This window comes from Pseudomonas sp. 15A4, assembly GCF_016925575.1.
In the GTDB taxonomy this organism is placed as follows: domain Bacteria; phylum Pseudomonadota; class Gammaproteobacteria; order Pseudomonadales; family Pseudomonadaceae; genus Aquipseudomonas.
In genome coordinates, this window is the sequence record NZ_CP068986.1 from 122844 (window position 1) to 180514 (window position 57671).

Sequence of the window (57671 nt, forward strand, 5' to 3'; positions counted from 1 at the left end):
ACAACGTCTCAGATCTGGCCAGCATTGCGCTGCGCCAGCGCATCCTGAAGAACATGTCCGAGCTGAGTCTGGAGACGACGCTGTTCGGTGAAACCCTGAGCATGCCGATGGCACTCGCACCGATTGGCCTCTGCGGCATGTATGCCCGTCGTGGCGAAGTCCAGGCCGCCCGCGCTGCAGATGCCAAAGGCATTCCGTTCACGCTGTCGACAGTTTCGTTGTGCCCGATTGAAGAAGTCGCCCCGGCGATCAAGCGGCCCATGTGGTTTCAGCTGTATGTGCTGAAGGATCGCGGTTTCATGCGCAACGCGCTGGAGCGAGCCAAAGCCGCCGGCGTGAAAACACTGGTGTTCACCGTCGACATGCCTGTCCCGGGCGCTCGCTACCGTGATGCGCACTCCGGCATGAGCGGCAAAAGCGGGCCGATGCGCCGCGTCTTGCAAGCCATGACTCACCCGCAGTGGGCGTGGGACGTCGGCATCAACGGCCGGCCCCACGATTTGGGTAACGTGTCGGCCTATCGTGGCAATCCCACGGGGCTTACCGATTACATCGCCTGGCTGGGCAACAACTTCGACCCGTCGATTTCATGGAAAGACCTGGAATGGATTCGCGATTCCTGGGACGGCCCGATGATCATCAAGGGCATCCTCGATCCGGAAGACGCACGCGACGCCGTTAAATTCGGCGCCGACGGCATCGTCGTGTCCAATCACGGCGGCCGCCAGCTCGATGGTGTGTTGTCCAGCGCCCGTGCGCTGCCCGCCATTGCCGACGCAGTGAAAGGCGATCTGAAGATTCTCGCGGACTCCGGCATTCGCAGCGGTCTGGATGTGGTGCGCATGATTGCCCTCGGTGCCGACACCGTGCTGATCGGCCGCGCGTTCATCTACGCCTTGGCCACCCACGGCGAGGCTGGGGTGAAAAACCTGCTGGATCTGTTCGAGAAGGAAATGCGCGTCGCAATGGTCCTTACCGGCGCCAAGTCGATCAGCGAGATCACCCGTGATTCGCTGGTCCGCGAACTGGGCGCCTGACTCGCGCCGATTCCCCGCATGCGGCCCGATAGAGGCCGCAGCCCCACCGAGATGCCCGATGAGGAAAACCGCATGACTTTGCCCGCCGCGTTTCTGGCCGGTGTGAACAGCCTCATTCCTGCCGGTCGACGCTTCGACGACCCGCTCTCGACCCTGGCGTTCGGCACCGACGCCAGCTTTTATCGGCTGATCCCCAAGCTGGTCATCCGCGTCGAATCTGAAGATGAAGTCGTGACGCTGCTTAAACTGGCGCAGGCCGATAAAGTCCCGGTGACCTTTCGCGCAGCCGGCACCAGCCTCTCGGGTCAGGCGATCAGCGACTCGGTGTTGATCGTGCTCGGCGACAACTGGAATGGTCGTGAGATACGTGAGCAAGGTGCGCAGATCCGTTTGCAACCCGGCGTCATCGGCGCACAGGCCAACGTCTGGCTGGCGCCATTCGGACGCAAGATCGGTCCGGACCCGGCGTCCATGCATGCGGCAAAGATCGGCGGCATCGTCGCCAACAACTCCAGCGGAATGTGCTGCGGCACGGCTCAGAACACCTACCACACCCTCGCTGGCATTCGGCTGGTGCTCGCCGACGGCGCCCGCCTGGACACGGAAGATGCTGCTAGCGTCGATGCCTTTCGACTCAGCCATGCCGAGCTGCTGGAGCGCCTTGCGCAACTGGGTCGCGAGACCCGCGCGAATACCGAACTCGCTGCAAAGATCCGCCACAAGTACCGCCTGAAGAACACCTGCGGCCTGTCGCTGAACGCCCTGGTGGACTTCGACGAGCCCCTCGACATCCTCAGCCATCTGCTGGTGGGCTCGGAGGGCACGCTGGGTTTCATCAGCGCGGTGACCTACGACACGGTCCCCGATCACCCGAACAAGGCGACGGCGCTGATTGTCTTTCCCGACATCGAAACCTGCTGCAACGCGGTGACGGTTCTGAAAACCCAGCCGGTCGCTGCCGTCGAACTGCTTGATCGACGCAGCCTACGCTCGGTGCAGAACAAACCAGGCATGCCGGCATTCGTTCGTGAGCTGTCGGAGGGTGCCTGCGCACTGTTGATCGAAGCCCGCGCCGCGACCCGACCGTTACTGCACGAGCAACTGGCGCAGGTCATGGCGTCCATCGCGCATTTCCCGGTCGAGAAGCAGGTGGATTTCACCGAAGACGCGACCGAAAACGCCCGGCTCTGGGCCATTCGCAAAGACACCTTCCCGGCCGTCGGCGCGGTGCGTGAGACCGGTACGACCGTGATCATCGAAGACGTGACCTTCCCCGTCGAGCAACTGGCCATCGGCGTTCGGCGATTGATCGAGCTGTTCGAAAAGCACCGCTACGACGAAGCGATCCTGTTCGGCCACGCGCTGGAGGGCAACTTGCACTTTGTCTTCACTCAGGGCTTCAACGATCCGAAGGAGATCGCGCGCTATTCAGCCTTCATGGACGACGTCACGCACCTGGTGGCCGTGGAGTTCAATGGCTCACTGAAAGCCGAACACGGCACCGGCCGCAACATGGCGCCCTTCGTGGAGCTTGAGTGGGGCCGCGAGGCTTACGCGCTGATGTGGCAACTCAAACGGCTGCTCGACCCCGCTGGCATCCTCAATCCCGACGTCGTGCTCAGTGAAGATCCGCAGGTGCACCTCAAGCACCTGAAACCCATGCCCGCTGCCGATGCGATCATCGACAAATGCATCGAGTGCGGCTTTTGCGAACCGGTGTGTCCGTCGAAAGGGCTGACCCTGAGCCCACGGCAACGCATCGTCATGTGGCGCGACATTCAGGCGAAGAAACGCGCAGGCACCGACACAACTCAGCTGGAGCGCGACTACCAATACCTGGGCATCGACACCTGCGCCGCCACCGGTTTGTGCGCGCAGCGTTGCCCGGTCGGCATCAATACCGGCGAGCTGGTGAAGAAGCTTCGCGGGCAGCAAGCGCATCATGACAAGGCCGCCAGCTGGATCGGTCAGCACTTTGCGACAGCCATGAAGGGCGCTCGATTTACGCTGCATGCGGCCAATGGCGCCCGCATGCTGCTTGGCGCACCGAGGCTTGCGAAGATATCCAGCGCGCTGAGCAAGGCGTCCTCAGGCCGCGTGCCGCAGTGGACGCCCGCCATGCCGCAGCCCGAGAACGCTATTCGATTCTCCCCGCCGGTTGAAGATCAGCGCCCTCGTGTGGTTTATCTGGCGGCCTGCGTGTCCCGTGTCATGGGGCCTGCGGCAGGTGATCGCGAACAGATGTCGCTGATGGACAAAACCCAAAAGCTGCTGGAGAAAGCCGGTTATCAGGTGGTGTTTCCGGAAGACCAGGACAGCCTGTGCTGCGGCCAGCCTTTCGCCTCGAAGGGCTACGCCGAACAGGCGGAAGACAAGCGTCAGCAACTGCTTGCCGCGCTGACCAAGGCCAGCCGCGGCGGGCTCGATCCGATCTACTGCGACACCAGTCCCTGCACGCTGCGCCTGGTTCAGGACCTCAGGGAAACCCGACTCGACCTTTACGATCCAGTGCGTTTCATCCGTACTCACCTGCTGGATAGACTGGTGTTCACCCCGCAGCAGGCGCCCATCGCTGTTCACGTCACCTGCAGCACGCAACACTTGGGCGAGAGCCAGGCGCTGATCGACCTCGCGCGGATGTGCAGCGTGAATGTGGTCATTCCCGAGGGCATTCATTGCTGCGGGTTTGCGGGGACAAAGGCTTCACCACGCCCGAGCTGAATGCCCATGCGCTGCGCTCGTTGAAAGACGCTGTTCAGTTCTGCGAAGAAGGCATTTCGACCAGCCGCACGTGTGAGATCGGGCTCACGCAACACGGCGGTATCGACTACCACGGCCTGGTCTATCTCGTGGACAGGGTGACGCAACCAAGAACCGCTTGATGCACACAAATGGGGCGGAGATCGCCCCATAATCTCGAAACATCCGGCAACGTGGCTTTTTCACAGCACTGTGAAAAAAATAGAACCCCTGCGATGGCCGGCAGTCCATCTCTTTAAGCGCCACAACCCATTCGGCGCTTTTTTCCTCTATCTCGGGCACCGGCGGAATCAGTCGGCGATACCGAGTCAACAGGCTCAAGGAGATACACATGAAGCGCACCGCACTGACTGGACTGTTTCTTACCGCTGCACTGTTGGGTTCCCCGGTCTTCGCTGCTGATGACCTGTGCGGCGCGAACATCGCGGCACTGAAAAATGCTGAGGCGTCGACCACCACCAACCTGACCGGCGACAGCAAGACTGACATTGAAAAAACCGTCGCCGATGCCACTGCCGCGCAAAAAGCGGCAATGACAAAGAGTGCATCTCGATCACCACCAAGAAAATCACCGAGCTGAAAACCGGCGGTGACGGCAGCGACGGCGGTGCCGCCAAGTAATGACCGAATCGCGACTGGCCCAACGCCGTCGCGAGCGGAATGTCAGGCGAACGGTCGACGTATCTCATTGATTCGGGTAGACTCCGCCGCCTGACTGCTAGAGCAGCAGAATTGGGGCCGATTAGGATTCGACGCCGGTGATGAAACTCTAGGGGCATGCCGACTTGGTAACAGAAGTCGTAAATCCACTGTTGCAACTTTCTATAGTTGCCAATGACGAAACCTACGGGGAACAAGCTCTCGCCGCGTAAGCGGTGCTAGCCTTCCTTCTGGTAGCTTCGGCTCCAGCAATCACCAGGGGATGCCTGTAAACCCAAAGTGATTGTCATATAGAACAGGATCGCCGTGCAGTACGCTGTGGACGAATCGGCTAAAACTTACACAGCTCGCCCAAAGCACCCTGCCCGTCGGGTCGCTGAGGGTTAACTTAATAGACACGGCTAAGCATGTAGGCCCGAAAGCGGAGTACTGGCGGACGGGGGTTCAAATCCCCCCGGCTCCACCACTTCATCATCTAAAGACGTCCACGGACGTCTTTTTGTGCCTGAAATCCAGTGAAATCAAGGGTTTAAGGGCTAATGGGCTCCGCAGAGGTTTTTTGAGTTCCAGCCGTTTGGGTATTCCAAATGGTATTCCAAGCCATCCGGTGCTATTTTTTGGAATACCAAAACGGTGTCAGAGGAAGCTCTCATGCCTGCTCCAGCCCTTCGCCTTTCCGACCGCCAGCTCAAGGCAGTCAAGGCAAAAGACAAGGATTACGTCCTCAGCGATGGTGACGGCCTTCAGCTCCGAGTCAGGAGCAACGGCTCGATGCTGTGGAACTTCAACTACCGCGAGCCGGTAACCAAAAACCGTATCAATATGGGGCTGGGCACGTACCCAGAACTCTCACTAGCGAGCGCCAGGAAAAAGTGGTGGAAGCGCGCGAGCTGCTGGCACAAGGCATTGACCCCAAGGTGCAACGCAAAGCACAGGACGAAGCCAAACGAGCGGAGACGGAACACACGTTCGAGAACGTGGCCACCGCCTGGTTTGAGCTGAAGAAGGACTCCGTCACGCCGGCCTACGCCGAAGACATTTGGCGCTCGCTCACGCTGCATGTATTTCCAGACCTGAAAACAACGCCGCTCTCGAAAATTAACGCACCGATGGTCATCGAACTGCTTCGCCCAATCGAGGCCAAAGGTAGCCTCGAGACAGTGAAGCGACTGAGCCAACGACTCAACGAGATCATGACCTACGGGGTAAACTCCGGGCTGATTCTCTCTAACCCCTCAGTGGTATTCGAGCGGTATTCAAGAAGCCCAAAAAAGAGAACATGGCCGCGCTACGACCAGACGAGCTTTCCGAGCTCATGATCGAAATCGCGAATGCCAGCATCAAGCGGATCACCCGCTGCCTGATCGAATGGCAACTGCACACCATGACCCGTCCTGCCGAAGCGGCGACCACCCGATGGGCAGATATCGACTTCGACAAACGCATCTGGACCATCCCGCCGGAGCGCATGAAAAAGCGTCGTCCGCATGCCATCCCACTGACCGAACAGGCACTCGCGTTACTGGAGGCGCTCAAGCCCCACAGTGGTCACAGGGAATACGTGTTCCCGGCAGATAGAAATCCGCGCACCCACGCCAATAGCCAGACCGCCAACATGGCGTTGAAACGCATGGGCTTCCAGGACCGCTTGGTCAGCCACGGCATGCGCTCCATGGCCAGCACCATTCTGAACGAGCATGGCTGGGATCCGGAGCTGATCGAAGTCGCGCTGGCGCATGTCGACAAGGATGAAGTCCGAAGCGCTTACAACCGAGCTGACTACATCGAACGCCGGCGTCCGATGATGGCTTGGTGGAGTGAGCACATCCAGAAAGCGGCCACTGGCAACCTGTCGGCATCTGCGATCAATCAAACCAGGGACCACAACATCGTGCCGATACGGTGAGCGCTCACCGGACGCCGCCAGTAACCGAGAATGACTCCCCAGATGGAGTGATGGTTGATTTGGCGACAGCGGCGACAACCCGCGTAATACCTGGTTTGCAGCATGGCGACAGAAGTGGCGACTGTCGCCGTTGCAAGCCTCCCTCTTGGGGCTTTCTCGGCCAAGCCCACGCGAGCGGGAAGGCTCCGCATTCCCACTCGCATGGGCTCTGCGTAATTACATCTCACTTGACCACCTAATTGCATTACCACTGACCAGTCATCTGCATTCGCGCTGACCAGCCGTTTGCAGTTGATGGGTGTCAGCGGGTGCCACTCAGCGCGAGTGCGTCAGCCAAGCACTGAAGGACTGCAACCGGCCGATTGTGTTGAAAAAGTCGACGCGGCCTGAGTACCCATGCATTGAGCGGTGAAAACGCCTTTTTTGCACGCTGCTACGTCAAATCTGAGCCCTGAACCTTCTGCGCAAAACACAGATTTCAATCTCAGACGCGTACTTTTCTGCCATGGAAACCGAAGCCGACTTTTTCAACAGAATCGGCCAAGAGCGGATACTGGCGCTGGCTTAATATCCGTGCTCCAGCAATGCGCAATACTCTTTAACAAATCCATCTCGCAAATAGAACCTACGGTATGCTTGCTCAACGATTTTGAAGTACTCCGATGGTGCCCCCATGTTACAGAGTGTAGAAGTTTACCTCCATTAGGTTCTTCGCTATGAAAGTCGTTGTACTTGACCAAGTCTGCAAATTGAAAGCCCAAGGTTGAAAGCTCACGATAGCATTTCAGCTCTTGCTCCGTAATAGGAGAGCCGCCCATATCGAAATCCAAGCTCACAGGATTGCTTCGTACGTCAGTGAGCTTCCGATCCCAGTTAAGTGTTAGCTGTTTATATCGTATATAGCTTTCTGACTTTGGGTCATTGGCATGCTGCTCTTTACTCAGGACGCTTGAAGCGCTGGAAAAATCTTTATAAAGTGCAAAATATGCTAGCGTCACTCCACATTCAACCGAAAAATCAATAGTCTGCTGTGCTGACTCTGGTGTCTCCCACTGACCGCCAAGCATAAAATAGGCCTTTGTGAGAATATCCGCAGATCGAAGTCGCGCAAACAATTCTGAAATTTGACGATTCGTTACGATCTCACTTGCTGCTTTACTCTTTTTCTCCGCTCTTCACTTCCGTGCTCAATGCCGAATGCAAGCATACGACATCCTGATTGTTGCAACCGCTCTATGAAAGGAACATCCATACTCTCTTCGTAAGCAATGAAATCCTCAATACGGAAGATTCCACGCCAACCAAATGAGTCGCCAGCCCGCTCTTTGACTCTGACCAATCCATCAAGAAAATCGCTAGCCCATGCGAGTCCATTGTACTTATCTGCTCGAAGTTTTCCATCGGATGCAATCTGCGGCAGCAAGTTATCGTCTACAAACTGAACTCGGAGTTCTGGATGTTGCAAAGCCAGGCCGTTAACCTCCATGAGAACATGCGAGACCTCTCGGCGAATTTCACCTCCACTTTTCTCTCTCCGCTCGGTACAAAAAGCACAATTCCAGTCGCAGCCTTGCGACATAACTACATGAGCCTCATGAAAAGTCTTCGATTTTGCCCTGGTTCGCGTGGGCTCATACTGGCCACCCTCGTTACGATAAATGCGACGATCAATTATGACTTGCGGCCAGATAGCCGCTGGCGACTTTAGCGATAAGGCCCGCAGCATGTTACCTTTCTGGACTCCACGACCAACCACATTCCAACTCTTTAAGTTGGGGGTAATACCCGGTGCTTCGGGCCATTTCCCTGGAGTTTTCAAACTAGCCACCAAGGACGATAGATTTTCCACAGCATTGTCTGAAACTGCAAAGTCCCAGCTTGCTTGGGCGTCCTCTGTATGTACTGTAGAGAACTGCCATGCATTTAGCTTGGCTGCCGGCCCGCCGATTACCAGTGTAGTACTATGTGTTCGCTTGCGAATACCAACGAGCATATTCATCGTTGATTGAACTGTAGAAAATACTGTATTGAATCCAATTAAGTCGAAAGTTCGTGCCAGGCGTAACACTTCAGCTCGCAGCCTTGGGAACCTATGACAGTCCGCGATCTGAACGTCGTGCCCCTGAGCCGCGAGATGAGAGGCCAGTAGGCCCAGGCCCAAAGCTGGTGTGCTGGTCCGCGATGCTCCGGATGCAGCATCATCGATTTCAATGGGAGGTAGTACAAGCAGGATGCGCTTAACATCTTGGAGAGTATCAGCGCGCGTAACGGCAACTTCTGGATGCATACAACCACGAAGTGTAGGCGCAGTCTCACCTACGACTGGGCCAATCAACCATCTTGCGACGGGGAAGTCCAATACACCTAAAGGTGCGGGCTTCCCGGGTTCCGATAGTGAAACACACTCTTCTAGATAATGACTCAGAAATTCCCGATGCAGCCATGGATGCCCATCATCGGTGCTGATAGCCAAGTCCACAATTCTACCCAGTTCCTCATTTAGGGAGCCCTCTATGCTCAACCCCCGCGGAGAAGGCAGCTTCTAGTCGCCGTCGCAATGTGTGTGAGAAGGCTAGGTGCAATGAGGCCCATCTAATACTTTCATCCTCATCAAGAGCCATTCTCCGTAAAGTCTCGAGAAGCACCTGCGTCGATAAGCTCGCGGTAGCAAGCGCTGCGAATACACGCTTATCACCACGCCAATGCCCCTTAACTTTGCCAACAGCAGGATAATAAATATTTAAAAAACTGACAGCCTGATCAGAAATCTGTCGAGTCGGATCCAAGCCATGCGCCATTAACGCCAGCGTTGTAGGCGCCAACATAGGGTCGGTTGCGATGATTTCCGCAATATCATGTGAGTGCTGCGTTACTTTAATACAGCGCTCATTTTCCATTATGAAAGCAGGATCAGTTTCAATTCCAGAAACAAGTTGTGCGAGCCCTGGGTTTTTGCTTGCCAAGCGGGCGAGTCGAATAGCGAACGAGGTCCCAAAATCGAATAAACGAGCTGGCTCGAAGAACTTAGGAGCAATCTCGCTGGCCTGATTCAAGATTTCATTAGCAAAGGCTGATGAGTAGTAGAGTAACTCCTTAGTCAAAAATGCATCTTTCCAGATGACCTGTAACATAGGCTCTGGAAAGGACTCAGAGAAAGCTCTGAAACTAGGGCAAATGTTTGCGCAAGCAGCCATAAATCGCCAACACACGTCCATGTATCCCGAGTCTCTTGCTGAGCTCGCCGCAGCCATACGATCACCAATAGCGCTGCCGATATCACGCAGTTTCTCTTGCAGTTCGGCCCTATTATGTAAATCGGCGTTCTTACCGGCGTCGCTAAGACTATTGAAGGCCGTCGTCAAATCAGCCCAGTCCTCTTCGAGGTCTAGTTGGCCCAAAGTCTCAAGTATTCGGTCCAATACTTGACGAGACTCCTCCTGCTTTCGACCGACAGCTTGTCGGTTCGCCCAATGCACCGATCCAGGCAAGTACCAACCAGTACCTTCTAGCAAATCAGATGCGCAGCGTTTCCAGCTATATTCACGCTTCAGCAGGGATGCAACCTCGATAGCAGCTTGCTTTCGCACCTCGAGGTTGCCTGTAATCGCAAGCAATGCGTCAGCACATTTCCCGATATCCTCCTGGCTCGGCGTACCTGCAGTCATGCTGCCGCCAAGATTCACGAACTCAACGCTGTCGAATGGAACTTCTGGGAACTGCTGCTTTAGATCATCAATTAGCATCGCGAGCCCGGACTGACGCGAGCATACCAGAGGGATACCGGCGCAAAGAGCCTCCCATCCACTCAAGCCAAACCCTTCATGCCAAGACGGCATCAACGCTACATGACAATTTGCCAAGCGTTGGCGTAGGGCTACCTGGTCATCGGAAAAAGGCTCTGCATGAAGAGTAAACGCAGCATTCTTGCTGCCGATCTCCTTCAGCTCTTCTACCACAACTTGGTCGGAACTTGGGTCTACTCCCCAAGCAAAAAGCTGCCCGCGCGCTCGCCAGGCCACAGCATCAATTTGTCGACCTCGCGAATATGCTTCCGCGAGTGCATGAATGGCCAGTATAGAATTTTTAATCGGATCATCATCACGATTAAGCCGACCTGAGATAAAAACTTGTAAGTCGACGCGAGGATCGTGGTGCTGCCACTTAACCTTTTCCACTCCGGGTATCAATGGCCTTACAGGTGATCTTGGTCGATGCTTGGCACTTCGTGCCGATGCGAAGTTACGCTGTAAAAGTGGACCCACGGCAAATGCACAATCTGCAGCAGCAATGACTTCTCGCTGCTTGATCGAGCGCGCAGTCACCTCCTCCATGCTTTGCCCTTTCATAAAGGCATACGACGAATAGTCCATATGACCTATAACGGCTGACTTGATATCCGTCTCGCTCAGATGTTGACGAAGTTGGTTGGCGCAGTCGACGGCAGCTTGGCCAGTAATGACGTCATGCCCCACAACCAACACGCCTTGCAACGCCTCCATATCTACTATCCTACAATAGCTGGCAATTTCGGCAGCTATGTCGGAAGCTTTGAACTCTTTATGCTCTATAAGCGTCACCCCTACCTCGCATCCGATTTCCGGCAACCGATTTACAAAGCAGTACGTCTGGCTTCCTTTGGGTAGTGCTTGGATCAAGCCTTCTGCTAGGCCCTTATTGAATACATTGAGGCCACCTAAATCACTTCCCCATCGAGTTGCAAGCAAAGCCACCACGTATGCCATCTCGGCTCCTAGATTATTCGATGCGCTTAGGTAGTCGCGGCGCGTTGCGTGCCCTTGATCAGAGACCGGGATCTCAACGCTGATCAGTAGCCATTGCTACATCTGCCTAATACGAATCTCATATGATATGTCGTTTTAGTCGTTGTCGACCATTAAGCACCGGTTGGAGATGTTGCTACGGTTGAGCGACATAATGAGGGCGAAGGTTGGACAGCTACCAGGGGCTGCTTTTGGCCGTTCTCCGCTGGTCGTCACTACGGCGTGTGCTGATCAAGTCGAATGCAAACGGTTGATCAGCACGACTGCAATTGACTGGTCAGTGACAATGCAAATGGTCAAGTCCATGCAATTACGCAGGCTCACATTAAAAACCGATGAACGACCACCCGGTCATGGAAAGCCACCGGCCTCCAAGGTCTTCCAGCGCTACCGATTGGCGCAACAGCCGCCCCCAAAATACCGTTGACCGTGAGCAGAACGAGCGCTAAACCAGAACTGTACCAGCGCTGTCCTCGACAGCACCCAGGTAGCCAGAACCTTTGAGGCTACGCCACTCCGTGGTGGTTCACCCCCAAGTGCGATTAGCGTCCGGCAGCTCGCACGGTCACTACCCATGTGATGGATGCCTACTTCTTCCAGAGCGCCCACTGCGGCAACTCATACCCCTTCCTGGCTGCTCTGCAGCAACTTATCCGCTTGGCCATTTCTTGCGCCAACCTTTTGCCCGTCTCTTTGCCTCCTAAAGAGACGGGCACATCTCACACTGCTGCAGCCCTGCTCGCATGGGGCTTTGCGGCTTTCCTCCTCGTGACAATCGGCGTGACAAACCCCGAATGCTCACTCGCCACAGCGATGCCGATGACGGTGCCGCAGCCCATGGAATGGACTGCCCCTGACTGACAGTCAGGCATGCCCCAGTCACCGCCTCACTGCCTTCACCTGACTCAGGATCTCGCGGCACCGGTCTCGTCAGCCAGTGCAGCCTCCACCCGCCCACCGCTATCGGTGTTCAGGAGGCCAGATCATGAGATGCCCAAGCTCCCGGTCGTAAGGAGCCGCCAGTCCCGCGTCAGTGGACAAACCTCACAGGTCGCAGGGACCTTGATCCCTGATAACACTCAGCAACCGTGGCGGGATGAGTGAGGACGAAGTCGATCATCTCAGGAGAATGGCGATGCAACTGTGTGAAGCGTTCGAGCCACCACAACCTTTACTGGAATACCAGCAGGCGCCACTGCCCTACCCGGTCGAAGCCCTCGGGGATCTGTTGGGCCCTGCGGTCGAACGACTGGCCGAGGTGATCGGCGTACCCTGCGCCATGGCTGCGCAATCGGTGCTGGCCAGCACTGCCCTGGTGAGCCAGGGTCATGCCAATGTCCAACTCGACGGCCGAACCTATCCGCTGTCCCTCTACCTACTGACGGTGGCGTCTTCGGGTGATCGCAAAAGCGCGGTGGATCACCTGGCACTGAAGGCGGCGCGCGACTGGGAACGACAGCAGTGGACCCTGTATGCGGAAAAGCTCAAAACCTATCGCGCCGCTACCAGCATCATGGCCAAATCCAAAACCTCAAAGAAACCCTCGGAGGCGGAAGGCAGCGAAGTATCCGAGCCGGTACCGCCGAGACTGATCATTGCCGAGCCCACTATCGAGGCCCTGGTTAAAAGTCTGTGCCATGGTTTGCCCAGCATGGGCTTGTTCAATGATGAAGGTGGCCAGTTCTTGGGCAGCAGCACCATGAGCAAAGAGAATCTGCTCAAGGCAATCACCACCTTGTCGGCACTGTGGGATGGCAGCCCCATCGACCGGGCGCGCTCCGTGGCTGGGGAAAGCCTGCGTGCCTATGACCGCCGCCTCAGCCTGCATCTGATGCTGCAACCCTACCTCGCCAACCAGTTGTTCAAAAACCCGGTGATCAATGGCCAAGGCATCCTGGGCCGTTGCCTGATCAGTTGGCCCGAGCGCCTGGCCGGCCAGCGTCTCTACAAGGCAATCGACCTGAGCCGGGATGCCAAAGTCCAGCGCTACCAACAGCGAATCACCGCCCTGCTGCAAAAGCCCTGGTCGCTTCACCAGGATGGCTCACTCAATCCCGCCGCGCTGGAGCTGACGTCCCGTGCCCGCCGGGCCTGGATTGATATTCACGACACCATCGAGTGCCAGTCTGGCGAGTTCGGCGAGCTGGCTGGCGTCCAGCCTGTCGCGAGCAAGGCCGCGGCGAATGTACTGCGTATCGCGGGCGTGCTGGCCATGGTTGAAGAGGCCAGTGCATTGGAGGAAGCACACATCCAGCGCGCCTCCACGCTGATGGATTACTACTTAGCCGAGATTCAGCGCCTGACCGAACAGGAGCCGGTCAATAGCCGATGCGAAGAGGCTGATCGGCTGCTGCGTTGGCTGATGCAGAAAGGCTGGACCCACTTCACCATTCGCGACGTCAATCGCAACGGCCCTCGTTTTGCCCGCAAGAGCGCTGACCATACCGCGTCTTTATTGGTCGTGCTGATCACTCATCGCTGGCTGAGCAGCCGCGACGGTAAAACTTTCGAGGTCCGCCATGTTTCGCCTCAATGACGCGGTGCGCCGCTACCAAGCGCAACATCAATCGCAACCAGAATCGCGGCGTGTCGCCGCCTCTGTCGCCACCCTGTCGCCACGTGCCAGGCCAGAAACGACGCGGGTTGTCGCCACTGTCGCCGCTGTCGCCACACCACCCCTTCCCCTGCCAATATCGCCCTGCTGATCGAGCAACTGCGCGAGGAAGGGGCGCTGCTGCAACACCAGGAAAACACCCTCCTGGTCCGCCCGACACACTGGCAGCAGGTGGACAGGCTCAGCCCCCACTGGAAAGCCCTGCTGCTTTTTCTGCAAACAAACGAAAACGGTGATGACGATGGCCTTGGTCGGTCGGCGTGAGGGGCGCAACTTTGGCTATGGCCGCCAGCTGAGCTACGCCGGCCCGCAAGCGCTCAAGGATCTGTTTGCCGGCGGCCACTTCGCCACGGTCAAAGCGCATAGTGATCGCTGGCAAGCGTTCGTGCGTTGGTGTCGATCAGAGGACGGCCCCGGTTACAACGATGCGCGCCAGATCAATCGCCGGACGCTGCACGACTACACCGCGTACCTGCGCCAGCAGATCCAGCAAGGTGAACTCTGCATCGCTACTGCGCAGAACCGCCTGAGCAGCGTCAACCGCACCCTCGCGGCGCTGCGCGGTGATCAGGACGTGAGGATCGCCAGCCCGAGTCAGGCGTTAGGACAGCAGCGCTCGAGCGTACGCACCCGCGCACCGGATGGCCAAGACCATCAACAGGTGCGGCGAGTACTCAAGGCGCTTGGCGAACAGCAACACGAGCGGGTGGCCGCGATTGTCCTGTTGGCCCGATCAACCGGTATGCGCCTGCGCGAAGCGATTCTCGCTGATCTGCCACGTCTCCACCGCGAAGCCGAGCACTTCGGTCGCATCAACATCCAGGACGGCACCAAAGGCGGCCGCTCAGGGGCATCAGCGCCGCGATGGATCAATGCTAATGAAGAGGTGAAGGCGGCGCTACAGCTCGCCCGAGATGCGTCGCCGCCCAGCAGCCGCAACTTGCTGGACCGAGACGAAAGCTACGCCGCATTCCTGCAACGGACCGTACTCCCCGCCCGCGAAGTGCTGCATGAACAAGGGCTAAAGGGTTTCCATGAACTGCGAGCGGCCTACGCCTGCGAACGTTACGAGCAGCTCACTGGGCACGCCGCACCGGTCAATGGTGGTCACTGCTATCGCATTGACCGCGACCTTGATCAGCAGGCGCGCCAACAGATCAGCCTTGAGCTCGGGCATAACCGGATCGATGTAGTGTCGGCCTACATTGGAGGTCGAGCGTGAGCAAGCCCTTTGATATGGCGCTGTTCCTGAGCGGTGTACTGAGCGGCTCAAAGGCGACTCAGCAACGTCACCTAAGGCAAGCCCGAGTCATGCAAGCGGCCATTCAACAGCGATGGCAGCGAGACAATCCCTGGACGTGGCAGCTCAAGCATGTGCGCTGGTTCCTGGCTCACCATCTAAAGAGTCATTCCGACGCTACGCGATATTATTATCGACTAACCGCTTTATTGATCTGGAAACGATTAGGAAATAACCGAGAAATGCTGATCTGATGCTAGATCCATAAATAAGCGTTACAGAATAGGCACTTAGCGAATACCGCGAGTGCCTTTTTTTGCCTAAATGGGTCGTTTTGGCTCGGTAATGCCGGTTTTATGATAGCGCTTGTAGTGGTTTGTACTGCGGTCGTCTGTCAATATCAGGCCGTATTTCAACGCCTTGATGCGCTACGTGTCGATGAACTTGATCGTTTAACGGCCCACCGTAAGACCCGCGTGCTGTATGTGTGGAATGGGCAGCTGGTGTAACCGGTAGCCTTGCCGATTGCTCGACTTGCACCTAATGCCCGGAGAGGCCTGAGGTGATTGATTTGGATGGGGAAAATTCATGGTAGATGCGGTGCAGGACAAAAAATACGTGATTGATTTTTACAGTCTTTCGATCACGCCGACAGCAAGCGTTGCGTCTATCGCTGCTGGTCTAGAAGCTATCGTGGCAGGACCTGGGAGCCGGTCGTTCGAGGTTAACGGCTACACGCGAGAAATATGGCAGCCACTCCGAAGGTCGGCACCACTGCCTGACTCGTTTGCTGGACAGTTCCGGAAATTTCGCACCAGCGATCTTCCTGAAATCGGTTCTGCCGGGCAGGATGCTCTTGAGTTAGAGCTCGAGGCCAATCAGGGGCTGGTCGAGCGAAATTTCTTCGTCTACTACCCTGCTCGAAGCCTCCTCGGCTGGTGCAGAAATTCGCACGGTAACACAGCGAATCAATTCGCCAAGTTCCTATCCGCGCTATGGTCCACGAAAGTCATCGCCGGGCCAATACTCGCGCCGGACGCAGCCAGACGAATCATGCGCAATGAGATTTCCCTCAAGAAAATAATACTGACAATTCCCCGCCCCTCGAATCCTGACATGTACTTCGACAATGACTTCACCCGAGGCATGATGGAGATGATGAGTGGATCGGACGCCGACTCGATTCATATCGAAATGGGTATCGACTCTCGCAGAAGCGATACACGCGGAAGCCTAGCGGAGCGACTGAAACGCGCGCTGACAGAGGCGGCCTCCCTAGGCGCTTCGACGGCCAAGGCTATCGTGTATGATGAGGGTATCGAGCATCCTATTGACCTGATTGCTGATCGAGTTTTCTCAGTTCAGGAGCTAGAGACGAACGCGAAGTACCCGCCGGCGGGCACAATGTATCAGGCCGTAGACACTGCGAGGCAAGAATGCCAAGGATCCATAGATGACTACTTTGGGCCGCCAGATGGCGCTGTTGACTAGGTTGCTTTTATCTGCTGGTGTCGGCTATTCGTTTGAACGCTGGTCTAACGTCGAAGCTGCTCAGATCTATAGCGCCACAGGTGTGGTGGCAGGTGTTTGTGCAACACTCCTTGGTTTCTTGATAGCGTCAGTCGCAATAATCACTGCGCTTGTCGAGAAGACGCTGATTGCGAACATGAAGAAAACGGGGCATTACAAGGTGTTGATGGACGAAGCGTTCCTAACCTGCGCCTTGCTTCTCGTGACGCTTGCTATCAGCACGGCAGCACTTGTAGTTGCCAAGGACTCCGTGAAGCATGTCTCAACAGTTACTGCTTTTTTCTGACCTTGAGCTTGCTTTATGCCTATGGGTCGGGCAGAAAATTTGCGGTAGTCGTGTCGACCATTTAGCCGGCGCTTCAGTGTGATAGTTAGGCCCACCGCCGAGCGCGGTTTTTCACGTCCGGCGTTGCCTTCTGCCACCTAACTCGCCGATGCCAAGCTTCTCTCGCTCATTCTTCCCCTATCGCCTGCATCGTTGAAAGTGGACTCGATCCTATGCGTGGCTGTGCAACGTATAGGATCGACTGCCTGGCAACTTAAGTTGAAAGTTACGAAATCCTGTTGCCATGAAATTGCATGCCGATGTCACCTTCATCGCACGGCGGTATGTCATCGACTTAGTAATGCTCTTCAATATAGGCGTATGCCTTCTCAAACAGGTCCTTATCTTTGCTTAGGCCAAATTGCGCCAGGGTCAGCATCAGTGCTTTCTGGATTTCACGTGGGCCACTGTTGGATTTTTGCCAGCCCTCAAAGCGAGTAGCGTTGACAATTTTGTCGATCTGCTCGACCACGTCACCAATCAGCTTCGGTGTGGTTTCCGGGCGGGTTTCCAGGAAAAGTTTGGTCAGCGCCTGCTTGTTGTCTGCCTCCGTTACCACCGGGTCACCGGTTTCACGCTCGGCCTGCACTGTATCTTTGGCAGCATCCAGTAGGCCCTTGAGCCAATCGAGGGCCTTGATTACGCCGGCTTCATACTCTCGACGTAATTTCTCCAGGCGCTCGCCGAGCTCGACGAACACAGCCTCGTCATGGCCGCGCAGACGCCCCATCAAGTCTATTTCCAGCCGGCGGGCACGTTTCTCCTGCTCTTTTTCGGTCAAGGTGAAGATCGCGTGTTCATCCATGATTAGCTCATCGATGTCATCGCGTATGCGACTGATATCGGTGTGCTCGTGAATCATCTTGATGGTCTCAGGCCCTAACGCGGCCCAGACTAGCGCCCCCGTTTGACCAACCGGGCGTACTGACTCATATATTTGCGCTAGCCATTTGTAATCCTGGCGGTAGGGCGTCAGGAAAGGGTCGGGATTGATGGCCGACCAGAGTTTGGCCAGCACACCAAAGGCTGCGGCAAACTCATCGCGGCTTTTATTGTCCGGCAAACATTCCTGTGCGGCCAGTATGCCGTCGAAGCCAGTCAGGGTGCGGTCCACGTTCGGGAAGAAGGCCAGACACAGTTTCAACTGCTCTGGCAGCAACTCCTTGAATTTCTCGATGCCTTCGACAATCCCGTCAATCTCTTCTGGGTTATAGGCCAGCGCCGTACGCAGGTTTTCGAATACGCCCAGATAGTCGATGATCAGGCCCATACGCTTGACCACCCCGTCCGCTTCATACAGACGATTGGTGCGGCACATGGCCTGCAGCAAAGTGTGGTCGCGCAGCGGTTTATCCAGGTACATGCAATAGCAAATGGGCGCATCGAAACCGGTCAGCAGCTTGGCGGTCACGATCAGCAGTTGCAGGGGTTGTTTCGGGTCTTTGTAGGCTTCCAGCAGGTTTTTCTGCGCCTGCTCGTCATCATCGAATTTCTGCCAGCGCTCAAAGTCGGTGTGCTTGATCGGTAGATCGAGCTCTTCCTTCCACCTGCTCCAGTCTTTGTTGAGCTTGCCGTTTTCATCCTTCACCGGAGCCTGATCGATGTTCATGACCACCTCCACTGCGTCGAAACCCAGCTTGTCTCCCAGCAGGTAATACATCTGAACGCAGGCATCGCGGTCATAGACCACCACCATGGCCTTCATTTTTTTCGGCTGCACATGGCTGGTGAAGTGTTCGGCAATGTCGGCGCTGATGGCCTCCATGCGTTTCGGTGCCTTGAGCATAACGGCCAGCTTACCGGCGCGTTTGGACAGGGCCGCTTTTTCGTCGTCGTCCAAGTTGTTGTTTTTGACCAGTTGCTCGAACTCTTCGTTGATCGCCTCACGGTCAACCCGCAATTCGGCCAGGCGGGGTTCGAACTTAACCGGGTTAGTGGCACCGTCGCGGATCGACTGTTTGTAGCTGTAGCGGTTCATATAGCGGCCGGGGTCTTCGTTGGCGCCGAACAGCTTGAAAGTGTTGCGTTCGATGCCGGAGATCGGCGTACCGGTCAGGCCGTAGAAGTGAGCATTGGGCAGTGCCCAGCGCATCTTCTCGCCTAAGCCGCCTTCCTGGGTGCGGTGAGCTTCATCCACCAACACGATGATATTGTCGCGATTGTTCAGGCCAGCCAGATTGTGCTCATCGATCTCAACATCTTTGAACTTGAAAATGGTGGTGATGAGGATACCGCGGCTGTCCTGTTCGATATGTTCACCGAGCTTTTTACAGCTCTGCACCTTGATCAGGTTTTTCACATCGGCGCCGCCGAAAGTCTCGCTAATCTGGCTGTCCAGGTCACGACGGTCGACCACGATCAGCACGGTGGGATTTTTCAGGTCGTTGTCGGCACGCAGCATCTTGGCCGCATAGAGCATCAGCAAAGATTTACCTGAACCCTGGAAGTGCCAGATCAGGCCTTTTTCGGGTAACCCTGTTTAACCCGCTCGACAATCAGTTTGGCCGTCTCGAACTGCGGGTAACGCGGCAGCAATTTGATGCGCCTGGGTGGCGTATCTTTACCGGTTTTATGGGTAGAGAACAGCGCGAATGAGGCCAGCAGTTGCAGCAGGGTTTGCGGGTTCAGTAGCCCTTCGGCGCTCGCCAGCACGGAGGCCAGCGTGGCAGGAATTTCCTCGCGCTGATCAGTATGGTACCAGGGGCCCCAATCCTTGACCCGAGCATTGATGGCGCCGTAGGCAAAGGTTTTTCCCTCGCTGGCGAAGCACAGCAGGTTGGGCACGAAGAAGGCCTGCACATGCTGCCAATAGTGCTTCTTACCGCCCATAAAGTCAGCGGCACCGTCTTGCCAACTGACACTGGGTCGAGTGGCGCTTTTCACTTCACCTACCACCAGCGGGATGCCGTTTACATACAGCACGACATCGAAGAACACCTCGCCAGCCGCTACATAGTGCACCTGCTGGGCCACTACGAAGTGGTTGTTGTCGAGGTTGTCGAAGTCGATCAGATTGATCGTGACGTGTTCACCATTCTCGCCAAAGCCCAAGGTTTTTTCCGCCAGCAGCCATGCTTGGAAATTTTCGTTGGCCCTGACCAAGCCACTGTGCGACGCCTCCAACAGCACACCGCGCAGCTTGTGGATCACTTCATCGGCGTAATCCGGCTGTTTTTTGATAGCGGGGTTTAACGAACATAACGCGTCTTTTAGCCACTCATCGACAAAGATATCCTGTGCCTTCTTGGGCAGGCTATCGCCGTGGCAGTAAGTCCACTTTACCCCGTTTAATTTTTTTAGACGGTCGATAATTCCATTTTCGGTGACGGTTTGTTCGTTAAACATCTAAACCTCTACTGTATTAACTAGTTGAGAGACCAAGCTCCTCAACAAATTATTTCTTTTCGAGCTGGCATTAGCGGCAACCGAATCCAACAACGTTATTGCATTTAACAAATCAACAATTTCATCCTGCTCACTTTTCGACGGAACAGGAACAAGCATGTTCTTTAAGTCCGTACCTGTAATGCCTGACGCCGCCACAGTTTGAATTATTCTTTCCATAATCCAGCGCCCGAAGCGGCTGCGAAAAAAGTAACTATAGTAATCTGGATTGACTCTTTCCGAATCAACCCTAACTCTAATTATAGAAGACTCAAAAGTCGAACAAAGTTCTCTACCCTTGTAAATACAGCACACTCCAGCGCCCTCTTTGACCAAGGATCGGCGAGCAAACAGTAAGTCCCCGCTCTTTAAAGAAAAAGAACTGAACTCACTCTCACTCACTTCTACCGAGTTCTCTATACAGTGATCATCGAGAGTTCTACCTCTAAACATTTCCCCCATATGCACCATTTTGTGGCCGCTGCCATAATAACTTTGAGGCTTATATAAGCCGTTTTTTGAGTCAACTGCAAAAACCTCTTTAAAAGGCAATACACTCCATGATTCCGGAGTCATACCCAGCGTACTTTTCTTAAGCGGCTCGTGCCTCAAACCAAACCGAGTAGCGCTATCTACTATTGAGCCACATAGATTCGAAAGACTATTTCCTGCTGATTGCGACGCACTCAGAGCAAGCTCTAAACTTTCTAGCGCTTTTTCTAGCCCATGAACTACCGTTTCATCCAAATCACAAAAACAAAAATCCGCCAAGTCTTTAAATTTTGTTCTTGGCGAAAGACCACCCGCAGAGGTTTTAACCGCCCAAGCCCAAAATGGATCTGACTGAACAACATATGGAAGCAGGCGCCAAAACTTATTACTACGATTAGCCTCGACAACAATTATGTCTCCCGAACAAATTCCGTCAAAACCAGCTATGCCCGCCTTCCTTAAATAAGCTCTCCTACGACCAATCAACAACTGGCCCTTTTTAAACACCCGAGTAAATGTTGGTTTATCATCTACAATTGAACCCCAGCGCTCGACATTTAGGGATCCGGTACTTAGGTGCTCCAATCCAACATAGTGTTCATATCCATCTGCGATTGGATTTTTAGTGCTACTTTTTACCTCTCGACAAATGTCACCAAACTTGACTGCAGGAATTCCACTCATTTCTTCTCCACCCCACAAGCTAAATTTGCGAGGATCGTAAATAATTTATTGGTCTGCTTTTTTAACTGGATTCGGCTGACTTTCCAGGCTTCAATGGCATGTTCGACATCATGCACTTCCTCGTCATCGACGGCCTGCACATAAAGCGGAATCGATAGATTGTGCTGGTTCTCGCGAACCGCCTCTATATCCACCAGCGCGGTAATGGCCGGCTGCTTGGCCGGCGCAAAGTAGGCATCGGTCAGTACAGCCAAATCATCATCCGAGAGTCGGCTGTGGGCGCGCTCGCGGGTGACATATTCGATGCCGTTGATAAACAGAATCTTACCTTTGCGCTCGATGGGTTTGTTGCAGTTGAGCACGACTACGCAGGATTCCATCGGCGAGTTATAGAACAGATTGGGGCCAAGGCCGATCACTGCTTCGATAATATCCGACTCGATTACCTGCTTACGGATGGCCCGCTCTGAATCGCGGAACAGCACGCCGTGAGGCCAGAGCATGGCGGCGCGGCCGGTGTCGGGCTTCAGGCTTTTGATGATATGGGTGTAGAAGCCATAGTCGGCGCAGCCCTGCGGTGGCACGCCATAGAAATTGCGGCCATATGGGTCAGCGGCGAACTTGTCGCGGTTCCATTTTTTGATTGAGTACGGCGGGTTGGCGAAGATCACGTCGAACTGCTTGAGCTGGTCGCCCTCGATAAATTTTGGCTCAGCGAGGGTGTCGCCGCGTAGCACTTCGAACTCTTCGATCTCGTGCAGGAACATGTTCATACGGGCGATGGCGGAGGTGAGTAGGTTCACTTCCTGGCCATAAAGTTTGACGCTGCGCCACTCTTGGTTCTGCGCTGCGAGCCCTTTGCTTGCCGCACGCAGGTCCATCACTGCATTAAGCAGCATGCCGCCGGTGCCACAGGTGGGGTCATAGGCGGTTTCACCGGGTTTTAGACCCATGATGCGAGTCATCAGGTGCACCACGGTGCGGTTGGTGTAGAACTCGGCAGCGGTGTGGCCAGAGTCGTCGGCGAACTTCTTGATCAGGTATTCGTAAGCTTCGCCCAGGTCGTCCTGGGCCACCGACTTGATACCCAGGGGGATCTTGCTGAAGTGCTGAATCAGGTCGGCCAGCAGGTGGTCAGGCAAGCGCTCCTTGTTGGTCCACTGGGCATCGCCGAATACGCCGTGCAGGCGTTCGTTGTGGGTCTCGATTAGGCGCAGGGCATTCTGGATGGCTTCGCCGATGTTCTTGCTCGTGTGGCGCACCTTTTCCCAGCGCGCCTCCTGGGGAATATGGAAGCGGTGAAACATGGGCATGTCGGCATAGTCTACATCGCCCTCGCTGACTTCCATGGCCTCGACATACTCTTCCAAGTAAACGTCGGACAAGCGTTTATAGAATAGTAGCGGGAAGATGTACTGTTTGTAGTCGGAAGCGTCGATCTGCCCACGCAGAAACTCGGCCGCTCCCCAAAGAAGGTCTTCGAGTTTCTTTTTGCCGAGCTGGGAGGCTTGATTTTTCTGGTACTCAATCATTCTTACAAGTCTTGTTTGATAGCTGATGAGCAAGCTGGCTTAGGTCGGCGAGGCGTTTGTCTGCGCCGACGACAACTTCATGTTGGCGCTGCTGATGAAACTGCTCGTACTGTGACTCGGCGTACCGCTTGGACATTTCTCGGGAGATCTCGCCGACATTGTCGAGAATGTCACGGTCGTTCATAGCTCAAACCCTTCCTTGATCAGCAGCTCTTCTAGCTCCTGCTCGGCCTGCTCCAGTACGGCCAGTTTCTGCTGGAAGTCTTTCAGCGCCTCTTCGACGGTGATGGTCTCTTCTTCCAGTGGCTTTTGTACATAGCGGGCAATGTTCAGATTGAAGTCGTTTTCTTCGATTTCACCCAGTGAAACCCAGCGCGCTACGCCTTCCAATGCTGTGGCAGAAGGGCCTTGCTGGTACTGCTCCAGATAGATCCGGTAGATCTGATCCGCCTGGACATTGCTAAGGGTGTTCTGCGCACGCCCTTTGGTGAAGATCTCCTCGGCATTGATGATCAATACATGGTCACGATGCACATCAGGGCGCTGCTTGCGCAGCAACAGGATGCAAGCCGGGATAGCTGTGCCGTAAAACAGGTTGGGGGCTACGCCAATTATGGCTTCGATGCGGTTCTCTTGTAGCAGGCTGGTGCGGATACTGCCCTCTGCCGAACCACGGAACAGCACGCCATGGGGAGCACCACCGCCATGCGTCCATCGGCGTTGAGGGAGGTGAACATATGCTGCACCCAAGCGAAGTCACCGTTGGTTTTCGGGGCCAGGCCGTATGTGTTGCGGCTATAGGCGTCCTCCGCCCACTGTTCATATCCCCACTCGCTGAGGCTGAACGGTGGATTAGCGATGACGCAATCAAAGGTTTCGAGACGGTCATAGGTCAGAAATTTGGGCTCACGCAGGGTATCGCCACGAACAATCTCAAAGTCTTCCTGACCATGGAGAAACAGGTTCATGCGGGCAATGGCTTCAGTGGTCAGATTCTTTTCCTGACCTTTTAGCTTCAGCAGCCGGGGATCACCCGCGTTTTCTCGAACGTGATGAATGGTCTCCAACAACATGCCGCCCGTGCCGCAAGCCGGGTCATAAATGCTCTCACCCGCTTTGGGGTCAAGAATGTTGACCATTAGCCGCACAATGGTACGCGGGGTGTAGAACTCGCCGGCTTTCTTATTAGCTTTGTCGGCAAAGCGCTTGATCAGGTATTCGTAGGCGCGCCCCATATCGTCGTTACGAACGCTGGCAACCCCTAGGTCGACTTCGTTGAAGTGGTTGAGCAGCGTAGCTAGCAGCTCATCTGATAGGCGCTCTTTGTTGGTCCAGCTGGCGTCGCCGAAGATCCCATGCAACTGGGGGTTAGCTTGCTCTACGCCTAAAAAAGCATCCTTGAGTGCCTTGCCGATATCGCGGGGCCTGTCGAACACGTCATCCCAATGGCTGCCAACGGGAACCTGAATACGATGGAAAATCTTCTGGCGCGCCAGGTCCTCGCTTCCAACCTTGGCCAGCACCTCTTCAAACTCTTCGTCATATACATCGCAGATCCGCTTGAAGAACAGGATTGGGAATATGTAAGTTTTGTAGTCAGAGGCGTCAATGGGACCGGTGATGATGTGCGCGGCGTGCCATAGGTGGGCTTCAAGGTCTTTTAAATTAATCAGGGTCATTTTCACTCGAATAAATCTTGAGCAGCTGTTCGGGTAGCCTGCTCCTTTGGCTGGCTAGAGATGGGCAAGTGTACTGGATCTCATTGGAAAGGAGGCCCCGCGAGTGGAAGGTACGGCGGCCTAAACGCTGTGACGGTGGAAACGCTTCAGGTCAATCAAGACTATTGACAGAGATATCGCTGGACAAGCCGCCTGAAATAGAGCCCTTAGTGCCCTTTGACTGAGGGATGGCAGCGCCTTCGCCCATCACCGTACGCCGAGAACCACCAGGAGATGCGAGACTCATCCCTGTGAGAAACGGCCATGCACACCACGCTGCCACCTTTTGATGGCGACGAGACAGACGCACGACGAGATCTGGAAAAGTGTTTATTAAGTCAATAGGTTGCTAAATTTCATCTAGTTCAAGCATGAGATTATAGGCAAGAGACTTCTCTGACCCACACAACCATGCGGAAACCCGTGGTATTCCAAAAGGTATTCCACACAAATCAAAAAAATAAAATTATTCTAGATAATCAAGAAGTTAACTATCCTGTTCAACTTACCCCGGCCCACCAAATCCAAAAAGAAGACGTCCTCGGACGTCTTTTTTGTGCCTGGATTTTGATGTGTTGGACACCGCGCCGGCGCAAGCCAAGCCGTCATAATCCCTTTCTAAAGTGCACCAACGAATCCACATATCGTTGAGCTTTTGCCTGATTGTCCACCAGCACATTGTTCAAAACAGAATCCGCCTGACTGCGGGTGATGACGACCCACCGTCCTCGTTTGGAGTAGAGCTTCACGTCGCCAATTGAGTTGAAATAAATTCGCGTGACTAGCGATTTCGAATGGGTTCTCGACGTGCCCGCAGCGAAAGCGCCGTTGCCTAACGGCATCGCACTCGCGAATCCATTGGTCTCGGAAACTACGCCGTTGCCGTAAGCGATGTATTCCGAGGTAATGATGACCTGCTCGGGTCTGGTCTTTTGGGGCTGCTCCATGAGCACCTGCTCAATCACAGACTTTGCCTGCTCGTCGTTGATCGGGGCTGCGGCATACTCCACCACTTTCGAAGCGCAGCCTCCCAACAGCAGGGCAATGAGGACACAAAGCGTCTTACGCACGATGACTCCTTGTAAATATCGACTTCGAATTGGTGTTACACGGTTACTCGATCTTGGCACGCAGGTCAGGCGCCAACCCAGCATTCGTTTCGGTGCGGATCGAGAAATCAGATCGCCACTCCGATCGGAACAGCGCTTGTACTCATCTTGTTCACTTCCGGCCGGTAAGGTGCGCGAGATGGGCAGGAAGACACTCAAAACACGTGGGTCAGCATTAAGGAAGTGATGGCGCTCACACCGGCCCCTTCCCGGCTAAAGCCGGTCCCACTGAGAGCGGTGACCTATCGCGAATGCTCGTTACCCTAAAAACACCGCACTGCCGTAGAACACCGCCAAATCCACAAAAAAAGCCCCGCTCGAATCAGCAGGGCTTTTAGGTTCAGCGCGAGTTGATCAGACCCCGCCCTTCCCCGGCAACGGCTCATCATTCCCACGGCGAGTGGTTGGCTCTTCGGTCACCGGGTCATTCTCGGTACGCGCGGGCTCAGTAGGGTCAACCTGCGGATCGGAGACATCGGGCGATTCTTCATTAAACCCAAGATCCTTATCCGGATCCGTCTGCGCGCTGGTCCCTGTAAGCGAAGTGTCATTAGCCATGAATTCGATCTCCTCGTTTACGTGCGAGTTGTCCGCACCATGACCATCAGAAGCCCGCGAGCGCTCCAAGTGCCGCGGATTAGACGGGCGGTTTCGTCAACGGCGCCTCACGTCGAACGCGGATCTCACTGCTCCCTCTTTCTTTTGCTGATGCCAGAAGCCACAGAGGTAGCGAGCCTGCGACAAATGAACGCCCCTCTCAACCCGGACCTGCGTTGTGACAACGTTTACAACGGCGTAGAATCCGCAACATCTCGTCGCATCTCCCCATACTCATAATATTCAGCTGACCGCATGCACCGCCCAGGCCTACGCCTCGAGCGGTCTTCCTGCTTGTCGGCGTTTTTGTTGGGGACGCGGCCAACCGAATTCTTCAGGAGGGCATTCGTTTTAATGAATACCACTAACGCACACACCGGAAGTTGGCTGAGCGTCATCGCGCTGGCCCTGGCAGCCTTCATCTTCAACACCACCGAATTCGTGCCGGTGGGTTTGTTGAGCGCCATCGGCCACAGCTTCGACATGACCACCGCACAGGTCGGCCTGATGCTGACGGTGTACGCGTGGATCGTCTCGCTGACCTCGCTGCCGATGATGCTGCTGACCCGCAACATCGAGCGACGCAAGTTGCTGTTGTTTGTGTTTCTGACGTTCATCGCCGCTCATGTGATGTCGAGCCTGTCATCGAGCTTCGGCATGCTGCTGGTCAGTCGCGTCGGTATTGCGGTGGCCCACGCGGTGTTCTGGTCGGTCACGGCATCGCTGGCGGTACGCGTCGCACCGGAAGGCAAGCAGGTTCAAGCCCTCGGCCTGCTGGCCACCGGTACCGCGCTGGCGATGGTGCTTGGCATTCCGCTGGGGCGCGTGCTGGGTGAAGCGCTGGGCTGGCGCGCAACATTCCTGGCGATTGCCATTGCCTCAGGCCTGACCGTGCTGGTGCTGATGAAGTCGTTGCCGCTGCTGCCAAGCCAGAACTCGGGCTCGCTGCAAAGCCTGCCGATGCTGTTCAAGCGCCCGGCATTGATGTCGCTCTATCTGTTGACGGCTCTGGTGGTTACCGCGCAGTTCACGGCCTACAGCTACATCGAACCGTTCGCACAGCTCGTGGCGAAGATGACCGGCGACATGACCACCGTCATCCTCTTGCTGTTCGGCGGCGCCGGCATCGTCGGTTCGGTGATCTTCAGCCGCTACAACAACCGTTACCCGCGCGGCCTGCTAATCACCGCGATCGGCGCGCTGGCGGCCTGTCTGATTCTGTTGCTCCCGCTGTCCGGCAACTCATCGTCGATGGGTGTGCTGAGCGTGGTCTGGGGCATGGCGATCATGTGCTTCGGTCTGGTGATGCAGTCCAAGGTGCTGGCGATGGCGCCGGACGCTACGGACGTGGCAATGGCGCTGCATTCAGGCATCTACAACATCGGCATCGGCGGCGGCGCGCTGCTCGGCAGTGTGGTGATCAGCCAGCTCGGCGTGGCCAATATCGGTCTGGTCGGCGGGATGGTAGCGATCAGCGGCTTGCTGCTGGCGTGCCTGGCGACCCATCGCTATGGCGAAACCATTCGGGCATAAAGGCGAAACGCCGAACGCAGTCTGGAAGGCGGGAGCGACCGTAATGTCGCTCAAGCCTCCTCGCAGACAGTTGCGTATCCGCTAGACAGCCAGCGTCTGAAAGGCCGTATTCGTGGGCAAACTCACTCCTCCATGAACTGCGTTCGCCGCGCCACAGCGACCGATCCATCATTCCCATCGATAACCAACATTCCCGCGAATGCCTTCCGCTCAAAACTGATGGGCGTACCATCGCCCTCACACCCAAACACGACCGAGGGCAGGAAAATGATCGTTCATCTCCTTACTTGCTTGACGCTCGCAGCGCTCACCAGCTACGTCGTCGCCCTCAAACTCTTCGATCTGGGATCGGTCTTGATGACCGCGGACGAAGCGGACAGTCGTGTTGTGGCACCGGCCAACTAAGGCCAAGTAGCTGACACTTATCAGCACCTTTCACGCTTTAAACTTGCTGTTAAATGCGGAGCAATCGACATGACCCGAGACGTCACTTTGCACGTTAGCTTTCCCACATTCGGAAAGAACTATTACTCACAACATGTCATCGCCCGCAAAAATAGCCATGGTCTCGTTGAGGACAATCGCTTCGGCGGCTTCATGATGCCGTCGGCGGAAAACCACTTCAGCAATGAGGTGGTGGGTTTCAATGATCAGTTCCGGTTCTTGACTGACGTATTGGCCATGCACTTGCTGGAAGTTGAAGAGGCCCGACCTGCACGCCGAGCTCGACAGTCAGCTCAGTCGCGCAGCGCGTAACGCAGCATTGAACAACGCCATCCATGCAGCCAGGTAACCCCGACCTTGGCGACATGGGTGGCTTTTCTTTTTGCCGCATTTGCCCCGCGTCTCCGGCGTCGTGAATCTGGCTCTGTTCACGTTTGCCTTCGTTGGCCAATGCATTGAGAATCCCAAGCACTTTTCCCCCTTATAAAATTTGCTGATCGTGAAAAACCTCTTACGCAGTTTCATCCCCCATTCGTCTAACACTCATCCTGCCGAGTGGTGGCGCGCCGCAATTGGCGCGTGCCTGGGCATCTTCGTCAGCGCTGTGTTCTGCCGCGAGTTGTACGGCATAGATATCACGCTGCACCTGCTGGGTCCGGTGGGCGCATCGGCGGTGCTGCTGTTTGCGGTGTCGACCGGCGCGCTCGCTCAACCGTGGTCAATTCTCGGCAGTTACCTGATCGCCGCACTGGTAGCGCTGTTGTCGATCAGGCTGCTTGGCAACACCATTAACGCCGCCAGCCTGGCGGTCTGCTCGTCCATCCTGCTGATGTGCGTGTTCCGCTGCCTGCACCCGCCCGCTGCCGCGGTGGCGATCTGCATCGTCACGTCGAACAACGAGCTGTCGCCCATGGGCCTGCACGTGCTTGGCCCGGTGATGCTCAACGCGGTATGCCTGCTGGCCGGCGCGCTCATCTACAACAATCTGACCAGGGTGCGTTACCCCAAGGCGCAGGCCAGGGAGCTGCCGGTGCCCGAGCAAGTGCCGCTCAACAGCGACGGTTTCAATGCTGAAGATCTGGACAAAGCGCTAGAAGAAATGGGCGAGTTCGTCGATGTCTCTCGCGAGGACCTCGAGGAGATTCTGCACAAGACCGAAGAACACGCGCTGCGGCGCAACCGTTCCGATATCGACGCCGCTCGGATTGTGTCGCGCAGCACGCAAAGCCTGTCTCTTGAGCACTCGATGGCTGACGCAATGAAAATGCTGGCCAGGAATGACAGCAAATACCTGCCGGTGCTGGACGAGGACAAGAAAGTGGTGGGCATCATCACGCTGGTCAAGTGACAGCTCGCGCCAAGCACCCACTGGCGGAAATCCGGAATCTGAGGTCTGATGCGCAAAGCTCGTACAGATAACGAGCCACATCCCTACTTCTGCGGAAACCCACATGAAACACGCCCTGCTCGCCGGCTTGCTCCTGACTGCATGTGCCCTGCCCTTCGTGGCAAATGCCAACGACGACAACAATCAGTGCCAGATGAACCTGAGCAAGGTTCGTGACGCAAAAATCGCCAATCCCAACCTCAGTGACGCGGTCAAAAGCGATATCGACACGACCGTGCACCGCGCCGAAGCGGCCTTGGCGCGGCACAACGATGACGGCGGGCGTGAGTGCGTGGCGCTGACGCAGCAGGCGCTGCAAAAGGCCCAGAGTAACTGAGCCGGAGGTGCGCCACCCGGCTCACCTCCCTCAGCACTGTAGCTATTTCAGCACCAGCATCCGATAAATCCCCGCTTCGTTTTCAATCCCGTGGGTGTCGTGAGTGAAGCCGGGGAACGACCGATCGAAGCTTTCCAGCGCCCGAAGATAGGCCAGCAACGGCCCGTCCGCAGGCCCTGCGTTTTCCCCTGGCATCAACAGCGGAATGCCCGGCGGATACGGCACGATACCCGTCGTGGCAATGCGCCCCGCGGCCTCTTCCAGGGTGACCTGCTCCACTTCGTTTTTGACCAACTTCTCGTACGCCTCCACCGGGCTGAACTCTGCCTTGGGCAATGTGCCGAACGCCTTGGACATGGCCGCCGTGGTCTTGGTCTCTTTCATCGCGGCGAAGATATCTTCCGCCAGATCCTTCAACCCCATCCCGGCATAGCGCTGCTGATTCGCGCTGAGCAAATCGGGCAGGCAAAGCTCCAGCTCAAGGTTGGTGTCGTAGTCGCGTTTGAAGTCCAGCAACGCGTTGACCAACGTTCCCCACTTGCCCTTGGTGATGCCGATGGAAAACAGGAAAAGGATGGTGAAGTCCGTGGTTTTCTCGACGATGATTCCCTGATGCCCCAGATAAGCACTGAGCACACAGGCCGGAATGCCGAATTCCAGGAGGTTGCCGTCGTCGCCCATGCCCGGGCTGAGGATGGACACCTTGATCGGGTCGAGCATGCAGTAGCCGTCTTCGATGTCGCCGAAGCCGTGCCACACCTCGTTGGGGTGCAAGACCCAGCAATTCGGATCGGTCTTGAGCCGGACGGGATCGACCTCGTGAAACGGAATCGCCGTCGCCCCGACCTGCACTGAAGGCGGCTGCCAGCAGGAGAAAACCAGTCGTCGCGGCTCTGCATGTCAGTCTGCATGCGGGAGATAACCTGCCGGAACGCCACCGCTTCTTCGATAGATTCGTTGGTCAGAATCTGGCCACTGGGCGCTTCCATCATTGCCGAGCTGACATCGCACGACGCCATGATCGCGTAATTGGGCGAGGTCGACGCGTGCATCATGTAGGACTCGTTGAACCGCCCGTGGGGAATCGGGTTGCGGCCGTTACGGACATGAATCATCGAGGCCTGGGACAACGCCGCAAGCAACTTGTGGGTCGATTGCGTGGCGAACACGGTGGGCTTGGACGGATCGTGATCGTCCGGGCTGCCGTGCATGGCGAAGCGGTCTTTGTACAGCGGATTGAACCGCGCATAGCCGTACCAGGCTTCGTCAAAATGCAGCCGGTCAACGCTCTGCCCCAGCAGCTCTTCGACGCGGGTGACGTTATAGGTCAGGCCGTCGTACGTGGAGTTGGTGACGATGGCATGCACGGGCGTCGGGTCGATGTGGCTTTTGACCAGCGGGTTGCTGGCGATGGCCGCTTTGACCGCCTCGGCGCTCAGGGTCTGCGGCAGGATCGGGCCGATGATGCCGAAGCGGTTGCGGGTGGGCACCAGGTAGGTCGGGATCGCGCCGGACAGCGTCATCGCGTGCTCGGCGGACTTGTGACAGTTGCGGTCGCACAGGGCGATCTGGTCCCTAGTCACGCTGGCCATCAGGATCACCCGGTTGGACATCGATGAACCATTGGTCACGTAATACGTGCGGTGGGCGCCAAACACCTTCGCCGCATAGCGTTCGCCCTGGCCGATCGGGCCGCTGTGGTCGAGCAACGAGCCCAGTTCACCGACCGAAATCGACAGGTCGGAGCGCAGCAGGTTCTCGCCAAAAAACTCGTAAAACGCGCGGCCTGCGGTGCTTTTCAGAAACGCCGTGCCGCCGGCATGGCCCGGGGTGTGCCATGAATATTCGTAGCTGCGGGCAAACTTCAGCAGCGCGCCGAACATCGGTGGCAACACCGCCTGACGGTAGCGTTCAATGGCCGCCATGATGCGTCCGCTGAGGAAACGGCTGGTGTCTTCCGGCAACCAGATGAAGTCATCGGCGTGCTGCATGACGATCAGCGGCACACTCGACGCCGTGCTGCGATCGCTGATCAGAAACACCGGCACGCGGGTGTTGCGCTCACGCAAGGTGGTGAGCAGATCGATGCATTCCTTGTGGTCGTCACTGCTGTCCATTTCCCAACTGAGCAACACACACTGGATCGCCGGATCAGAGCTGAGAATCGACTTCGCATCGCTCAGGCTTTCGGAGGTCAGCACGCTGATGGCGCGGTCTTCGACGTCGCTGATCAACTGGATCAGCGCCCGGCCGAACACGCTGCGTTTGTCGGGCTGGCTGCTGACCAGCAGCGCCAGCATGCCGAGCAAGTGTCTGTTGTCGCTCATGGTCGAGTCTCCAGGGTGGCCAGGTTCAGGTTATTGACGGGGATCGGCTCGCCGACGATGTGCTGCGCCGCGACGGTCTGGGTCGGCACGCTGTTGTTCAGCGCTTCAAGTTTGATCAGGCGAGTGTTGACGAAGCCGAACAGCGTGTAGCCGACGATGGTTGCTACCCCGCCGAGCATCAACGCTTCAGCGCCGGAGCTGTACAGCGCCAGATAGCTGTACGCGGTCGCGATGCCGGCCACGATGTTGGTGATGAGCGCCTTTTGCGGTGGCACGTTGGAGACCTTTTGCAGCGTCATTAACGTCGCCATCGACAGGATGTACGGCACCAGGTTGGTAACCACCGCGAGATTCACCAGTGTGTCGAACTGCTTGGCCAGGTCGGGGCTGATGGTCAACAGCGCCAGTGCGGTCTGGATCGCCAGTAGAATCAGCATGCTGATGATGGGCACCCCGTGCTTGTTGGCCTTGGCGAAGATCGGCAGGAAGTAACCGGTGTCTGCGGAGCTTTTGAATACCTGAGCCACCGTGAACTGCCAGCCCAACAGCGAGCCGACGCAGGCGAGGACCATGAGACCCATGATGATGTCGCCGATCATGGGGTTGAACATCTTGGCGAACACCAGCCCGAAGGGTGCGGTGGAAGAAACCAGTTCTGCGTTATCGACGATGCCGGCAATGACGTTGGTCGACACGATATAAATCACTGCTGCGCCGAGGGTCCCGCCGAGCACTGCGATGGGCACGTTCTTCTCGGGGTTCTCCACCGCATCGCCGTTGGCGCACGCCGACTCCAGGCCGAGAAACGCCCACAGCGTGATCGCCACCGAAGCGCCCGCGGCTTCGTACCAGGTTTTGTCATGGGGATTCCATCCTGCAGCGTAAGTGCTGCTGTCGAACCAGAACCAGCCGATTGTCGACACCAGCACCACAGGGGCAATAACGCCCCACACGGTCACTGCACCAATCTTGCCGGTAATACTCGCGCCGCCGAAGTTGGCGAACGTGGTAATCCACAACAGAGCAATGGTCGCCAGGCCCACTTCAAGCGAACCCAACTTGATATCGAACAGCGTCTGGATATATCCCACCGCAGTAATGCTGATCGCCACGTTGGCGATCAACAACGACAAACCGTAGGTGTAGTTAGTGATGTAGTTGCCCGATTTACCGAAGGTATATTCAGCGTAACCGCCCATGCCACCGGTCTTGCGACTGAGCATGCCGCATCGCGCAAAGGCGTAGGCCAGAGCCAGTGAGCCGGTGGCGGTGATCAACCACGAAAGGATGGAGATACCGCCAACCTCGGCCAGTTTGGTAGGCAGCAAGACGATGCCGGACCCCAGCATGTTGACCGCAGTCAACATCGTGAGCTGGCCGACGCTCATTTTCTTAGCGACTGACATTCCTTTGCCCTATTTGAAGGAAGTGAGAGGGTTTAGCTATAGCAAAGGATTCTTGTTAATCAAGAAACAGCCGATCGCTAGTTGCTGGCGACAAGCCACCCTTGCTCGGGCTAGTTATGTTTTTGAAGGATTAATAAGATTGAAAAGAACTGTGAGTTCAGAGAGATGGCGGCGTATGCCGAAGGCAAAAGAGGATAGCGTCAAGAACCGGCGGGGTATTGATCTATGTCAATCAACGGCCAGGTCGCGGAGCGGCAACACCTCGTACTCCGGAAGGGGCAAGGGGTCAAGCGAACAAGGGCATGCAGGAGCCGGGTTGCCGGCTCCCGACGATCAAACGAATAACGTGATCAGCGCAAAGCCGACGTACCAAACGATGGCCGAGCGGATGAGCAATTCCCACAATACGTCCAGACTGTTGACGCCCTCGACGCCCACCACGGGCGCCGGAACCTCGCCAGCGACGCAGCCGACTTTGCTGATCAGCCGCGAGGCACTGATGTTCCAGTTCAGCAATTCGCTGAGCATAACGCGGCTAACCGCAACGAAGTTTCCGACCAGTGCGAAGCTGGCCGCCAGCAAACGCACGGGCACCCAATCAAAGGCATGCCTTGCCTGGGTCGCGCGATCAACCAGCGCTGGTGTCTTGCCGTGCTCCGAGGCAAGCGCCAGCAGGCGGTACGCCAACGCGGCAACCGGGCCGAGCACGAAATACCAGAAAATCACCGCGAAAAAGCCCTGATAGATCTGCCACAGCAAATACGTTTGAGCGCCGCCCAAGAGCTGTTCTTCATTCTCGGCCTGAACGCCCAGATCACGTTCGGCAACCAGCACTGCCGCTTCCTGATCGCCGCGACGGCAAGCGTCTCGAAACGAGCCAAGGGTGGCTTTGACGTCGCCACGGCCCAGGCTATAAATCAGCACCAGCAAATGGATCGGCAGCGCCAGCCAGCCATAGGCCACTGAGCCGACAATGACCAGTATCAGGGCCAGGACCACCAAAGGCAGCACAACCGTCACCATCAGAATCCACCACGGCCGTTTGGCCGAGCGCGGGTTGGATTCCAGCCGACTCAATTGATTGAGCCATGGCCCATCGTGCTGGATACGTCTGCGCAGGGCCGAGAACTTCTCGATCCAGACCGCCAGCAGCAAAACCAGAAAACTCATCAGCTGTTCCTCATTTTCAAACGTCCAGGGCGGCACGAAACCGCGCCCAGTCAAAACACGGACCCGGATCGGTCTTGCGCCCCGGCGCGATATCGCTGTGACCGCATATGCGTTGCGTCGTGATCGTCGGCCACGCCGCTTGCAGCTGGCGGGTCAAGTCGACCAACGCCTCATATTGCGCGTCGGTGAAAGGTTGAGCATCAGTGCCTTCCAGCTCGACGCCAATGGAAAAATCATTGCACGTCTCGCGACCCTCAAAGACTGACACACCTGCATGCCAGGCACGATCCAGACACGACACGAATTGCGTCACCTCCCCGTCGCGCTCAATCAGAAAGTGCGCAGACACCCGCAGCTCGGCGATGCCTTCAAAATAGGGGTGTTCTGTGACGTCCAGCCGGTTCTGGAAAAACGCCTGGACCTTGCCGGTCTTGAACTGCGCGGGTGGCAGACTGATGTTGTGGATCACCAGCAACGAGATTTCGTTTTCCGGCCGGGCATTGAAATTGGGTGAAGGGCATTGCTGCGCGCCGTGGCACCAGCCGGTGGCAGGGTCCAGATGCATGGGAAGTCCTTAGGGCGTAAAACGACAGCGCGCAGTATGCCCGCGACAGGAAAGGATGTGGATGGCGAATCTACGCAGAAGGCGCACAGATTCGCAGTCGGAAGTCGTAGGACCGATCGGGGCTTAGCCCTTGAGCTTGCGCAGATTGCCCAGTACCGACTCCAGTGCGCGGTCGAACAGCAGAGCGTCGTCGAGAACACGAATCGTGCCGCGACGGAATTCCACCGCAAGGCCCATCCGGGTTTTCTCAAGCACCTTCATGCCAGTGCGATTGACGAACACGTAGCGCCCGCTCGGCTCAACGATCGCCGCCAGCTTGCAGCGCAGCTTGTGGGATTCGTCCTCGTGGATCTCGACCCAACTGCCAAGACGAAGCTTTTCGACCTGCATCAAGCCTTCGTCATCGGCAGGAAGCTGCATCGACGGTTCGTTCTGGATTTGCTCGCCGGGCCCAACGAGCACGATCTCCTCGACCACCGCCATCATCGTCGGGCCGTCAGCAGCCTGGGGCTGATCGCCTTCCGCGTCGCCTTTTGGCGTCCGCGGCACATGGCTGAACGCCTGGACGTGAAGCACTTCGAGCTGGCTGAAGAATTCACTGGTGGCAAACGGATCAAAAGCCGCACTGCTCAGGCCGTCGCGCAGGGATTTCAGCAGCCCAGGTACCACTTCAAGCAAACGCTGTCGGGCATCCGGCTCGTCATGGGGCTCGACGCTCCAGATCAAATCGTCCATTGCCTGAAGGCCTGACGCCCATTCAGCCGACTGATCGCCGTGCTTCAGGCATGTGAGTAACAACACCTTGCTCCACGCCTCCTGCAACAGGCGAACAACCACCTGCGGCAGCGTCTTGCCAAGCAGGCGATCGTTGAGCGCCTGCTGCACACGCTGACGTGCCAACTCTGCCAACGCGCGGCCTTGTTCAGCGTCACGGGTACGCTGCTCGAGCAGCTCACTGCGGCGGCGCTCATCGCTGGTGAACGCCAGAAAATCCACCAGTAATTCCGTGAAGATCGCCGGATCATCGACGAAATCGTGGAGCAGACGCTGGACGATCTGATCGATGCGGGCATAAAGCGAGTCGCGCTGGGTGTCGTCGCGACCGCCCCAGCCAAGCGCCGCTGACGCGATTTCGTTCAGCAGCCGGCGCGCAGGGTGGCTGCCGCGGCTGAAGAAACTCTTGTCGATGACCGCGACCTTGAGCATCGGAATCTGCAAACGGCCGATCAGCGCGCGCAGCGAACTTGGCAGATTGCGGTCGTCGAGGATAAATTCGAAGAGCATCGAGATGAGGTTGATAACGTCCTCATCCATCGTGCCGACGACGCGAAACTTGCCGCTTCTCGCGCTCACCCGGCTGATCAACTGCTCAAGCTGGGCGCGGAGGTCGAAGTCGTCGCTGTCTTCGACTTTCGGGACGTACTGCTGCAAGTGGGACAGCAGACGCAGCAAGTCCTGGCTTGAAATCGGACGCGCCTCAGTCACCGAATCGGGGCGCGGCGTCAGATTTCCACGCACATGCACCAGCAACTCCTGCAGCGCTGAAAACACGTCTTGCACGCTTTTATCGAGGCTTTCCGTCGCCTGAAGAATCGCGGCGTTGTCGGCGCGCACGGCTTCGCTCGAAGGCGGCACGCTGGCGATACGATCGGTGGAGCGGCGGGACGGCAATGCCTTAAGTTCCGGCAATACACCTGCGGAAATCAGCAACTGGTTGGCTTCCTCATAAAGCTGATCAGCGTTGCTCAAGGCGTATTTCTCAAACAGCTTGAGAATGATCAGCTTTACCTTGATTTCAACGCCGAGACTGCGCCCGGCCTGCAGGAAATAGTCGCACAGGAGCGTCGGCCCCAACGGATTGGTCTCGTCGGTCAACGGCTGGGGGATGAGTACGTTCAAACGCGTGGTCAGCTGACCCAGGGCGATACCATCGCGACTCATGACCTTGACCACCATGGCATCAACCGCCACGGTGCGTTCGAGATCATCGTTATGGACCAACGCAAGCTTGTCGTAAGAGACAGGCTCGGGAATCGGGGGCTCAGAAACTTCGTACTGACCCAGGCGCAGAAACGCTTCAAAGAATTTGTCGAGGAAATTGCGCTCGATGCTTTTACGCTTAAGGCGCAAGTCGCGCATGGCTTCGAAAAAATGTTCTGCTCAGTGTTGTTGTGAGCACGGTCGGCCATTTCGAAAAGCGTGTCGTCAGCATTATCGAAAAGCGTCTGCAGGCTTTCCTTGAGCTGCTGCGCCGCCCGGTCACGAACCTGAAGCAAAACGACGGGCAGCCGAGCAACAGGCGAGGATCCCGAATGATCCGCACCTGCCTTCAAGGGCACCACTTTGTTACCGTCGTTCTGCATCAAGGACTCCTTCACACCGTCGACACAACTGCTCAGACAACAGTTACACCCCGCAGCGAATGAAGACTCGACTCCATTCGAACGGATCTCAAAATTTTATCCCTGGGGATGTTGCAGGCTGACGTCAGCACCATGACGTCAAAAACAAGGCGAAAGTATCGAGTAAAACCGGGTCGCTCGCCAGCGAACTCTTCGCCTTTATTGGAATGATAGAAGGCGGCGAAGGGACATGTGCAGGGATAGACCATGGAAATCGCAATCTGTCGCATAACCGAGGAAAAAACCGACAAAGTGCATCTAATGCATCCGACTGGACACTTGGCGTACGTAGGTTGGTACACCCGTCTGCCATATACTCGGCGCACTTAGTCCGTGGAGCTCGTTATGCCAAACCTACGTCTTGATGCCCTCGCTGCTGAAATCGAAGCCAACGTGCGTCGTGCGTTGCTGGAGGATGTGGGCAGTGGCGACATCACCGCGCAGTTGATTCCGGCGGAGCGACTGGCGAAGGCCACGGTGATCTCCCGCGACGCAGCGGTGATTGCCGGTACAGCATGGGTCGATGGGGTTTTCCGTCAGCTTGACCCGCGAGTGGCCGTGCATTGGCAGGTCGTTGACGGTGATCGCGTGCAGCCCAATCAGGCGCTGTTCCATCTTGAAGGCCCCGCCCGCTCCTTGCTGACGGGCGAACGCAGCGCGCTCAACTTCCTGCAGCTGCTGTCAGGCGTCGCCACCCGCGCGCAGTATTATGCCGACAGGGTCGCGGACACTCAGGTCAAACTGCTCGACACCCGCAAAACCCTTCCGGGCCTGAGAATGGCGCAGAAATACGCGGTCACCTGCGGCGGCTGCCACAACCACCGCATCGGCTTGTTCGACGCCTTCCTGATCAAAGAAAACCACATCGCTGCGTGTGGCGGCATCGCCGAAGCCATCACCGCCGCGCACAAAATCGCGCCGGGCAAGCCTGTGGAAATCGAAGTGGAAAGCCTCGACGAACTCAAACAAGCCCTCGATGGCGGCGCCGACATCATCATGCTTGATGAACTGAGCCTGGACGACATGCGCGAAGCCGTGCGCCTCACGGCGGGTCGCGCCAAGCTGGAAGCTAGTGGTGGTGTGACGGACGCGACTTTGCGCACTATTGCTGAGACTGGCGTTGATTACATTTCAATTGGGGCGCTGACCAAGGATGTGAAGGCGGTGGATTTGTCGATGCGCTTGAGTCTCTGAGGTTGTGGCAGCGTCTTAAAGGTTGAACTGCCACGGATGCTCGGGCTCTGCTTGTTATGGGCTTGAGATCCCTGAGATCGAATTGGTAATTAGACGGATGAGGAAATGACGATGGCTGACGAGAAGCAACCTGTCGAACCTGAAGAAGACGTTCCAGCTCACTCCACTGAAGAAGAGAAGGAGCGGTTGAAGGATTTCAATAAGGACGGAATTCCGCCGGGGATTTGTTGATCGCTTTGTGACCCTCAGTGCCCTGTTTCACAGGGCACTGTGCATTTTAAGGTATGACTTCGTCGGCCTTAAATAAATCAACTAAACAAGGTACGGCGCAGCTTCACGCAAAGCGCAGTGCAAAGGCATAGCTCAGTCAGCACAGTCGCAAGGGCCGCGCCATCAACGCCCATGGCCGGAATCAATATGAAGTTCAGTGCGACGTTCACCATAACGGCAATAATTAAGCTCTTCGCAAACCATCGTTCCTGCTGGGTGGCGATGGCATGCTGCTCCATCACATAGTTTGGAAGCGCAAAAATCAGTCCGGCGAACAGCAGGCGAATTACGGTGTTACCCCCATCTGAGTAATCGCCTCCGAACAAGAGGCCTACCACCCAAGGGCCAAGTATCCATCCGCCCACCGCCAAAACCAAACCGACAAACGCCGCTCCGACCACCGAATTTCGGCTGAACCGGCTTCCCTCGGCGCCATCTACCGCCAGTATTCTCATTCTGCGAAATAGCATCAAAGCCACTGGCGTAGCTAGCGCCATCAGGCCGTCTTGAATCCTCGTCGCTACCGCATATTGACCAATAGCAGGCACTTCCCCCAACAAGTGCCGAAGAATAACGATGTCGATGTGATGATAGAGAGTGGAAGCGAGGCCGACCGCGAAGAAACTGACCGAACTGCGATAAGCCCAAACCGGCACCTTCCACTCAATACGGCGCAACGTTGGGAAGTGCTTGAAGTGACACGCGAGTGTCAGGCCGAGGCCAAGCCCCCATGCGAGAAAAATCGACACTGGATCAGCGCCAGCGATGAGCACCGACCCAAGTACAAGCAAGGCACTAACAGTCCTGCCATAAAAAGGAATTGAGCATCTCGCTCAAAATTTCCTGCTCCTTTAAACCAAGAGGACTGCCATTGAGTGAGAGTGATCATGGCGAAGCAGAAGATGCCGGCCATGAGGGCAGGCCCGTCTATCCAGAGGTGCAATGCGCCGGCCAGCAACATGAAAACTGAAGTGGTTACCAGCAGGTGCATCAGCGCAGTACTTGGCAGTTCTGAATAGCGTGTGCTTAGAGCAGTTGATGGCGACGCACGCTCCCGCATCAGAAGAACGTTGAACCCTGCGTCCTGCATCAGTACAAGAACGGTCACCAGCACATAGATGTAGGTGTAATGCCCAAAAGAGCTTGACCCCATACTACGCGCGAACAGGACCGAAAGGCCCAGTGAAACCGCCGCGGAGTAAGCCGTCACGCCCCACTGCATTGCCAGCGGCGCAACCTGCTTGATGAATGCTGCTCTCGGTGCTAGCTCCATTGCGAATACGCCTTCTGGCAGGAACTGTGACGCTGGAGAGTCGGACAGATGAGAGAAATGGAGCTATTTGATAGAGGTAACACGGACCGACCTTCTTTATAACTGCGCAGGAGGGTCGCGAGACCGTAGTGATGCTCAGGTTGTTACTTGTGGAGCTTTAAGCTTCAGCGTGACCGCTGATGAGAGATGGTGCCGAAAATAGGAATCGAACCTACGACCTTCGCGTTACGAGTGCGCTGCTCTACCGACTGAGCTATTTCGGCTTCTGATGGAAAATTAGCAGGCGCCCTTGGTTCCGGCAAGCTAGGGCGGCGATTCTGCAATCACTCCTTGCTGCCAAAACCGTGGCTGCAGGATTCCACCGAAATCACGACCGTATTGATCTTCACGCCTGTCAAGGTCGGGAAAGTCTCGGAACACCGTGTATATGAGCAAGCCTACTGCGAGAATCAGTATGGCGCTCCAACACCAGCGAAATACCACGTTAGCCGACTTCGGAGAGGACCACTCATGGATACCCATCAGCCAACCCACAATAAGCGCCATCCAAAGTTGGGAGTAAGGCATCACTATTACGCCGTCCACCATAGCCTGCGTCAGTGCGCCCAGCAGACTCCCAAAAAGGCAAATTCTTAATATATCGACAGACCCAATCGACGCGCTTCGTTTCCTGATCAACTGCAAAGTGGCAAGCAATCCCCGCGCCACGAGCCCCGTCACTAAAAGTGTTGAGGGGATGCCCCACTCACATGCCCATTGCAAAAAAATTTGGTGAGGATGCGCCGCAACCTGGTTGTGGATGTCCGCGAAGTGCATGGGGCCAAAGCCGAGCAGAGGGCGCGCTTTTATCATTTCCCACGCTTGCTGCCAGATTATTTCACGCGCGGATAATGAGGTGTTTAGCCGGTCGCCTGCAAAATTCGTGACCTCAACATTCATGTAGCCAGGGAGAAAGCTGAAAAAAAATAAAAACAGAGCTAGCCCGGTTACTGCTGCGGTGATTTGCCATCTGAACCAACGTCGACCGCCGGCCCCGCAGCAGCAAAAAATGAATATTGCAGCGCATGCCATTCCTAGCCAAGTACCACGGGATCCGCCCGCGATAGCCATCATCCACCAGGACCCGAGAAGCAGAAATACCCCGAATTTGATGGAAGGCTTTGTCGCGGCTAACAAGAGTGGCAGCGCTAGTAGCGGCAATGTGAAGGTTTGAAATTGCCCGTAAAACCGTCGATTGGAAAACCCCTCAAACAGCAGAGTCGAGTCGAGGGTCCCTATGTCACTAAAAAGCGCTGCTGCGAGGGCAGAAATGAACTGCAAACTCTTCACCGCGCATAAGAACAACACAAATGAAATCAGTATCCGGTCCAGACCCAATCCAAAGCGGGCGCGCTCAAGCGCGAACGCACTGACTATGCAGCAACTGCTTAGTAACACAGCGAGCTCAACCAATGCCCACTGAGGCTGATGAGACCTCCAGATTGATAACAGAGCGAGGCCTAACACGACCGCACCTAGACTTACCGTCGGTTTATCCAAAAACGCACGCGACTTGTGCCTTCCACTTGAGACCAGAGCAAAGCAGCACAACAGTGCCACTATCGCCTGTGCAACACGCTGCCAATCGTTCCCGGATATCGGCGTGAACACGGTAGGAAAAAAATATAGGACCATGAAAAAATAAAAATAAGGCCTAGGTTGCGCTGATCTTTCAGAAAACATGACACCCCACTACCAAGGAAAACACTGCTCATAAAAAAGGCGCCTTTCAGCGCCTCTCTTCGACCATCTAAAATCAAGAGCCAGCCGCTTTGCAAAGGACAGGAGTAGAAGTAAGGCAGCCCCCCAACGGTCCAGGTTGTAGCACCATTAGCAATAACCGGCGTCAGCGAGTAGGTCGCTCCGGTCGGGATGCTGCCGGCTCCGCTAGGAGTTACTGTAATAACGCCGTCTGTAACACCCACGCTTGCAACGTAAGGAGTAGCAACGGTTGCCGGAATATCATTGGTTCCAGCGGTGCAGCCGGTTCGCCCGTTCAGCGAGGAAATGCACATAGCGACGGCCGTTTTATAACCATCAGCCACGGAGGTGACCTCTGTATAACGTGCGCGCATTGTGTAGTTCTGATAGGCCGGCAACGCCACCGCCGCCAAAATACCGATGATCGCTACCACGATCATCAGTTCAATGAGGGTAAAGCCCTTCTGTGATTGCATAACGTACATCTCCGTTCGTCAATTTGGTGTCGCGTCTCATCCACCCACGCATATGCCGTGCCAATTCGTTAACCCTGCTGTAAAACCGTGTCGAATCGAGCCTCGGTAGGGATGTCACGCGTGATCAGCATAAAGTGACAAATTTGGTCACCCCGTTGGTGAGTGTTTGGCAGCAAAGCCTGACTGCGATATAAACCAATGACTGTCTGTGTGTGGTGGTTTTAATGACTGATGTCGTGCTTACGGGTTTGGCCAAACAGCTCGTTGTCGCTGAGCTCCTGGATGAAAAAGCTGCGCAGCAGGCTTATCTTCAGGCTCGCCAGAACAAAGTCTCACTGGTTAGCTACTTGGTGCAGAGCAAGCTGGTCAGAAGCCTGACGCTTGCAGAAGTGGCATCTGATCAGTTCGGGATCCCGTTTATGGATCTCACAAACCTTGATAAGGACAGCCAGCCGCGAGGCCTTGTGAGCGAAAGACTTATTCGCCAACACTCGGCGCTGCCCCTGTGGCGTCGCGGCAATAAGCTGTTTGTGGGTATTTCTGACCCCACTAATCATCAAGCCATCACCGATATCCAGTTCAGCACTGGCCTTACCACTGAAGCTATCTTGGTGGAGGATGACAAGCTCACCGCAGCAATCGAAAAGTTTTTCGACAGCCACGCTGGCATGGGCGATTTAGCTGATGTGGATCTGGGCCTTGAAATCGAAACGGTCGATGAGAGCAAGGAGTCATCCATCGCCGGTCAGGACGCTGATGACGCTCCGGTGGTCCGCTTCGTAAACAAGATGTTGATGGATGCCATCCGATTGGGCTCTTCCGACCTGCATTTCGAACCCTACGAAAAAATCTTTCGCGTGAGACTACGCACGGACGGCATTCTCCATGAGGTGGCAAAGCCACCGATTCACTTAGCCGGCCGAATAGCCGCGCGACTAAAAGTGATGGCAAGCCTGGATATTTCTGAACGTCGCAGGCCTCAGGACGGCAGGATAAAGCTGCGCATTTCCAAAAATCGCGCCATCGATTTTCGTGTCAACACGCTGCCTACGCTCTGGGGCGAGAAAATCGTTATGCGATTGCTTGACCCAACGAGTGCCCAGATGGGTATCGACGCGCTGGGTTACGAGCCCGAGCAGAAGGCACTTTATCTGGAAGCGTTAAGCAAGCCGCAAGGAATGATCTTAGTCACTGGTCCAACAGGCTCTGGCAAAACGGTTTCCCTCTATACCGGTTTGAACATACTGAATACGGTCGACATCAACATCTCAACAGCAGAGGATCCGGTTGAAATCAACCTAGAAGGTATCAACCAGGTCAACGTCAATCCACGGCAAGGTATGGATTTCTCTCAAGCGCTTCGTGCTTTCCTGCGCCAGGATCCCGATGTAATCATGGTCGGGGAAATTCGAGATCTGGAGACTGCGGAAATTGCCATTAAGGCCTCCCAGACGGGGCATATGGTGCTCTCCACACTTCACACTAATAGTGCCGCTGAAACACTTACCCGGTTGCACCACATGGGCGTTGCGGCATTCAACATTGCCACTGCGATTAACCTGATTATTGCGCAGCGCCTCGCACGGAAGCTGTGCCCACTCTGCAAGCAAGAAGTCGACATCCCACGCGAGACATTGGTTGCAGAAGGTTTCCCGGAGGCGCAAATCGGCTCATTCAAGCTTTACTCTCCTGTGGGCTGCGAACACTGCAATGCTGGCTACAAAGGCCGTGTTGGTATTTACGAGGTCGTGAAAAGCACTCCTGCCTTGGAGCGCATCATTATGGAAGAAGGTAACTCCATAGAAATTTCGGAGCAAATGCGTAAGGACGGCTTCAACGACCTGCGTACATCCGGCCTAGTCAAGGCGATGCAAGGGGTTACAAGCCTTGAAGAAATCAACCGGGTGACCAAGGATTAAGCATGGCAACCAAAGCAGTAAAAGTCAGCGTTTACACCTGGGAAGGTATCGATAAAAAAGGCGTGAAACAGAAGGGAGAGGTCAACGGACATAATCAGGCACTGGTTAAAGCGCAGCTGCGCAAGCAAGGCATCAACCCCACCAAGGTCAGGAAAAAACCGGTTTCCATTTTCGGTTCTGGCAAAAAAATCAAACCCTTGGACATCGCTTTTTCAGTCGCCAAATGGCGACAATGATGAAAGCGGGCGTGCCTCTGCTCCAGTCCTTCGACATTATTAGCGAGGGCTCTGACAACCCGAACATGCGCAAGCTGGTAGATGACATAAAGCAAGAAGTTGCCGCAGGTCATAGTTTTGCAGCTTCTCTACGGCAGAAACCTAAGTATTTCGACGATCTCTACTGCAGCTTGGTAGATGCTGGCGAGCAGGCTGGCGCCCTAGAAGCGCTTCTTGAGCGCGTGGCAACATATAAAGAAAAAACCGAATACCTCAAGGCGAAGATCAAAAAGGCAATGACCTATCCGATCGCGGTAGTGATCGTCGCCCTCATCGTCAGTTCAATACTACTGATTAAAGTAGTTCCACAATTCCAATCCGTTTTTGCTGGATTCAACGCAAAGCTTCCAACATTCACCCTAATGGTGATCGGCCTGTCTGAGGCACTACAAAGCTATTGGTACATGTTTCTTATCGGCCTCGTCGCAGTAGTGCTGGCGTTCAAAAATGCCCATAAAAAGTCAGAAAAATTCCGAAACTGGATTGATCGGGCGCTGCTGAAAGTCCCTATTATCGGCCCCCTTTTGTACAAATCTGCTGTGGCTCGATACGCTCGCACACTTTCCACAACCTTCGCCGCCGGCGTCCCGCTGGTAGAAGCGTTAGATTCTGTGGCAGGTGCGACCGGCAACGTCGTCTTCAGAAACGCGGTCAACAAAGTAAAACAAGACGTCTCCACTGGAATGCAGCTCAACTTCTCCATGCGGAGCACGGGTGTTTTTCCGATGCTGGCCATTCAGATGACCGCAATTGGGGAAGAGTCCGGCGCACTCGATTCGATGCTTGATAAGGTCGCGACCTACTACGAGGATGAGGTAGACAACATGGTCGACAGCCTGACCAGCCTCATGGAGCCGATGATCATGGCGTTCCTCGGTGTCATCGTTGGCGGGCTGGTCATTGCCATGTATCTTCCAATCTTCCAGCTCGGAAACGTCGTCTAACCATGCCCCTCCTCGATCTCCTGGCCAGCTCCCCGCTGGCCTTCGTTCTTTGCACCCTCATCCTCGGCCTACTCGTCGGCAGCTTCCTAAACGTCGTGATCTACCGATTACCGCTGATGATGATCCGCGACTGGAAAATCCAGTCCCGGGAAATGCTCGACCTCCCCGCCGAGCCGCAATCAGAAACCTTCAACCTCATCCTCCCCCACTCCCGCTGCCCGCACTGCTCACACAAAATCCGTGCGTGGGAGAACATTCCGGTCGTGAGTTATCTGTGCCTCGGCGGCAGATGCTCACAGTGCAAAGCGCCCATCAGCAAGCGCTACCCCCTCGTTGAACTGGCGTGCGGGTTACTCTCGGCCTTCATCGCCTGGCATTTCGGTTTCGGCTGGCAGGCTGGGGCGATGCTGGTGCTGACGTGGGGCTTGCTGTCGATGAGTCTGATCGATGCCGACCACCAGCTTCTGCCGGACGCGATTGTGTTGCCGCTGCTGTGGCTGGGCCTGATCGTGAATGCGTTCGGGCTGTTCACGTCGCTGACCGATGCGCTGTGGGGCGCGGTCGCGGGGTATCTGGTGTTGTGGTGTGTGTTCTGGCTGTTCAAGCTGATCACGGGCAAGGAAGGCATGGGTTATGGCGATTTCAAATTGCTGGCGATGCTCGGCGCGTGGGGCGGCTGGCAGATTCTGCCGCTGACGATTCTGCTGTCGTCGATTGTCGGAGCGGTGTTGGGCCTGATTCTGTTGCGCTTGCGCAATGTCGAAACCAGCACGCCGATCCCCTTCGGTCCTTATCTGGCCCTCGCGGGGTGGATCGCTTTGCTCTGGGGTGATCAAATAACCACCTCGTATTTGCAGATCGCCGGCTTCAGATGACTTCTCCTGCGTCAAAACCCTGGATTCTGGGCCTCACCGGTGGCATCGGCAGCGGCAAGAGTGCGGCGGCTCAGTGCTTCGTCGATCTCGGCGTGCATTTGGTGGACGCCGATCACGCCGCTCGTTGGGTTGTCGAACCCGGGCGTCCTGCCTTGGCGCAGATTGCCGAGCACTTCGGCCCGAGCGTGTTGCAGGCCGATGGCACGCTGAATCGCTCGGCGTTGCGCGAGCTGATTTTCAAGGATCCGCAACAGCGGGTCTGGCTCGAAAGCCTGCTGCATCCGCTGATCCGCGAGGAAATCCGGCAGTATCTGGCGCGCGCCGAATCGGCTTACGCGATTCTGGTGTCGCCGCTGTTGCTGGAGACTTCTCAGCACCAGATGGTGCGGCGGGTGTTGGTCATTGATGTGCCGGAATCGGTGCAGATCGAGCGTACGGTGTTGCGCGACAAGACTAACGAAGAACAGGTGCGGGCGATTCTAAAGGCGCAGGCCAGTCGCGATGAGCGCTTGAGTCGGGCCGATGATGTGATCGTCAATGACCGTGACCCGGCCTGGCTGAAAAGCGAAGTCGAGCGTCTGCATCACTTTTATTTAACTTTGCGTGGAGGCCAATGATGAGCCAACCAATGACCGTCGATTGCCCAACCTGCGGAGCGCCCGTGGAATGGACACCGGAGAGTAAATTCCGGCCGTTCTGCTCGGACCGTTGCAAGCTGATCGACCTGGGCGCCTGGGCGTCGGAAGAACATGCGATTCCGGTGGCGCCGGATGCGGAAGACGAGCTGTTTTCAGGTGACCTCGACCCTCGTCAGCACTGATCAAACTTGGCAGCCACACTGGGCGAACAACGCACATCTCCCAAAGCCGAGCGTATCCCGTCGACAAGAATGAGCGCCGAGATCGACAACAATTTGTGGGAGCGAGCTTGCTCGCGAAGAAGCCGGTACATCCGCTAGATATCCAGCAGTTCTAATGCCGTCTTCGTGAGCAAGCTCACTCCCACATGAACGAGACACCCCCGGAAACCAAAAAAGCTTCACGACCTGGATCGCGAAGCTTTTTTGGCCGAGCGTTTTAGCCCAATTTACGCTGCGGCGCGCCGTGGACCATGGTGTAGGCGTAATCGACGCCCATGCCGTATGCGCCGCTGTGCTCCAGGACCAACTCCATCACCGCTTCGTAGGTTTCCTTGTGTGCCCAGTCGCGCTGGAATTCGAGCAGAACCTGCTGCCAGGTGACCGGCACGGCGCCTGCCTGAATCATCCGTTGAACCGACATGTCGTGGGCTTCCTTGGTCGTGCCGCCGGAAGCGTCAGTGACGATGTACACCTCGTAGCCTTCAGCCAGTGCGTCCAGCGTCGGGAAGTTCAGGCAGACCTCGGTCCACAACGCGGCGATGATCAGCTTCTTGCGACCGGTCGCTTTGACCGCTTCCACCAGTTTCTTGTCTTCCCACGAGTTCATCGACGTGCGCTCGATCGGCTGCTGATCCGGGAACACCGCCAGCAGTTCAGGCCAGATGAAACCGCTGAAGCTTTTGGTTTCGACCGAAGTGTAGATCGTCGGCACGTTGAAGATCTTGGCGGCCTTGGCCAGGCCAACAGTGTTGTTCTTCAAGGTCTGGCGATCGATCGATTGAACACCGAAAGCCATTTGCGGCTGGTGGTCGATAAGGATCAGGGCAGCGTTGGTTGGGTTCAGCAGTTCGCGAATGGACATGGGTAGATTCCTTAAATGGTCAGCAGTGAGTTCTTTGTGGGTTAGCCGCTGCGCTGGTTAAGCGTGTTGGCTGGCTTGGGAGTGAATTTACGGGCTGGCCGACTAAGGAACAATCCCATAGAATCGGGACTCATTGTTTCCAAATCAGGAACGATCATGGATCGTATCGAATGCATGCGCGCGTTTGTCGCCACCGTGGGCGCCAATGGCTTTGCCGCAGCGGCCCGCGCACTGGACGTGCCGCGCTCGAAAATCAGCAAGCAGATTCAGGCGCTGGAAGAAGCCATCGGTGTGCAGCTGTTGCAGCGCACCACGCGCAGCCTGCATCTGACAGAAGCAGGCGCCGAGTACTACGACGCGTGTCGGGATGTCATCGCCTCGCTGGACGAAGCCGAACAACGGGCGCGGACCGGGATGGGTGAAATACGCGGCGTGTTGCGGGTCAATGCGCCGATGTCGTTTGGACTGAGTCGTCTGGGGCCGCTGATTCCGCGCTTCAACGAGTTGCACCCGAACGTCGAGCTGCAGGTTGTGCTGAGCGATCAGCAGGTGGATCCGGTCAAAGGCGGCTTTGACGTGACGATTCGGATCGCCAGCCTGCCGGACTCGTCGATGATCGCGCGCTCGCTGGCCCCGGCGCCGAGGATCATGGTGGCCTCGCCCGACTATCTGGCTCGCGAAGGCACGCCGCAAACGCCCAAGGATTTGGCACACCATAAGTGCCTGAGTTACGGGTATTTGCAGAGCGGCGTGAGCCTGCAGTTATGCAACGGCAAGGAAACACAGCGGGTGACGGTGAGCGGGCCGTTGCACGCCAACAACGGGGACATTCTGGCGCAGGCTGCAGTCGCGGGAATGGGCATCGCGTTGCTGCCCAATTTCATCATCGAGCGCGCGGTGGCGGACGGGCGGCTGGTACCGGTGCTGTGCGATTGGGAAGCGCCGGCGATTACGGTGAACGCCGTGTACCCCTCATCCCGTCGGGTGCCGATGAAGACCCGGGCGTTCATTGATTTTCTGGTGGCTGAGCTGTCGGTTGAGTCCGGGGCGTTTTGACAGCAGCCGTTGGGGGAGCGTGCTCGTTACACAGGCCAGTACATCCGCTAAATCTTCAGCGGCTGGAATACCGTCTTCGTGAGCAAGCTCACTCCCACAGGGGCTGTGTTACCGCCCGAAACCGTGGCGTGTCCCACAGGTCCTTGATCAGCCCGGAATTCCTGATACGGCGCCGATCATGTGGGAGCGAGCTTGCTCGCGAAGAGGCAGGAACATCCGCTGCATCTATGGCGGCTGGAATACCGGCTTTGCAAGCAAAGCGCTTCAGCTCAGTCAATCAAGCCCTTCAAACCACACTCCCCCCGGCACCTTCCCTGCGAGCCCATCCGCCAGGCTCGCTAACACCATCTCGCCCATCCGCGTCCGGGTTTGCACGGTGGCGCTGGCGCGGTGGGGTTGCAGAACAACGGTTTCCAAGGCGAACAAGACCTCCGGCACGTGGGGCTCATCGGCGAATACATCGAGCCCCGCGCCCGCAATCGAGCCAGCTTCCAGCGCTGCAACAAGGTCCGGCTCATTGACCAGACTGCCGCGCGCCACGTTAATCAGGAATCCTTGCGCGCCCAGTGCTTCCAGCACCTTGGCGTTGATGATGCCTTTGGCTTTGTCGGCGGCTGCCGCCACGATCAGCGCATCACTTTGCGCGGCAAGTTCGACCAGATCGCTGACGAAGGTGTAAGGCACGTCGCCCATGGCGTTGAGGTCGGTATAGCTGATCGGGCAGCCGAACGCAGCGGCTCGCGTGGCGACGGCCCGCCCTACCCGGCCCATGCCGACGATGCCGATGCGCATGCCGCTGAATTGACGCGCCAGTGGCAGCGGCACCAGCGGCGTCGCGGTCTTGGTCCATGCGCCGGAGCGTACATATCGGTCGCCCGTGCACAGCCCGCGACAGGCTGAAATCAGCAGACCGATGGCAAGGTCGGCGACATCCTCGGTCAGCGCGCCGATGGTCGCCGAGACACGAATGCCACGGTCCCGCGCGTAGGCCAGATCAATCGCGTCGGTGCCAACGCCGTTGACCGCGATGATTTCGACCTTCGGCAACTGTTCCATCACTTCACGGGTGATACCGGTGTGGCCGCCGGTGACCACGCCGCGGATATTGGCGCCGTGCTCGCGCAGGTAAGCAGCCTTGTCGGCCTGCTGGAAATACGGGCGAACGGTGTAGCGCTCGTTCAGCCGCGCGTTGATGTCAGGGATCAGGATCGGGCTCAGCTGGAGGATTTCAGGTTTCATCGGTATCTCGCTTATCTCGAATTCGGACGGATCAACCACGGCCCACGAAGGGCATGTTGGTGGCCATGACGGTCATGTTCAGCACGTTGGCCGACAGCGGCAGTGAAGCGATGTAACGCACGGCGTCGGCGATGTGCTTGACGTCGATCATCGGCTCGACCGCTGTCGAGCCATTGGCCTGACGCACGCCTTTGGTCATGCGCACCGACAGCTCGGTCAGCGCGTTGCCGATGTCGATCTGGCTGCAGGCGATGTTGAACTCGCGACCATCCAGCGCCAGGCTCTTGGTCAAGCCCAACACTGCGTGCTTGCTGGCGGTGTAGGGCGCGGTGAACGGCCGTGGCACGTGGGCGGAGATCGAACCGTTGTTGATGATCCGGCCACCCTGGGGCGACTGTTTGCGCATCAGGCCAAACGCGCCGCGGCTGCACAGGAAAACGCCCGTCAAGTTGGTGTCGATCACGCTCAGCCACTTCTCGATGGGCAGCTCGTCCATCGGCACAGCAGGGGCGTTGACGCCGGCGTTGTTGAACACCAGATCGAGGCGGCCATACACCTCCTCGATGGTGGCGAACAGGTGGTCAACACTTGCCGGATCACGTACGTCGCACGACACCGCCAACGCTTCCCCGCCCTGCTCGCGGGCCTGCGCCATCAGCTCTTCAAGCGGCTCGATACGGCGCCCGGTCACCACTACTTTGAATCCATCTTCCAGCAGGCCTAACGCGACGGAGCGGCCGATGCCACTGCCCGCGCCGGTGACCAGGGCAATTTTCGAAACGGATTGATCAGTCATTATTGTTCTCCTTGTTGCTCATCAAAAATGCGGCTGTAGTGGATGAATTGCTCAGCGGCGCTCACCCACCCTCACTTCAAATTCGCCGACGCCGTCGATGCCGCCATTGATCACGTCGCCCGCTTCGAGCGCGGCAACGCCGGGCGGCGTGCCGGTCATGATCAGGTCGCCGGCGCGCAATGTGACGGAATGGGATAGCTGGCTGATGACTTCGCTCACCGACCAGATCTGGCCCTCAAGGTCGGAACGCTGACGCTCGACGCCGTTGACGCTCAGCCAGATGGCGCCTTGTTGCGCATGGCCGTCACGGCCTGCCGGGCGGATGGGCGTGATCGGCGCCGAGCCGTCGAACGCCTTCGCCGGCTCCCATGGATTGCCCACCGCCTTGGCCGCCATTTGCAGATCACGGCGGGTCAGGTCGAGCCCGGCGGCGTATCCCCAGACGTGGTCCAGCGCATGTTCGGCGTCTATCTCAAAACCGTCCTTGCCGATGGCAACGACCAGTTCGATCTCGTGGCAAAACTGGTTGGTCTGGGTCGGAAACGCGACCTCGCCCACTGCGTCCACAACCGATGTCGCCGGTTTCATGAAGAACGCCGGAACCTCGCGAGCAGCAGTGGCAGCATCGCCCCACAGGTAATTGCGACCCAGGCAAAACACCCGGCCAACGGGGAACCGCGCCTCGCTGCCATGCACCGGCAAGCTGCTGACTCGGGGCGGTTCAAATACAAAGTTGCTCATGAAATTCCTTATCACCGAAAGACGCTCAATCCCGCCAGATGCAGTTCAGACTACGGGATCAACCGACGGGAAAGTTGGACAAAACCGTGTTTGCGCTGGACTAAAAAACTCAATACCGCGGGCATTAAAAAAGGCGTATTTGCATACGCCTCTGCCCAGTACGGCATAAGTTCACACACACATTCTTGAGCGGTTACCGGGCCTTTAGCTCGATGCGATAAATGCGGCCGAGCAACAGTGAATAAGACAGCGTGCCGATACACGCGACCCCGCCGATGAACCAGAACGCCCACGCGAAGTTGCCGGTGACATGCAGGATCTGCCCGATAACAATCGGCGTGACGATGCCGCCGATGTTGGCCGCCAGACTGGTGATGCCCCCGGTCAGGCCGATCAGTTCCTTGGGGGCGATTTCCGACACGGCTGCCCAGGACGATGACGCGATGCCCTGTGCGAAAAAGGCGATTGTGAGCAGCGCGATGCAGACTTCATTGGAGTCGGTGAAGTTGACCAGCATGATCGACATGCCGAGCGCCGAACCCACCACCAGTGGCAGCTTGCGGGAGAAGGACAGCGAGTAACCGCGACGGATCATCCAGTCGGCGATGAAGCCTGCCAGCAGCACGCCGACCGTGGCGCCAATGAACGGCAGCACTGCGAAGATGCCGACTTTGACCATGGTCAGATGCCGCTCTTCAATCAGGTAGGTCGGGAACCAGGTCAGGAAAAAGTACAGCGCCGAGGTGCTGGCGAACTTGCCTAGGCAGATGGCCCAGACCTGACGGTATTTCAGCAGCTCGGCAATTTGCGCCCACTTGAATTTGTTTCGTTCCTGACTGCTTTTGACCAGGCCGCCGCCGTCTTCGATGTAAGCCAGTTCTTCCTTGCTGACTTTCTTGCAGTTCATCGGGTCGCGATACAGGTACAGCCAGGCAATCCCGAAGACGATGCCGATGATGCCGGTGCTGTAAAACACGTGGCGCCAGTCATAGGTCGTGGCGAGCCACAGCAACAAACCGGTGAACAGCGCCGTGCCCAGATACTGCCCGCACACATAGATGCTGCTGGCCATGCCGCGTTCCCGCGCCGGAAACCAGACCGTGACTGCGCGGCTGTTGGCCGGAAAGGCCGGTGCTTCCATTGCGCCAATGGCCAGACGCAAGCCGAACAGCGAAGCGAAACCGCCTGCCATGCCTTGGCATACCGTTACCGCGGACCACGAGATAAGTGAAGCACCGTAGGTGAAGCGCGAACCGAACCGGTCGGCGATGAAACCGGCGGGCACCAGGGCGAAGGCGTATGTCCAGGCGAAGGCGGAGAAGATCAGGCCCATCTCGACCTTGTCCAGACCGAGGTCTTTGGCCATGAAAGGTGCAGCGATGGAGATGTTCACGCGGTCGACGTAGTTGATGATCGTGGCGATCAGCAGCAGCGACAGCATGAACCAGCGGCGGTGGGTCATCGGGCGGGCGGGAGCGGCGGTGACTGGAGCGGCCACGACAGCATCCATCGCCTGAATATCAGGGTTGCTCGACATGAGAATTCCTCATTGTTTTTATTGGTATCGAGTGATGAAGCGCGCCCCCAACTTATCGTACGACCGGTTTTAAACAAGCCGATGCTTAGAACGTTTTTGGATTTCAACAGCCGCCCGTAATGAATTGTCCAAAAACTGCCCGCGTGTTAAAACAGCACCGAACGATCGAATGCGCACGAAAACGCCTGCGCTAGAGCAGTCCGCTGAGGGCGAGCGGTAAAAGTATTCTTGGACAAATCGACTCGCCACGTCCGTAAGCAAATGTTTGGATTTAGTCATACGACGACCGACAATAAGAAACACAACACGAGGAGCACTCGATGGATTCCATCAATCGCGTCCCCACCTACGGCATGCAGCAGCGCAGTGAGCGGCCGGATTTTTACATCCGCGGCAAGACCGAGGGCAAGGCAGAAACCGCGCCTCATCGCCACGAGTATTTTCAGATTCAGATCAACCTCGGCGGCGACACCGTGCAGCACATCGGCGGTGTGGTACGGCCCTTCCCACGCAACACACTGGCGTTCATCCTCCCGCATAAATTGCACCTCATTCCGCATCCACCGGAAGGCAATTTCCTGCTGATCAATTTTGCCCAGAATTTCCTCCTGCCCCAGTTGCAATGCGACCCGCTGGACCTCGAAGACGTGGCGATCGCCCTCGCCCCGGAGCTGTCGCCGTTTCGTTTTCAGGAGCACCTGGATTTCACGCTGGGCGCCGCTGATTTTGCCGAGATCAAGCATTTGCTGGGCCGCATGCGTGAGCTGGACGCGAACCGGCAGTTTGGATCGCGGGAGATTCTCAAAGGGTGCCTGCTGCAACTGATCGGCACGATCTGCCAGTTGTACGCTGAGCCGATCAAGCTGCTGGCCGACGACAATGCCGCCGAGCGCAGCCGCCGCGACGCGCTGGCGCGGATGTCGGAGTACGTGCGCAAGAACCTCGACGACCCGGACCTGAGCCTGAAAAAAGCCGCCTCGGCCGCGTTTCTGTCGCCCAACTACCTGACCCATTGGCTGCGCAAGGAAGTCGGCAAGACCTTCAGCGAGCTGGTGCTGGAACGGCGCATGCACCTGGCGCGCACGCTGCTGCTTAACGGCAGCAAGCCGGTGGGGGAAGTGGCGCGGTTATGTGGTTTCGCCGACGAGGCGTATTTCTCGCGGCGTTTCCGCCACGCCCACGGCATGCCGCCGGGGCAGTTCAGGAAGCAGCGGGATGTGTAGCCTGCCAGACCCTGCTCATGCACCGGGCAGCTCCTTAAATGGATCAGCGCCTCCCCGGCCAACTTTATCTCGGCCCCCATGTTTCTTCTCGCCTCCGGAGCGTTAAGCTTGGCGCCATGGATGACTCCGATTATCTGCGTCTTTTGACGATCCAGGCCGAGCAAGCCAATGCGTTTCTGTCCAATGCGCGCAAGTGGGAGCGCGAGCGTTGGGTGTGTGAACGGTTGCTGCAGGGCCTGAACATTCCCCATCGCACCGACGACTTCCTGCCTGCCGGGCAAGAGCCGCCGGACGTGCTGTTTCGCGATGCATGTTTTGAAGTGTTCTTTGTTCTGGATGAAGGTCGTCGGCTCAACGATGAGTGGCGCGAAGAACTGCAACGTCGGCGCAGCGCGTTTTCCCTTAGCCAACTGGTGCGCCGGGAAGCCAAACCCAAGCGCATTCCCGCTGCCGAATTGCTCCGGCGCCTGGCACCCACGTTGCGCAAAAAGGCCCACAACTACACAGAGCGGGGGCTGGATTTGGGGGAGCTGGACATCATCGCCTTCGCCAGCCTCAAGCGTGAAGTCCTCGACCTGAACAGCCACTTTCCGCCGCCCACCGAATATTTGCGCCAAGGCTGGCGATCACTCTCGCTGGTCGGGCCGACCTTCGCCCGGGTATTGTTCGCCCATCCGGATGCCCCGGATTTTCTGCGGACCAATCTGGGCCGCAGCGTGGTGTTTGATGTAGGAATCAGTTTATGAGCCCGTTGCAGGAATTGATCGCCGATGTGCCCCAGCGCGGGCGTGTGCGCTGGATCGGCGTGCGCCCCGAATCCCGAGGCGAAATGGTTGAGCTGGAAGCCGTGGAAGCGCGCCGCGAAGCAGGCCTGACCGGCGATCACGCCCGCCCGGGGCCGCGCAATGCCCGACAGGTGACGCTAATCCAGTGGGAGCATTTCGCCGTGGTCAGCTCGCTGATGGGCCGGGCCGAGGACAACCCGGTGTTGCCACAGGATCTGCGGCGCAACATCGTGATCAGCGGCATCAACCTGTTCAGCCTGAAGAACCGGCGCTTCCGCATCGGCCAGGCGATCTTCGAAACAACGGGCTGGTGCCAACCCTGCGCACGCCTTGAGCAGCGCCTGGGCCATGGCATTTTTCAGGCCGTCCGTGGCCATGGCGGAATTACCGCGCGGGTGATACAAAGCGGCATCGTGCGTCTGGACGACGTTTTGTGTATCGAGCCGATCGAACCGAGCGTCCAGGACTTTAACGCAGCCAACAGCGCGGTCTCCTGATCCGGATCGACAGTGATAAAGAGCCTCAAATGATCAGCTCCCTGAAACCTGCCGACACCGCGCGTGTCGAAGCGTACATTCGAGCCCCCGCCCAAGTCGAGCGCCGACCCTTTTGGCGTTGGCTGCTCCTTGTAATGGTGCTCGGACAGGGCCCTTTGAGCCGTTTACTGAGCGATCCGCCGCTATGAGCTGCCTTGCGCTCGCGCGGATTGCGCTGACACAGAATTCCTTAAGCCTTATGAGATATCCCCATGACCCATCGTATTGTGATTGTCGGCGGAGGCGCTGGCGGTCTGGAGCTGGCTACCCGTCTGGGTAAAACCCTGGGCAAGAAAGGCACCGCCAGCGTCACGCTGGTCGACGCCAACCTGACCCACATCTGGAAACCGCTGCTGCACGAAGTGGCCGCCGGCTCGCTCAACTCTTACGAGGACGAGCTGAACTACGTGGCGCAAGCCAAGTGGAACCACTTTCAGTTTCAGATGGGCCGCATGACCGGGCTGGATCGGGAGAACAAGCAGATTCACCTGGCCGAGACTCTCGACGAAAACGGCAATGAGCTGGTCCCGGCGCGCAGCCTGGATTACGACTCCCTGGTGATTTCCGTCGGCAGCACGACCAACGACTTCGGCACCAAAGGTGCGGCGGAGCACTGCCTGTTCCTCGACACCCGCAAGCAAGCCGAGCGCTTTCATCAACAATTGCTCAATCGCTACCTGCGCGCCCACGCCAGCCAAACGGATGTGGCCGAAGAGATCAACGTCGCCATCGTCGGTGCCGGTGCGACCGGTGTCGAGCTGGCCGCAGAGCTGCACAACGCCGCGCACGAACTGGCGGCGTACGGGCTGGGCCAGATCAAACCGGAAAACCTGCGCATTACGGTGATTGAGGCCGGACCGCGCGTCCTGCCGGCACTGCCGGAACGTATTGGCGGCCCGGTGCACAAGACGCTGGAGAAATTGGGCGTCACGGTGCTGACCAATTCGGCGGTCAGCGAAGTGACGGCTGAAGGCCTGGTGACCGCAACAGGCCAGGTGATTCCTGCGACGCTGAAAGTCTGGGCGGCAGGCATCCGCGCTCCGGCGTTTCTGGAGGGCATCGCCGGTCTTGAGACCAATCGCATCAATCAGCTACAGGTGCGTCCAACGCTGCAGACGACCCGCGACGACA

At 56.9% G+C, this 57671-nt stretch carries 43 protein-coding genes, 1 tRNA gene, 1 other RNA gene and 8 pseudogenes (2 of these 53 cut by a window edge); 27 read left to right on the forward strand and 26 right to left on the reverse strand.

Translation table 11 applies throughout. The features are described from left to right. From lldD to JN403_RS00565, 5 genes and pseudogenes are all read left to right on the forward strand, one after another. On the forward strand, positions 1-1037 hold the 3' portion of the coding sequence (gene lldD, locus JN403_RS00545) for an FMN-dependent L-lactate dehydrogenase LldD (RefSeq protein ID WP_205484792.1). The gene continues 109 nt to the left of window position 1, outside the view; the window shows 1037 of its 1146 coding nt (coding positions 110-1146); its start codon lies beyond the left edge, outside the window; the stop codon is at positions 1035-1037. A gap of 72 nt (positions 1038-1109) precedes the next feature. Continuing rightward, positions 1110-3919, forward strand: a pseudogene (locus JN403_RS00550) (FAD-binding and (Fe-S)-binding domain-containing protein). A 209-nt stretch (positions 3920-4128) separates the two neighbouring features. Continuing rightward, positions 4129-4418: pseudogene (locus tag JN403_RS00555) on the forward strand (hypothetical protein). 113 nt (positions 4419-4531) lie between these two features. After that, positions 4532-4923: a transfer-messenger RNA gene (gene ssrA / locus JN403_RS00560) on the forward strand. A gap of 185 nt (positions 4924-5108) precedes the next feature. Beyond that, positions 5109-6363: pseudogene (locus JN403_RS00565) on the forward strand (integrase domain-containing protein). A gap of 527 nt (positions 6364-6890) precedes the next feature. Here the strand turns inward: JN403_RS00565 and JN403_RS00570 are convergent. The 3 genes from JN403_RS00570 to JN403_RS00580 form a co-directional block, all read right to left on the reverse strand. Then, positions 6891-7430: a hypothetical protein gene (locus tag JN403_RS00570; RefSeq protein ID WP_205484793.1), complete on the reverse strand. Its 540-nt coding sequence runs from the start codon at positions 7428-7430 to the stop codon at positions 6891-6893. 68 nt (positions 7431-7498) lie between these two features. Further along, entirely contained in the window at positions 7499-8836 is a 1338-nt protein-coding gene (locus JN403_RS00575) for a cobalamin-dependent protein (RefSeq protein WP_205484794.1), read from the reverse strand. 22 nt (positions 8837-8858) lie between these two features. Further along, positions 8859-11105, reverse strand: coding sequence for a glycosyltransferase (locus JN403_RS00580; RefSeq protein WP_205484795.1), 2247 nt, complete (start codon positions 11103-11105; stop codon positions 8859-8861). A 1174-nt stretch (positions 11106-12279) separates the two neighbouring features. Between JN403_RS00580 and JN403_RS00585 the strand changes: the two genes are divergently transcribed. The 6 genes and pseudogenes from JN403_RS00585 (at position 12280) to JN403_RS00605 (ending at position 16814) form a co-directional block, all read left to right on the forward strand. Beyond that, positions 12280-13680 (forward strand): YfjI family protein, encoded by a 1401-nt coding sequence (locus tag JN403_RS00585; protein WP_205484796.1) that lies wholly within the window; start codon positions 12280-12282, stop codon positions 13678-13680. Continuing rightward, positions 13664-14022, forward strand: a pseudogene (locus JN403_RS25200) (hypothetical protein). The gene JN403_RS00585 and the pseudogene JN403_RS25200 overlap by 17 nt, the downstream one beginning before the upstream one ends. After that, positions 14000-14980, forward strand: coding sequence for an integrase domain-containing protein (locus JN403_RS00590; RefSeq protein WP_205487195.1), 981 nt, complete (start codon positions 14000-14002; stop codon positions 14978-14980). The pseudogene JN403_RS25200 and the gene JN403_RS00590 overlap by 23 nt, the downstream one beginning before the upstream one ends. Then, on the forward strand, positions 14977-15252 hold the full coding sequence (locus JN403_RS00595; protein ID WP_205484797.1) for a hypothetical protein: 276 nt from the start codon (positions 14977-14979) through the stop codon (positions 15250-15252). Before JN403_RS00590 ends, JN403_RS00595 begins: the two co-directional genes overlap by 4 nt. 334 nt (positions 15253-15586) lie before the next feature. Then, positions 15587-16489: a DUF6731 family protein gene (locus JN403_RS00600; RefSeq protein ID WP_205484798.1), complete on the forward strand. Its 903-nt coding sequence runs from the start codon at positions 15587-15589 to the stop codon at positions 16487-16489. Then, positions 16452-16814: a hypothetical protein gene (locus JN403_RS00605; RefSeq protein ID WP_205484799.1), complete on the forward strand. Its 363-nt coding sequence runs from the start codon at positions 16452-16454 to the stop codon at positions 16812-16814. Before JN403_RS00600 ends, JN403_RS00605 begins: the two co-directional genes overlap by 38 nt. 334 nt (positions 16815-17148) lie before the next feature. Here JN403_RS00605 and JN403_RS00610 read toward each other — a convergent pair whose 3' ends face one another. The 8 genes and pseudogenes from JN403_RS00610 to JN403_RS00640 form a co-directional block, all read right to left on the reverse strand. Then, complete coding sequence (locus JN403_RS00610; RefSeq protein WP_240356918.1) at positions 17149-19272, reverse strand: HsdR family type I site-specific deoxyribonuclease; 2124 nt, start codon at positions 19270-19272, stop codon at positions 17149-17151. A gap of 35 nt (positions 19273-19307) precedes the next feature. After that, a complete protein-coding gene (locus tag JN403_RS25205; protein WP_240356771.1) occupies positions 19308-20198 on the reverse strand; it encodes a type I restriction endonuclease in 891 nt (296 codons plus the stop codon). Then, positions 20199-21413, reverse strand: a complete 1215-nt coding sequence (locus JN403_RS00615; RefSeq protein ID WP_205484800.1) for a restriction endonuclease subunit S — start codon at positions 21411-21413, stop codon at positions 20199-20201. Next, entirely contained in the window at positions 21410-22945 is a 1536-nt protein-coding gene (locus JN403_RS00620) for a class I SAM-dependent DNA methyltransferase (protein ID WP_205484801.1), read from the reverse strand. Before JN403_RS00620 ends, JN403_RS00615 begins: the two co-directional genes overlap by 4 nt. After that, positions 22938-23129, reverse strand: coding sequence for a hypothetical protein (locus JN403_RS00625; RefSeq protein WP_205484802.1), 192 nt, complete (start codon positions 23127-23129; stop codon positions 22938-22940). The genes JN403_RS00620 and JN403_RS00625 overlap by 8 nt, the downstream gene beginning before the upstream one ends. Beyond that, positions 23126-24624, reverse strand: a pseudogene (locus JN403_RS00630) (class I SAM-dependent DNA methyltransferase). The gene JN403_RS00625 and the pseudogene JN403_RS00630 overlap by 4 nt, the downstream one beginning before the upstream one ends. Positions 24625-25268: 644 nt before the next feature. Then, positions 25269-25733, reverse strand: a complete 465-nt coding sequence (locus tag JN403_RS00635) for a hypothetical protein (protein WP_205484803.1) — start codon at positions 25731-25733, stop codon at positions 25269-25271. Between the two features lie 393 nt (positions 25734-26126). Beyond that, positions 26127-26330 (reverse strand): DUF6021 family protein, encoded by a 204-nt coding sequence (locus JN403_RS00640; protein WP_122535404.1) that lies wholly within the window; start codon positions 26328-26330, stop codon positions 26127-26129. Between the two features lie 393 nt (positions 26331-26723). On the opposite strand from JN403_RS00640, the gene JN403_RS00645 reads away from it, so the two are divergent. The 4 genes from JN403_RS00645 to JN403_RS00660 all read left to right on the forward strand — a co-directional run bounded on the left by JN403_RS00645 (position 26724) and on the right by JN403_RS00660 (position 30070). Then, a complete protein-coding gene (locus JN403_RS00645) occupies positions 26724-27902 on the forward strand; it encodes a sugar transporter (RefSeq protein WP_205484804.1) in 1179 nt (392 codons plus the stop codon). A gap of 474 nt (positions 27903-28376) precedes the next feature. After that, positions 28377-28658, forward strand: a complete 282-nt coding sequence (locus JN403_RS00650) for a hypothetical protein (protein ID WP_172610658.1) — start codon at positions 28377-28379, stop codon at positions 28656-28658. A 187-nt stretch (positions 28659-28845) separates the two neighbouring features. Beyond that, complete coding sequence (locus tag JN403_RS00655) at positions 28846-29694, forward strand: HPP family protein (RefSeq protein WP_205484805.1); 849 nt, start codon at positions 28846-28848, stop codon at positions 29692-29694. 103 nt (positions 29695-29797) lie between these two features. After that, on the forward strand, positions 29798-30070 hold the full coding sequence (locus JN403_RS00660; RefSeq protein WP_122622760.1) for a hypothetical protein: 273 nt from the start codon (positions 29798-29800) through the stop codon (positions 30068-30070). Positions 30071-30112: 42 nt separating this feature from the next. Here JN403_RS00660 and JN403_RS25845 read toward each other — a convergent pair. The 5 genes and pseudogenes from JN403_RS25845 to JN403_RS00685 form a co-directional block, all read right to left on the reverse strand. Beyond that, a pseudogene (locus tag JN403_RS25845) lies at positions 30113-32397 on the reverse strand (Orn/Lys/Arg decarboxylase N-terminal domain-containing protein). Further along, a complete protein-coding gene (gene potE / locus JN403_RS00670) occupies positions 32394-33803 on the reverse strand; it encodes a putrescine-ornithine antiporter (protein ID WP_205484806.1) in 1410 nt (469 codons plus the stop codon). The pseudogene JN403_RS25845 and the gene potE overlap by 4 nt, the downstream one beginning before the upstream one ends. A gap of 333 nt (positions 33804-34136) precedes the next feature. Then, a complete protein-coding gene (gene ampE / locus JN403_RS00675; RefSeq protein ID WP_205484807.1) occupies positions 34137-34973 on the reverse strand; it encodes a regulatory signaling modulator protein AmpE in 837 nt (278 codons plus the stop codon). Between the two features lie 16 nt (positions 34974-34989). Continuing rightward, the gene (gene ampD, locus JN403_RS00680) at positions 34990-35538 is read right to left on the reverse strand and encodes a 1,6-anhydro-N-acetylmuramyl-L-alanine amidase AmpD (protein ID WP_205484808.1); all 549 of its coding nucleotides are present in this window, start codon (positions 35536-35538) and stop codon (positions 34990-34992) included. 123 nt (positions 35539-35661) lie between these two features. Next, positions 35662-37901, reverse strand: a pseudogene (locus JN403_RS00685) (DUF1631 domain-containing protein). A 384-nt stretch (positions 37902-38285) separates the two neighbouring features. On the opposite strand from JN403_RS00685, the gene nadC reads away from it, so the two are divergent. Next, the gene (nadC, locus tag JN403_RS00690) at positions 38286-39134 is read left to right on the forward strand and encodes a carboxylating nicotinate-nucleotide diphosphorylase (RefSeq protein WP_205484809.1); all 849 of its coding nucleotides are present in this window, start codon (positions 38286-38288) and stop codon (positions 39132-39134) included. Between the two features lie 308 nt (positions 39135-39442). Here nadC and JN403_RS00695 read toward each other — a convergent pair whose 3' ends face one another. The 5 genes from JN403_RS00695 to JN403_RS25755 form a co-directional block, all read right to left on the reverse strand. Then, positions 39443-40153: a polysaccharide biosynthesis C-terminal domain-containing protein gene (locus JN403_RS00695; protein ID WP_205484810.1), complete on the reverse strand. Its 711-nt coding sequence runs from the start codon at positions 40151-40153 to the stop codon at positions 39443-39445. Then, positions 40114-40677 (reverse strand): oligosaccharide flippase family protein, encoded by a 564-nt coding sequence (locus tag JN403_RS00700; protein WP_205484811.1) that lies wholly within the window; start codon positions 40675-40677, stop codon positions 40114-40116. Before JN403_RS00700 ends, JN403_RS00695 begins: the two co-directional genes overlap by 40 nt. 187 nt (positions 40678-40864) lie before the next feature. Beyond that, positions 40865-40940 (reverse strand) — tRNA-Thr (locus JN403_RS00705). 40 nt (positions 40941-40980) lie between these two features. Further along, positions 40981-42351: an O-antigen ligase family protein gene (locus JN403_RS00710; RefSeq protein ID WP_205487196.1), complete on the reverse strand. Its 1371-nt coding sequence runs from the start codon at positions 42349-42351 to the stop codon at positions 40981-40983. Further along, complete coding sequence (locus JN403_RS25755; protein WP_205484812.1) at positions 42276-42893, reverse strand: prepilin-type N-terminal cleavage/methylation domain-containing protein; 618 nt, start codon at positions 42891-42893, stop codon at positions 42276-42278. Before JN403_RS25755 ends, JN403_RS00710 begins: the two co-directional genes overlap by 76 nt. Before the next feature lie 224 nt (positions 42894-43117). On the opposite strand from JN403_RS25755, the gene pilB reads away from it, so the two are divergent. The 5 genes and pseudogenes from pilB (at position 43118) to yacG (ending at position 47726) form a co-directional block, all read left to right on the forward strand. Beyond that, a complete protein-coding gene (gene pilB / locus JN403_RS00720; RefSeq protein WP_205484813.1) occupies positions 43118-44812 on the forward strand; it encodes a type IV-A pilus assembly ATPase PilB in 1695 nt (564 codons plus the stop codon). A 2-nt stretch (positions 44813-44814) separates the two neighbouring features. Then, positions 44815-46031, forward strand: a pseudogene (locus JN403_RS00725) (type II secretion system F family protein). Between the two features lie 2 nt (positions 46032-46033). After that, complete coding sequence (locus JN403_RS00730) at positions 46034-46906, forward strand: A24 family peptidase (RefSeq protein WP_205484814.1); 873 nt, start codon at positions 46034-46036, stop codon at positions 46904-46906. Beyond that, entirely contained in the window at positions 46903-47523 is a 621-nt protein-coding gene (coaE, locus tag JN403_RS00735) for a dephospho-CoA kinase (protein WP_205484815.1), read from the forward strand. Before JN403_RS00730 ends, coaE begins: the two co-directional genes overlap by 4 nt. Beyond that, positions 47523-47726: a DNA gyrase inhibitor YacG gene (gene yacG, locus JN403_RS00740; protein ID WP_074888353.1), complete on the forward strand. Its 204-nt coding sequence runs from the start codon at positions 47523-47525 to the stop codon at positions 47724-47726. The genes coaE and yacG overlap by 1 nt, the downstream gene beginning before the upstream one ends. Positions 47727-47982: 256 nt before the next feature. Here yacG and JN403_RS00745 read toward each other — a convergent pair whose 3' ends face one another. After that, positions 47983-48627 carry a hydrolase gene (locus JN403_RS00745; RefSeq protein WP_122535388.1) on the reverse strand — a complete coding sequence of 215 codons (645 nt, stop codon included), beginning with the start codon at positions 48625-48627 and terminating at the stop codon, positions 47983-47985. Positions 48628-48783: 156 nt separating this feature from the next. On the opposite strand from JN403_RS00745, the gene JN403_RS00750 reads away from it, so the two are divergent. After that, on the forward strand, positions 48784-49683 hold the full coding sequence (locus JN403_RS00750; protein ID WP_122622750.1) for a LysR family transcriptional regulator: 900 nt from the start codon (positions 48784-48786) through the stop codon (positions 49681-49683). A 273-nt stretch (positions 49684-49956) separates the two neighbouring features. On the opposite strand, the gene JN403_RS00755 is transcribed toward JN403_RS00750, so the two are convergent. From JN403_RS00755 to JN403_RS00770, 4 genes are all read right to left on the reverse strand, one after another. Beyond that, a complete protein-coding gene (locus JN403_RS00755; protein WP_205484816.1) occupies positions 49957-50922 on the reverse strand; it encodes a 2-hydroxyacid dehydrogenase in 966 nt (321 codons plus the stop codon). A gap of 31 nt (positions 50923-50953) precedes the next feature. Next, positions 50954-51718, reverse strand: coding sequence for an SDR family oxidoreductase (locus tag JN403_RS00760; protein ID WP_205484817.1), 765 nt, complete (start codon positions 51716-51718; stop codon positions 50954-50956). Positions 51719-51769: 51 nt separating this feature from the next. Continuing rightward, positions 51770-52459, reverse strand: a complete 690-nt coding sequence (locus JN403_RS00765; protein ID WP_205484818.1) for a fumarylacetoacetate hydrolase family protein — start codon at positions 52457-52459, stop codon at positions 51770-51772. A 193-nt stretch (positions 52460-52652) separates the two neighbouring features. Beyond that, complete coding sequence (locus JN403_RS00770; RefSeq protein WP_240356921.1) at positions 52653-53969, reverse strand: MFS transporter; 1317 nt, start codon at positions 53967-53969, stop codon at positions 52653-52655. A 347-nt stretch (positions 53970-54316) separates the two neighbouring features. On the opposite strand from JN403_RS00770, the gene JN403_RS00775 reads away from it, so the two are divergent. From JN403_RS00775 to JN403_RS00795, 5 genes are all read left to right on the forward strand, one after another. Next, a complete protein-coding gene (locus JN403_RS00775) occupies positions 54317-55219 on the forward strand; it encodes an AraC family transcriptional regulator (RefSeq protein ID WP_205484819.1) in 903 nt (300 codons plus the stop codon). Positions 55220-55335: 116 nt separating this feature from the next. Further along, the gene (locus JN403_RS00780) at positions 55336-55965 is read left to right on the forward strand and encodes a DUF1780 domain-containing protein (protein WP_122535381.1); all 630 of its coding nucleotides are present in this window, start codon (positions 55336-55338) and stop codon (positions 55963-55965) included. Further along, the gene (locus JN403_RS00785; RefSeq protein ID WP_122535380.1) at positions 55962-56501 is read left to right on the forward strand and encodes an MOSC domain-containing protein; all 540 of its coding nucleotides are present in this window, start codon (positions 55962-55964) and stop codon (positions 56499-56501) included. Before JN403_RS00780 ends, JN403_RS00785 begins: the two co-directional genes overlap by 4 nt. A gap of 29 nt (positions 56502-56530) precedes the next feature. Next, positions 56531-56689: a DUF3094 family protein gene (locus JN403_RS00790; protein ID WP_205484820.1), complete on the forward strand. Its 159-nt coding sequence runs from the start codon at positions 56531-56533 to the stop codon at positions 56687-56689. Positions 56690-56752: 63 nt separating this feature from the next. Continuing rightward, on the forward strand, positions 56753-57671 hold the 5' portion of the coding sequence (locus JN403_RS00795) for an NAD(P)/FAD-dependent oxidoreductase (RefSeq protein ID WP_205484821.1). Its footprint extends 380 nt past the window's final position; only the first 919 of its 1299 coding nucleotides appear in the window; its start codon is at positions 56753-56755; its stop codon lies beyond the right edge, outside the window.

Bases quoted from the DNA above. Each gene is read 5' to 3' on its own strand.
- JN403_RS00590 (WP_205487195.1), top strand. From the start codon at position 14,000: ATGGCCTTGGTCGGTCGGCGTGAGGGGCGCAACTTTGGCTATGGCCGC.
- JN403_RS00650 (WP_172610658.1), top strand. From the start codon at position 28,377: ATGACCCGAGACGTCACTTTGCACGTTAGCTTTCCCACATTCGGAAAG.
- JN403_RS00790 (WP_205484820.1), top strand. From the start codon at position 56,531: ATGATCAGCTCCCTGAAACCTGCCGACACCGCGCGTGTCGAAGCGTAC.
- JN403_RS00570 (WP_205484793.1), bottom strand. From the start codon at position 7,430: ATGCTTGGCGGTCAGTGGGAGACACCAGAGTCAGCACAGCAGACTATT.
- JN403_RS00755 (WP_205484816.1), bottom strand. From the start codon at position 50,922: ATGAAACCTGAAATCCTCCAGCTGAGCCCGATCCTGATCCCTGACATC.
- JN403_RS00645 (WP_205484804.1), top strand. From the start codon at position 26,724: ATGAATACCACTAACGCACACACCGGAAGTTGGCTGAGCGTCATCGCG.
- JN403_RS00785 (WP_122535380.1), top strand. From the start codon at position 55,962: ATGAGCCCGTTGCAGGAATTGATCGCCGATGTGCCCCAGCGCGGGCGT.
- JN403_RS00580 (WP_205484795.1), bottom strand. From the start codon at position 11,105: ATGGCATACGTGGTGGCTTTGCTTGCAACTCGATGGGGAAGTGATTTA.
- JN403_RS25755 (WP_205484812.1), bottom strand. From the start codon at position 42,893: ATGCAATCACAGAAGGGCTTTACCCTCATTGAACTGATGATCGTGGTA.
- JN403_RS00765 (WP_205484818.1), bottom strand. From the start codon at position 52,459: ATGAGCAACTTTGTATTTGAACCGCCCCGAGTCAGCAGCTTGCCGGTG.
- JN403_RS00750 (WP_122622750.1), top strand. From the start codon at position 48,784: ATGGATCGTATCGAATGCATGCGCGCGTTTGTCGCCACCGTGGGCGCC.
- ampE (WP_205484807.1), bottom strand. From the start codon at position 34,973: ATGAGTTTTCTGGTTTTGCTGCTGGCGGTCTGGATCGAGAAGTTCTCG.
- JN403_RS00620 (WP_205484801.1), bottom strand. From the start codon at position 22,945: ATGATTGAGTACCAGAAAAATCAAGCCTCCCAGCTCGGCAAAAAGAAA.
- ampD (WP_205484808.1), bottom strand. From the start codon at position 35,538: ATGCATCTGGACCCTGCCACCGGCTGGTGCCACGGCGCGCAGCAATGC.
- JN403_RS00730 (WP_205484814.1), top strand. From the start codon at position 46,034: ATGCCCCTCCTCGATCTCCTGGCCAGCTCCCCGCTGGCCTTCGTTCTT.
- JN403_RS00710 (WP_205487196.1), bottom strand. From the start codon at position 42,351: ATGGTCCTATATTTTTTTCCTACCGTGTTCACGCCGATATCCGGGAAC.
- JN403_RS00640 (WP_122535404.1), bottom strand. From the start codon at position 26,330: ATGGCTAATGACACTTCGCTTACAGGGACCAGCGCGCAGACGGATCCG.
- coaE (WP_205484815.1), top strand. From the start codon at position 46,903: ATGACTTCTCCTGCGTCAAAACCCTGGATTCTGGGCCTCACCGGTGGC.
- JN403_RS00585 (WP_205484796.1), top strand. From the start codon at position 12,280: ATGCAACTGTGTGAAGCGTTCGAGCCACCACAACCTTTACTGGAATAC.
- JN403_RS00615 (WP_205484800.1), bottom strand. From the start codon at position 21,413: ATGAGTGGAATTCCTGCAGTCAAGTTTGGTGACATTTGTCGAGAGGTA.
- JN403_RS00760 (WP_205484817.1), bottom strand. From the start codon at position 51,718: ATGACTGATCAATCCGTTTCGAAAATTGCCCTGGTCACCGGCGCGGGC.
- JN403_RS00770 (WP_240356921.1), bottom strand. From the start codon at position 53,969: ATGGATGCTGTCGTGGCCGCTCCAGTCACCGCCGCTCCCGCCCGCCCG.
- nadC (WP_205484809.1), top strand. From the start codon at position 38,286: ATGCCAAACCTACGTCTTGATGCCCTCGCTGCTGAAATCGAAGCCAAC.
- JN403_RS00600 (WP_205484798.1), top strand. From the start codon at position 15,587: ATGGTAGATGCGGTGCAGGACAAAAAATACGTGATTGATTTTTACAGT.
- JN403_RS00605 (WP_205484799.1), top strand. From the start codon at position 16,452: ATGACTACTTTGGGCCGCCAGATGGCGCTGTTGACTAGGTTGCTTTTA.
- JN403_RS00775 (WP_205484819.1), top strand. From the start codon at position 54,317: ATGGATTCCATCAATCGCGTCCCCACCTACGGCATGCAGCAGCGCAGT.
- pilB (WP_205484813.1), top strand. From the start codon at position 43,118: ATGACTGATGTCGTGCTTACGGGTTTGGCCAAACAGCTCGTTGTCGCT.
- yacG (WP_074888353.1), top strand. From the start codon at position 47,523: ATGAGCCAACCAATGACCGTCGATTGCCCAACCTGCGGAGCGCCCGTG.
- JN403_RS00780 (WP_122535381.1), top strand. From the start codon at position 55,336: ATGGATGACTCCGATTATCTGCGTCTTTTGACGATCCAGGCCGAGCAA.
- JN403_RS00700 (WP_205484811.1), bottom strand. From the start codon at position 40,677: ATGGAGCTAGCACCGAGAGCAGCATTCATCAAGCAGGTTGCGCCGCTG.
- JN403_RS00625 (WP_205484802.1), bottom strand. From the start codon at position 23,129: ATGAACGACCGTGACATTCTCGACAATGTCGGCGAGATCTCCCGAGAA.
- potE (WP_205484806.1), bottom strand. From the start codon at position 33,803: ATGTCAGTCGCTAAGAAAATGAGCGTCGGCCAGCTCACGATGTTGACT.
- JN403_RS00745 (WP_122535388.1), bottom strand. From the start codon at position 48,627: ATGTCCATTCGCGAACTGCTGAACCCAACCAACGCTGCCCTGATCCTT.
- JN403_RS25205 (WP_240356771.1), bottom strand. From the start codon at position 20,198: ATGTTTAACGAACAAACCGTCACCGAAAATGGAATTATCGACCGTCTA.
- JN403_RS00610 (WP_240356918.1), bottom strand. From the start codon at position 19,272: ATGCTCTATGCGGCCAAGATGCTGCGTGCCGACAACGACCTGAAAAAT.
- JN403_RS00660 (WP_122622760.1), top strand. From the start codon at position 29,798: ATGAAACACGCCCTGCTCGCCGGCTTGCTCCTGACTGCATGTGCCCTG.